Origin of the sequence: Streptomyces sp. NPDC086835 (assembly GCF_044745705.1) — a bacterium.
Taxonomy (GTDB): Bacteria; Actinomycetota; Actinomycetes; order Streptomycetales; family Streptomycetaceae; genus Streptomyces.
In genome coordinates this window covers 344,369-402,039 of the sequence record NZ_JBIVAU010000003.1, presented here as the reverse complement: position 1 = coordinate 402,039, position 57,671 = coordinate 344,369, and the positions used below count along the sequence as shown (strand labels likewise).

Here is a 57,671-nt window from a genome sequence, read left to right as displayed (position 1 = left end):
GCCCGTCGGGCAGCGGCAAGTCCACGCTGCTCAATCTGATCGCGGGCCTGGACCGGCCCGATGCGGGGACCGTCACCGTGGACGGGGTGCGGGTGGATCAGCTGGGCGAAGCCGGATCGGCGCTGTTCCGGCGGTCGAGGATCGGCATGGTCTTCCAGTTCTTCAACCTGCTCGACGATCTGACCGTCACCGACAATGTCGTCCTGCCCGCCCGCCTCGCGGGTACGGCACGCGGCGAGGCAGATCGTCGGGCGGCGGAACTCCTGGAACTGCTGGGCATCGACCGGCACGCCCGCGCCTACCCGGGGCGGCTGTCCGGCGGCGAACGGCAGCGCGTCGCGGTGGCCCGGGCGTTGATGAACCGGCCGGCGCTGCTCCTGGCCGACGAGCCGACCGGGGCCCTCGACACGGCCGCCGGACAGGACGTCAGCAGGCTGCTCACCGGCCTCAATGCCGAGGGCCAGACCATCGTCGTGGTCACCCACGACCTGGCCCTGGCCCGGTCCTGCACGAGCCGTACGGTCCGGATCGCCGACGGCCGGATCGCCGACGACGTCCGGTCGCAGGCCGTCGCCTCCCAGGCCGTCCGGTGAGCGCGCTCGGCAAGGTGGTGCGCTCGGGGGTGGGACGGCGCCGGGTGCAGACGCTGGTGATCGGGCTCGCCACGATGATGGCGGTGGCCGCCTCCGTCCTCGGCGGATCGCTGCTCGTGGTGTCCGGCGCGCCTTTCGACGACGCCTTCGCCGAGCAGCACGGCGCGCATCTGTCCGTGCAGTTCGACGCGGGCAAGGTGAGTGCCGGGCCGCTGGCGAAGTCCAAGGACGCCGAAGGGGTGAGCGCTGCGGCCGGGCCGTTCCGTACCTCGACGGTCACCCCGCGCTCGGACGGGGCGGGCCCCGGGTGGCCGATGACCGTGGTCGGCCGGGGCGACCCCGGCCGGGACGTGGACCAGGTGGCACTGCTCGAAGGGCGGTGGCCCACGCGCTCTGGCGAGATCGTGCTGTCCGACGACTCCTCGCTCATCCCGGCCATGGGCATGAAGATCACCTTCCCCGATCTGCCCGGCGGTCCGACGCTGACGGTGGTCGGTGTGGCCCGCTCGGTCACGCGGACCGCGGACGCCTGGGTGGTTCCGTCCCAGATGCCGGCGCTCACCGCGCCCGGCAGCGGCGGCTACCAGATGCTCTACCGCCTCACCGACGCGGGCACCGCCGCGCAGATCACCGCGGGCGGCAGGGCCGTGACGGAATCGGTGCCGCCCGAAAGCGCCGTCGGTGAGCAGTCATGGCTCACCGTCAAGGAGACCGCCGAGCGCGACACCGCCGTCTACGTCCCGTTCCTCGTCGCGTTCGGCGCCTTGGGCCTGGTCATGTCGGTGCTCATCGTCGGGAACGTCGTCGCGTCGGCCGTCGGCACGGGAACGCGCCGCATCGGCATCCTCAAGGCCGTCGGCTTCACCCCGGCCCAGGTCGTGCGGGCCTACGTGGGCCAGGCGCTGATCCCGGCCGCCGCCGGCACGGCCCTCGGTGTCCTCGCCGGCCACCTGCTCGCCGTCCCCGTACTGGCCGAGACCGAGGAGGTCTACGGCACCTCGTCCCTGGCCGTCGCCCCCTGGGTCGACCTGGCGGTGATCGCCGGGGTGCTCGGCCTGGTGGCGGCGACCGCGTGGGCGAGTGCCTGGCGGGCCGGCCGGCTGCGTACGGTCGACGCGCTCGCCGTCGGGCGTACCGCTTCGGCGGGGCGCGGCCGGTGGGCGGCCCGTCTGACCGGACGGCTGCCGTTGCCGCGGCCGGTCGCCCTGGGCCTGGCCCGGCCCTTCGCCCGGCCTGCCCGCGCGCTGGCCATGGGCACGGCGATCCTGTTCGGCGCCGTCGCCGTCACGTTCACCGTGGGGATGGGCGCCTCCCTCGGCCAGGTGATGCAGGCCAAGGCCCACGACGCCGCCGACGTCGTCGTGCCCGCACCCTTGCCGGACTTCGGACCTGGGGGCCCCGGCCCCGAGAAGCAGCCCACGGCCGATCCCGTCGCAGTCGCCGCGGCCGTCGAGGCCGCTGCCGGAACCGGGAAGTACTACAGCGCCGCGACGGTACGGGCGACCGTGTCCGGCCTGACCGGCATCATCGAAGTGATCGCCTTCACCGGCGACGCTTCCTGGGGCGGCTACACGATGGTCTCGGGCCGCTGGATCGGCAGGCCCGGCGAGGCCGTGGTCCCGAGCCCCTTCCTGGCCGCCACCGGCACCCGCATCGGCGACACCGTCACCCTGAACGGCCTGGCCGAACCGGTCACGGTCCGGATCGTCGGTGAGGTCCTCGACCCCCGTAACGACGGCAGGCAGGTCTTCACCGACGCCTCGACCCTCACGGCCGCACATCCCGACCTGACGGAGACGAGCCATCACATCGCGGTCACGTCGGGCACCGGCGTGACCGGCTACGTCGACGCGCTGAACGGGGACCTGGCACCGCTGGGGGTCACCGCTCGGGCCGGCGGACTCGAATCCGGCAGCGACATGGTCGTCACGCTCAACGCGCTGTCAGCGATCCTCACGCTGATGCTCGTCGCCGTAGCCGCGCTCGGCGTGCTGAACGGCGTACTGCTCGACACCCGGGAGCGCGTCCGGGAGATCGGTGTCCACAAGGCGCTCGGCATGACCCCCCGGCAGACCGTCGCGATGGTCCTCACCTCGGTCGTCGTCACCGGACTGGTCGCGGGCGCTCTGGGCGTGCCGCTCGGCGTGGCCCTGCACGGCTGGGTCCTCCCCGCGATGGGCGACAGCGTGGGCCTCCGCCTTCCCGGTTCCGTCATCGCCGTCTACCACTGGGCCGAACTCCTCCCGCTCGCACTCGGCGGCCTGCTCATCGCCGCCTTGGGCGCGCTCCTGCCCGCCGGCTGGGCCGCCGGGGCCCGAACCGCCACGGCGCTGCGTACCGAATAGGAGGCCGGGTTCGGAGCTCGTGCAGCAGGCAAGACGAGCCGTGTGGACGCACACTGGGAGCATGGGCGTCTTCGAGGGCGACGTGACGGTGGTCGCGGGCGATGCCGAGTACGCGGCGAGAGCGGTGCTCCGTTCATGGACGGAGCAGCCTGAGGACGCCGTGCCGGACCCCGTGCCCGACATGAGCGAGGACGTCGCCGCGGCACTGTCGGCCGACTGGAACGGAACGCTCGCGGTCGCGGACGACGAGGTCGTGGAAGGCATCATGGGCGCGGACGCGCCGCGGCTGCGGCTGCCCGACGGCCGCGTCGGCGACTTCACCGTGGCCCACCGTTACATCGGTACCGCGCACTTGGTGATCGAAGGCAGTGGGCAGCCGCCTTTCTGAGGCCGGAAGCTCGCGTTGCTCCTCCTGCTCACAGCGGTGGTGGACGGCCCGGGGCTCAGGAACGTGGTGACGACGAAGCGAAGCGGTCCCGGAGTTCGCGCTTGAGGATCTTGCCGCTGGCGTTGCGGGGCAGCGCGTCCACGAAGAGGACCCGCTTGGGTGCCTTGAAGTGGGCGAGCTTGTCCCGTGCGTGGGCGATCAGTTCCGCCTCGGTCACCTCCTGGCGTGCGACGACGACGGCGGTGACCGCCTCGATCCACCGCTCGTCGGGCAGGCCGATCACGGCCGCCTCCGCGACGGCCGGGTGGGTGTAGAGGGCGTCCTCGACCTGGCGTGAAGCCACCAGCACACCACCGGAGTTGATGACGTCCTTGACCCGGTCGACGACCGTGAAGTAGCCCTCGCTGTCGCGTACGGCGAGGTCACCGGAGTGGAACCAGCCGCCGCGGAACGCCTCTTGTGTCTCCTCCGGCTTGTCCCAGTAGCCCTCGCACAGCTGCGGTGAGCGGTAGACCACCTCGCCCGCGGTGCCGTCGGCCACCTCCTTGCCGTCCTCGTCGACGACCTTCGCCTCCACGAAGAGGACGGGCCGGCCGCACGACTCCATCCGACCGTCGTGCTCGTCGGGGCCAAGGACGGTGGCGAGCGGCCCGATCTCCGACTGGCCGAAGCAGTTGTAGAAACCGAGGCCGGGGAGCCGTTCACGCAGCCGCTCCAGCACGGGCACTGGCATGATCGACGCCCCGTAGTACGCCTTGCGCAGCGCGCCGAGGTCACGGGTGGCGAACTCGGGGTGGTTGGCGAGACCGATCCATACGGTGGGCGGCGCGAACAGGCTGTCGGCGCGGCCCGCTTCGACGAGGTCGAAGATCCGCCCGGCGTCGGGCGCGTCGAGGATGGTGTTCTCCGCGCCGACCGCGAGGTACGGCAGCAGGAAGACATGCATCTGGGCGGAGTGGTAGAGCGGCAGCGAATGGACGGGCCGGTCACCGGGCGCGAGATCGAGGGCGGTGACGGCACTGACGTACTCGTGCACGAGGGCGCGGTGGGTCATCATCGCGCCCTTGGGCAGGGCGGTGGTGCCCGACGTGTAGAGCAGCTGGACCAGGTCCTCGTCGCGCGGTCGGTGCGCGGGGGTGAACGGCCGCGGCTTGGACAGGGCGGCGAGCAGCGAGTCGTCCGTGTCGCGCAGCGCCCGTACGGCCGCCCCGGCGGGCAGACGGGGCACGAGCGCCGGGTCGGCGAGGACGAGCGTGCTGCCCGACTGGCCGAGGATGTAGGCGAGATCGTCGCCCGTCAGGTTCTGGTTGACCGGGACGTGGACGAGGCCGGCGCGTGCGCAGGCGAGGAAGGCGATCAGGTAGGCGTCGGAGTTGTGGCCGTACGACGCGACCCGGTCGCCGTGGCGCAGCCCGTGACCGGTGAGGACGGCCGCCGCGGTACTGACGGCCTCGTCGAGCCGGGCGTAGGTCCAGGACCTGTCGGCGTACCGGACGGCCGTGCGATCCGGGGTGCGCCGGGCACTGCGGCGTACGAGGGAGTCGACGGTGCTGCTGTGTGCGCCTGTCATGGCGTGATCCTCGGCGGCGGCCGACGCGGGGTCAAGTGCCGCGGCACCACGTCGGATACCGAACGGGATGTTGACAGCGGGGGCGTTGACTGACTGCATGTACCAACCAGTAAGGTCCGCAGCCCTGTTGGGAGGCACGTTGCTCTTCCGTACGCGCTTTGCAAGGCTCGCTCTCACCGGTGTCGCGCTGGTGACGGCCGCGACCGCCGTGACACCACAGGCGGCCGCCCACGATCCCGGCCGGCATCCCTCGGGCGGCGGTCCGTCCGCCGTGATCCGATACACCGAGCACGGCGTTCCGCACATCGTGGCGCGTGACTACGCCGGCCTGGGCTTCGGCACCGGCTGGGCGCAGGCCGCCGACCAGGTGTGTGTGCTGGCCGACGGATTCGTCACCGTACGCGGTGAGCGCTCGCGCCATTTCGGCGCGGACGCCGCGCCCGACGGTTCCCTCTCGTCCGCGACGAAGAACCTCTCCAGCGACCTGTACTTCCGCGGGATACGCGAGGCCCGCACCGTCGAGAAGCTGCTCGCCGTCCCCGCGCCGGCCGGTCCGGGCCGGGAGGTGAAGGAGCTGATGCGCGGGTGGGCCGCCGGCTACAACGCCTGGCTGAAGCAGAACCGCGTCACCGACCCGGCCTGCCGCGGCGCCGACTGGGTGGGACCGGTGACCGCCCTCGACGTGGCCCGCCGCGGCTTCGCCGTCTCCGTCCTCGGCGGCCAGGGCCGCGGTATCGACGGCATCACCGCCGCGCAGCCGCCCGGCGCCGCCCACGTCCCGGCACCGGACGCGCAGGCGACGGCGCGGGCGGCCCGTGAGCTGTTCGCGGCCGAGAGCGCCGACATGGGGTCGAACGCCGTCGCGTTCAGCGGTGACGTGACGGCGAACGGGCGCGGACTGCTGCTGGGCAACCCCCACTACCCCTGGCACGGCGGCCGCCGGTTCTGGCAGTCGCAGCAGACGATCCCGGGCGAGCTGAACGTCTCCGGAGCCTCACTTCTCGGCACGACACTGGTCAGCATCGGCTTCAACGACAAGGTGGCCTGGAGCCACACCGTCGCGACAGGTGTCACGCTGAACCTGCACCAGTTGACGCTCGACCCGGCGGATCCGACCGTGTACCTGGTGGACGGCAGGCGCGAGCGGATGACCGAACGGGTCGTCACCGTCCCTCTGGAGGACGGCACTTCCGTCACCCGCACGCAGTACTGGACCCGCTACGGCCCGGTCGTCACCTCACTCGGCGCGTCGCTGCCGCTGCCCTGGTCCGCTTCGACGGCGTACGCGCTGAACGACCCCAACGCCGCCAACATGCGTGCGTCCGACACGGCGCTGGCGTTCGGCAAGGCACGGTCGACGGACGACATGCTGGCGGGCCTGCGGCGCACTCAAGGGCTGCCGTGGGTGAACACGATCGCCGCGGACTCGGCCGGCCGCACGCTCTTCACCCAGTCGCAGGTCCTGCCGCGGATCACCGACGAACTGGCGCAGCGCTGCTCGACGCCGCTGGGCCGGGTGACGTACCCGGCCTCCGGCGTCGCCGTTCTGGACGGTTCACGGGGCGACTGCGGGCTCGGCCGGGACCAGGACGCGGTCCAGCCGGGCGTCTTCGGTCCGTCCCGGATGCCCACACTGAAGGACGCGGCGTACGCGGAGAACTCCAACGACAGCGCGTGGCTCAGCAACGCCGACCGGCCCCTGACGGGGTACGAGCGGGTCTTCGGCACGGTCGGGACGCCGCGGTCGCTGCGTACCCGGGGTGCGATCGAGGACGTCGCCGCGATGGCGGACAAGGGCGGGCTGACCGTCGCCGACCTGCAGCGGCAGCAGTTCGCCAACCGGGTACCGGCCGCGGACCTCGCCGTCGCCGACACCGTGCGCGCCTGCAAGGAGCTGTCGGCGGACCTGGCGGAGGCGTGCGGTGTGCTGGAGCGGTGGGACCGGTCCATGGAGACCGGCAGCCGGGGTGCGTTGCTCTTCGACCGGTTCTGGCGGGCCCTGACCTCGTCGGTGCCGTCCGGGCAGCTGTGGAAGGTCCCGTTCTCCGCGGCCGACCCCGTCGCCACCCCGCGTTCCCTCGACACCGGATCACCCGGCTTCGCCAAGGCGCTCACCGCCGCGGTGAACGAACTGCGGGCCGCCGGCATCGCGTTGGACGCGCCGCTCGGGCAGCACCAGTTCGTCCTGCGGGACGGCAAGCGGCATCCGGTCCACGGCGGGACGGAGTCGCTCGGCGTGTGGAACAAGATCGAGGCGGTGTGGAACGCCGCAGGCGGCGGCTACACCGAGGTCGCCCACGGCTCGAGTCACATCCAGGCCGTCGGCTGGGACGGCGGCCGCTGCCCGGTGGCCCGCACGCTCTTGACGTACTCGCAGTCGTCCGACCCGGCCTCGCCGCACTACCGGGACCAGACGGCGCTGTTCTCCGGCGAGCGGTGGGTGACGTCGCGGTTCTGCGAACGGGACATCATGCGCTCGCCGGAGCTGAAGGTGGTGCGGGTGCACGAACGGCGGTGACCCGGCCGGGGGCGGTTCCGGGCCGGGCACGGCCCGCCCCGGCGCCTGCCCGCCGCCGGTGTGCGCGCCTCGCGGTGGTGCTGCGACGGCCGCCTCGGGGGTGCGGCCCGGGTGGGCGCCGGGCAGCGCAGGCGACACCGGGGCGCGCGTCCAGGGTCGGGTCGGCCGCGTCCCGGCGGTGCGGGCCGGGTGGGCGCCGGCCCGTGCAGACCACTCCCGGGCGCGCGTCGGGTGCCGGTGCGGCCGCGGGCCGGGACGCAGATACCGGTGGTGCGGCCGTACCCCCTCGGCGCCGCGGGCCCGGTAGCGCCCGGAAAGGCAGCCAACTCCCAGGCGCGCTGGGGGGCCGGTCCCAGCGCGGCGCTGGGACCCAGGTCCCGCTGGTACGGCCGTACCCGCCTCGGCGGCGCGGGCCCGTGGCCCCGGCCGGGCAGGCCCACGTGTGTCGGGGACAGGGTCCACCAGCAGCGGCGCGTCGGTGTCAGCCGGCGGTGCGGCGCCGGTCGCTGCTCCGGCGCAGCTTCGTGGCCTGGCGATCGAGGTCGTCGACGCGGGCGGCCAGTTCCGGGTGGTCGCCCAGATGCGCGCGGGACTCCATCAGCGGGCCGACGAGGCCGGAGGCGTCGTCGTCGCCCAGGGCCCGGACGAGGTCGTCCACCGTGCCACGGGCCTGACTGGGAAGGTCGCCGAGGGAGGCGATCTGCCCTGCGAGCCGGCGCAGGTCAGCGGCATTGTCCCGGGCCCAGGCGGTGACGGTGCGGTTGGCGGCACGCCGGTCCCGGGTGGCCTGGATGCGCTGTTCGCCCGTGGTGCCGGCGGCGCCGGGGCGCAGCCGCAGATAGCGGCGCTCGGCGGCCTGGCGGCTGGCGACGCCGAGGGGCTGGGCCAGGTCGGCCCAGCTGGCGCCCGCGTCGCGCGCGGCCTCGATCAGTCCCGTCTCCCAGCCGGCGAGCTGCCGGCGCATCTCCCGCAGCAGGAGCAGGGCGGCCAGGGCCTCTTCCGGTCCCGTGGGGCCGGAATCCCTGTCGTCATGGTGGTCACGGCCGGTGCCGGCACGGGCAGTGCGCACCGCTTCGTCGATGGTCCGCAGTGCCGCCGTCGCGGCGAGCAACGAAGCGGGGCTGCCCGGCGGTCCGGGCTGGTCGGCTGGGGTCACGCTGCCTCCTGAGGTGTCACCCTTTCAATGACATTCCGTCTTGTCATCGGATGGATGACATGTTACAACGGTGTCAGGTGAAGCGCATTGGCCTTGGCACTACTGCCTGAACCAATGGAGGTGTTTCTGCGATGTTGATGCGCACCGACCCGTTCCGTGAGCTCGACCGGCTCGCCCAGCAGCTCCTGGGTTCCAGCGGCACATGGTCGAGCCCGTCGGCGATGCCGATGGACGCCTACCGCGAGGGCGACGTCTACGTGATCGCCTTCGACCTGCCCGGCGTGTCCTCCGACGCGATCGAGATCGACGTCGAGCGCAACATGCTGACAGTGAAGGCGGAACGGCGACCGGCCACCAAGGCCGACGACGTCCAGATGGAACTGTCCGAGCGGCCGCTGGGAGTCTTCTCCCGGCAGGTGATGCTGGCCGACACTCTCGACACCGAACACATCGAGGCGGCCTACGACGCAGGGGTCCTGACCCTGCGTATCCCGATCGCCGAGCGCGCGAAGCCCCGCAAGATCAGCATCCGCGCCGGCGGCGAGAAGAAGCAGATCGGCGGCTGAGCGGTAGCCGTCGCTCATCGACGGAGGACGGGGCGCCACGCACTCCCCCTCCCGGCCCCGTCCTCCGTACCGTCGCGAGCACAGTCCGCGAGCAGAGTCAGGGGGCAGTAGATGGCTATGCGTTGGCAGGCATTTCTCGACGCCGTGCAGGACCGCGGCGAATACTCATCGGCCCAGGAGGCCGAACGGGCCGCCCGCACTGTGCTAGCCCTGCTCGGGGCGCACCTCGTGGGCAAGGAGCGCGCGGAGCTGGCCGCACGGCTGCCGGAGACGTTCGCCATGATCCTGCTCAATCCGCTTCAGGCGGCAGAGCCCCTGGATCCCGAGCGCTTCGTACGGGCGACGGCGGCCTGGATCGACGGGGCGACGGAAAAGACCGCGAAGTGGGACGTCAGCGCGGTGCTGAGCGTGGCGGCCGACGCCGCCGGCGACGACCTGTTGCACCGCGTCCTGCTCCAGCTGCCCCCGGGCTACGACGTCCTTTTCGGGCGCCCCCAGCACATCTGACACACCACCACCGACCCCGCCGCGCGGTGCAGCACCGACGTGGCAGGACCACAACGAAAGAGAGGACCACCGACCGTGCAGTGGCAGCAGCTCATCGAGCAGGTGCGCTATTCGGGCCGCTATGCGACCGGCGAGGAGGCCGAAGACGTTCTGCGCGCCGTGTTGACCGTCCTGGGCAGTCATGTGAGCGGTGACGAACGCTGCGAGCTCGCCCGCCTGCTGCCCGTCGAGGCTGCCGCGATCCTCACGGCCCAGATCCCGCTCACGGAGCCGTTGCCGGCGCCCGTGTTCGTCGACGCCGTCGCCGGACACCTGCCCACCTGCACCGGACCGGAGGCGCGCTGGGCCACCAGCACCGTCCTCTCCCTGATCGCGCAACTCGCCGGCGAGGACCTCTCGCTGCGGTTGCTGTCCGAACTGCCGCGCGGCTACGCGCTCCTCTTCGGCCGGGCCGAACTCACCGCGGCCGCCTGACCGGTCGCCCGGCCCCGCCAGGCCCCGGGCAGCGGACTCACGGGGCCTCGGGCTCACGGGCTCACGGGTTCACGGGTTCACGGCGAGAAAGACGTACGCGGCGAGGATCGCCAGATGCACCCCGCCCTGGAGCAGCGTGGCCCGCCCCGGCGCGATGGTGAGAGCGCCGACGACGACGGTGAGCGCGAGCAGCACCATATGGGTGGCTCCGAGACCGAGCAGCAGCGGCCCTTCCAGCCAGATGGTGGCCAGGGCGATCACCGGGATCGTCAGACCGATGCTGGCCATGGCGGACCCGAGCGCCAGGTTGAGGCTCCGCTGCACCTGGTCCCGGCGGGCGGCGCGCACGGCGGAGAGCGTCTCCGGCATGAGGACGAGCAGGGCGATGACGACGCCGACGACGGAGTGGGGCAGCCCCGCGGAGTCGACGCCGGACTCGATGGTGGGCGACACCGCTTTGGCGTCGCCCACCACGGCGACCAGTGCGACGAGGAGCATGATGAGGCTGAGCAGAGCGACCGAGCGGCCGGGTACCCCCGAGTGCTCCTCGTCCGTGTCGTCCTTGACGGTCCCGTCGTGCGTGACGGGCAGGAAGTGCTCACGGTGACGTACGGTCTGCATCGCGACGAACAGTCCGTACAGCCCCAGTGACGCGACCGCGGCGAACGTCAGCTGGGCGGTGGAGAACTCCGGGCCCGGCTTGCTCGTGGTGAAGGTCGGCAGCACCAGACTGAGGGTGGCGAGTGTCGCGACGGTGGCGAGCGCGGCGCCGGACCCCTCGGCGTTGAACACGGCGACCCTGCGGTGCAGGGCCCCCACCAGCAGGGAGAGCCCGACGATCCCGTTGCATGTGATCATCACGGCGGCGAACACGGTGTCCCTGGCAAGGGACGCCGACTTGTCACCGCCGTCGACCATGAGGGTGACGATGAGCGCCACTTCGATGACGGTCACGGCGACGGCGAGCACCAGCGAGCCGAACGGCTCTCCCACCCGGTGGGCGACCACCTCGGCATGGTGCACCGCCGCGAGCACCGCACCCGCCAGACAGACGGCCACGACGATCACCGCGAGCAGCGGCAGGTCCCGGCCCCAGCTGAGCACCAGGGCGACCAGCGCCACCAGCGGCACCCAGACGGTCCATTGACCCAAGACGGACTTGATCTTCACCGCGCTCATAGGTGCCAGGCTGCCAGCGCCCGGCGGTCCCCGCGCGACGACTCGCGGCTGCTACGCCGGGCGGCCGGGGGCCGGTCGCGCCTGGGCCGCCGACTGGAACCACCGGCCCGCGGAAATGCGCATCGCGCCGCGTACGGGGCCCTCCCGGCCGGTGTCGGCGCATGGAGGCCGGACATGCTCGATCACCCGTTCCACGGTGTTGCGCTCCCGGTACAGGTCGGCGTCGTGGGAGACCGGGCCGTATCTCCCGCCCCTGGCTGCCCGTACGAAACCGCCAGATCACCCCCTCGAACTGCTCCCGCAGATGCTCCGGACAGGGGCCGTACTGCCCGATCGGCAGGAACGGCTCAATCAACTCCCGTTCATCATCGCCGAGTTCACGTCTCGCCCCACGCGCGTTCTACCAGCTCGCAGCACCCTCAAGAGTCAGAACCCGACAACCGCTGATCACGGCTGCGAAAAGGTCCTAGCTCGGAGAGTCGAGCAACCACCTCGTTGTCAGTTCGTGGGCGTCGGCACGGCTGCGATCGCCTCGGTCGGCGAACATGAACTGGTCGGCGATGTACAGCGAGAAGGTGATCAGGCAGCGCGCCTCGACTTCGTCCTCGTCGGCGCAGAAGGCGCGGAACAGCGAACGCAGGTAGTCCATGTGGCGGTTGTCGACGCGCCGAAGGCGTTCGGCGACCGCCGGATCGCGCCGACCCCAGTCGCGAATCGCCAGGTCGGTCGTGATGTCTGTGTCAAGTCCGCCGCCGGCGTCGACGATCGCGAACAGGTGGCGCAGACGGGCTTTCGCATCGCCGCCTTCCTTCTCGACGCGTGCTTCCACGTTATCGGTGACGTCGCGTTCCCAGCGGTCGAGCATTTCCTCGAGCAGGGCGCGCCGGTCGGCGAAGTATCCGTAGAAGCCGCCCCTGGACACGCCGAGAGCCTTCGCCAGCGCCTCGATCTGGACGGCGTCCGGGCCGCCTGTCGCGAGTGCACGCAGTCCTTCGTCGATCCACTTGTGACGCGGGGTGCGAGCCACCGCCATGATCTGCTCCGTTCCGCTTCGATCACCCATCTAGACGCCATCGTATAGATGGGTGCTAGGGTTTCATTTATACAATGCTGTATAGATGAGGGGGGCAGTCATGACACTCCCAGACGCCACGCGCACATCCCGTCTGAACAAGCCGAAGCTCACGCACGCGGCCGGCTGGATCGCCGTGGCCTTCGGCGTGATTCACATCGTCGTGTCGCCGCTGGACAATCGGGACGCCTGGTCGGACATCTTTGACCAGGGGCCGTGGCAGACCATCTCGCTGGACGTCACCCCCAAGAACCTGGCCTACTCCGAGGCCTTCTGGGTCGCGCCAGGCAGCTTCGGGGTGCCGGTGCTGCTGCTCGGCGCTTTCGTGCTGTGGACGGCGAAGCGGGGCGAGCGGGTGCCCGCCCCGTTCGGCTGGGCCATGACCGCCTGGGGTGTGGTGCTGGTCGCCCTACTTCCCGCCTCGCCGGCATGGGCCTTGCTGCTGGTCGGGGTGCTGCTCGTACTGGCCGCGCGTGGCCCCGGCGCGAGGGACGCCGAAGACCATTGAAACAAGCCACTGAGTTGGAGGCACTGGATATGGTCCGCACTGTGGTCCCTGCGGTGTTGACGATTGTCCTCATGGCAATCGGCTTGTTGCACTTCATCTGGGCGTTCTCCCCCTGGCCGATGAAGGATGCAATCACGTTCACCAAGACGATCGGTGGCAGCGACGACGGCGAGATGCCGCCGGGACCGAGCACCGTTCTGGTGGGTCTGGCACTGGTCGGTGGCGCTGTGCTCACTCTCATGGTCAATGAGTCCATCCCGGCGATCGGCCCGGACTGGCTGCGGTTGGTGGGCATGTACGGCCTGACGGTGGTTCTGCTCGCCCGTGGCCTGGGTGGGTACTTCATGAACTCCGGAGCCGCCAGCGAATTCCAGCGCTTGAACACTTTCCTGTACTCGCCGTTGTGTGTGGCACTCGCCGCCCTGAGCGGAACTGTCGCGGTAGCCGCGAGCAGGCGTTGATCTCGATCTTGTATGAGAGCCCCGTCAGTTGGCCGGCGCCCTTTTCATTCGTTTGTGGCTCGGATTTCTGTGGGTGGGCAGGCTGTCGGCCAACCCAACGCGACAGCCGGTCCCACAACACGTCCGCACCCTCACCCAACAGGCCGAAACGGACCGCCAGGTGAACCGACAGGCCGTCACGAATGATCGAGGCGAGGGCTTCGCTTCAAGGTGACGGCGGCCTGCCAGGCCCCGTACACCTCGGCAATGTCCCGCCACGGACTGCCCGTGCGAGTGCACCACGCCACCCCGTTGAACTGGTCCCGCAGTCGCTGCGGGTGGGGACCGCGCTCCCCGATCAGGAGGAACGGCTCGACCAACTCTCACTCACCACCGCTCAGCTCGCCACACGTCATACCGGTCCTCTACCCGGCCGCACCCCTCTCACGGGAGCAGACCGCGACCCTGACCATCAGAACTCAGAACAGGCCCTAACCTGCTCCGCGTGCCCGACGACACCACGCGAGCGAAACGCGACGACACACCCGAGGAGTCCCGGCGGACACGCCTGAGCCGGATTTTCGACGAGGACGCGGAGTTGTACGACCGGGCCAGGCCCGGATATCCGACGGAGCTGTACGACGACCTCGCCGAACTCGCGGGTGTCCGCACCGGCAGCCGCGTACTGGAGGTCGGCTGCGGGACCGGTCAGGCGACGGTGCCGCCGGCCGCGCGGGGCTGCCGGATCACGGCCGTCGAGGCGGGATCGCGCATGGCCACGATCGCCCGTCGCAACCTGGCCGGGGCCTCGGCGGTGGAGGTGGTGACCGCGGACTTCGAGAGCTGGCCGCTGCCTGAGGAACCGTTCGACGCGGTCGTCTCGGCGACGGCGTTCCACTGGATCGACCCGGCGGTGCGGATGGCCAAGGCCGCCGACGCGCTGCGCCCGGGCGGGGCGCTCGCCGTGGTGCGCAGCCAGCATGTGACGGGCGGCACCGAGGAGTTCTTCGTCAAGGTCCAGCGCTGCTACGAGCGCTTCGACCCGGCCACGCCGCCCGGGCTGCGGCCTCCTGCGGCTGCCGACATCGACGGCTCCGACCATGCCGAGGAGGTCGCGCGGAGCGGCCGGTTCGGCCCCACGGTCTTCCGCCGCTACGAGCAGGACCTCACGTACGCCACGTCGGAATACCTGGAACTGCTGCGGACCTACTCCGGCCACCGCGCTCTTCCGGAAGCCGCCAGGAAAGGGCTCCTGGAGTGCGTCGCCGGGCTGATCGACGGGGAGTACGGCGGCCGGGTGACCAAGCGACATCTCATCGAGCTGGGGGTGTCCCCCGGTCGGTGACGCCGCTCGGCGCGCCGCGGTGAGCGACCCGGAACTCGGTCGACGAAGTGGCGCAGGCGCCCGGGTAAGCGTGCAGGTGTCGGACCGCAGGCTACGAACGCGACCGGCGGACGCCGGCTCCAAGCCCTGGTACGACGGCTGCGGGCACCACCCGTGGCCCGCGGCCCCGCGCCGGCGGTCATATGGCGCGCTCGTGGCCCTCCCAGTACGGCTCCCGCAGACGCCGCTTGTAGAGCTTGCCGTTGGGATCGCGTGGCATGGAGGCGACGAAGTCCACCGATCTGGGGCGCTTGTAGGGGGCCAGGTGCCGTGCGCAGTGGGTGAGGATCTCGGCGGCGAGGGCGTCGCCCGGCGGGTGGCCGTCCGCCGGTTCCACCACGGCCTTGACCTCCTCGCCGCGGTCGGCGTGCGGGACGCCGAAGGCCGCCGCGTCGGCGACGGCGGGGTGGGTGAGCAGCGCCGCCTCGATCTCGGCCGGATAGATGTTCACCCCGCCCGAGATGATCATGTCGATCTTGCGGTCGCGCAGGAAGAGGTAACCGTCCTCGTCGAGGTGGCCGAGATCGCCGACCGTGAAGAAGTCGCCGATGCGGTTGCTCCGCGTCTTGGCCTCGTCCCGGTGGTAGCTGAAGCCGCCGGTCGTCATCTTCATGTACACCGTGCCGAGTTCCCCCGGCGGCAGCCGGTTGCCTTCGTCGTCGAAGACGGCCAGCTCACTGATCGGCCAGGCCCTGCCGACCGTGCCGGGCCTCTTGAGCCATTCGTCGGCCGTCGCGAACGCGCCGCCGCCCTCGCTGGCCGCGTAGTACTCCTCCACACAGCCGCCCCACCAGTCGATCATGGCCCGTTTGACGTGCTCGGGGCAGGGCGCCGCCCCGTGGACGGCGTGCCGCATCGACGAGACGTCGTAGCGCCGCTTCACGTCCTGCGGCAGGGCGAGCAGGCGGTGGAACTGGGTCGGCACCATGTGGGTGTGCGTGCACCGGTGCGTGTCGATGAGACGCAGCATCTCCTCGGGCGTCCACTTGTCCATCAGTACGAGAGGGTGCCCGATGTGCAGGGCCGCGCCCGCGAACTGCAGCACCGCCGTGTGGTACAGCGGCGAGCAGACGAGATGCACGTTCCCGTCGTGGGGCCGGATGCCGAAGATGCCGAGGAAGCCGCCGAGGTGGCTCTCCTCCGGGAGCCTGCCGGGCAGTGGCCGCCGGACGCCGCGCGGACGGCCGGTGGTGCCGGAGGTGTAGTTCATGACCCAGCCGAGCGTGCGGTCCTGCGGCGGCGTGTCCGGCTGTCCCCCGAGGAGCTCCTCGTAGGGGCGGAAACCGGCCACGTCGCCGACGGAGTAGCGGTGAGTGAGGGGCAGGTCCGCCTCGTCGGCGGCGTCGGCCGCCGCGTCGGCGAAGCGTTCGTGGGTGAGGAGCACCTTGGCGCCGGAGTCGGAGACGATCCACGCGATCTCGGAGCCGACGAGGTGGTGGTTGACGGGGACGAGGTAGAAACCCGCCTGGGCGGCGGCGAGATAGGCGGCGACGAGTTCCGCGCAGTTCGGCAGGACGACGGCGAACGCGTCCCCGCGTTCGAGGCCCGCCGCGCGCAGCCCGTGCACCAGACGGTTCGCGGCGGCATGCAGCTCGCCCGCCGTCCAGCTCCTGCCGGCCGGATCGGTCAGTACGGTCCGGCCGGGGTCGGCGGCGGCCTGCGCCCAGAAGCCGTTCCCCGCCGGCACGGAAGCGTCTACGGGTGCATCGGTCATGACGCGCTCCTTCCGGCGATACGGTTGATGCGGTCGACGGCCTGCTCGAAGCCGCGGGTCAGGTCGTCGAAGACCTCCCGCACACTGCGCTCGCAGTTCATGCGGCCGACGATCTGGCCCACGGGGGTGCCCAGCAGCGGCCCGACCTCGTACCGCTGGATGCGGGAGACCGCCTCCGCCACGAGCAGTCCCTGGAGCGGCATGGGCAGGGTGCCGGGGCCGGCCGGGTCGTCCCAGGCGTCCGTCCAAGCGGTGCGCAGCTGGCGGGCGGGCTTGCCGGTGAGGGCGCGGGAGCGGACGGTGTCGCCGGAGCCCGCGGCCAGCAGTTTCGCGGTGAGGGCGCGGGATCCGAGAGTGGCCTCCGTGGTGGTGAGCCACAGGGAGCCGAGCCAGACGCCCTGGGCGCCGAGCGCGAGGCCCGCGGCGATCTGTTCGCCGCTTCCGATGCCTCCGGCCGCGAGGACCGGCAAGGGGCCGACCGCGTCGACGACTTCGGGGGTGAGCACCATGGAGGCGATCTCACCGGTGTGGCCGCCGGCCTCGTACCCCTGAGCGACGACCACGTCGATGCCCGCCTCGGCGTGGCGGCGGGCATGAGCGGCGCTGCCGGCGAGGGCGGCGACGAGGACTCCGTGGTCGTGAGCGCGTGCGACGACGTCGGCGGGTGGCGGGCCGAGGGCGTTGGCGAGCAGTTTGACGGGATGGTCGAAGGCGACATCGAGCTGGCTGCGGGCCACCTGCTCCATCCAGCCGGTGATGCGCCATCCGGAGGCCTCGCCTTCGGCCAGTTCGGGTACGCCGTGCCGGGCAAGGGTGTCGGTCACGAACCTGCGGTGCGTCTCGGGGATCATCGCCTCGACGTCCGCCTCGCTCACGCCCTCGACCTTCTTGGCGGGCATGACGACGTCGAGCCCGTAGGGCAGGCCGCCGGTGTGCTCCTGCATCCAGTCGAGGTCACGTCTCAGGTCTTCCGGCGCGGTGTAGCGGACCGCGCCGAGTACGCCGAAGCCCCCGGCACGGCTGATGGCGGCGGCCACCGCGGGGAACGGGGTGAAGCCGAAGATGGCGTGCTCGATGCCCAGTTGTCTGCTCAGCTCCGTCTCCATGGGCGCAGGATGCCGCAGAGCGGCGGACGAGGGAAGACATTTTCTGATGCAGCGTCAGATTCTTGGGAGTGGTTGACAGACACCGAGGACCGCAAGAAAGTTTCACGTGTCGCGGAAGATCCGAAAGATACTTTCAAAGACGCGCAGAGAGGGGTCCGTATGACCGACGACTCGGCGGGCAGAGGGATCAGTAGACGGAGGCTGGGCGGCGGAGTGCTGACGCTGGGCGGTGCACTCGCCCTTGGGCCGGTCCCCTTCGCGGCCGCTGCCGGGCAGGGCGGAGGCTCGGGCGCCGGCGGGACGGGCCCGGGCAGCGGCTCGGGACACCGGCCGACGCTGCGGCGCGGCACTCCGCAGCGGGCCGGGCTGCTGGCCCGTCATCTCGACCAACTGGTCTCGGACGCCGAGAAGTTCCTCGCCCCCTCCCCCAAGCACCCGTGGTACGCGGGTGCGGTGCTGCTCGCCGGGCGGGGCGGGACGGTGGCGCTGCACCGGGCGATCGGCAAGGCACTGCGCTACTCGGCGTACGACGAGAAGACCGACACGGCCGTCGAGCTCCCGGCCGACCAGCAGATCCCCATGGCCGAGGACACGGTCTTCGACCTGGCGTCCGTCTCCAAGCTCTTCACGTCCGTCCTGGCGGTGCAGCAGATCGAGCGGGGCACGCTGGAGCTGGAGGCCCCGGTCGCCTCCTACCTGCCGCGCTTCGCCGGTGCGGGCAAGCAGGACATCACGGTGCGTCAGCTGCTCACGCACACCTCCGGCTTTCGTTCCTGGATCCCGCTGTTCAGGGAGCCGACGCAGGAGGCCCGGCTCGAGCGGCTGTGGAACGAGGCCCCGGCGAACCCGCCCGGCACCGCGTACCTCTACTCCGACCTCAACCTGATCTCGCTCCAACTCGTGCTGGAGAAGATCACCGGTCGCCCGCTGGATGCGCTGCTCCACGACGAGATCACTGCTCCGCTCGGGATGCACCGCACCCGTTTCAATCCGCCGGCCTCCTGGAAGCCGAAGATCGCGGCCACCGAGGACGCCAGGCTCCCCTGGTCCGGGCTCGACCGCGGCCTGGTGTGGGGCGAGGTCCACGACGAGAACGCGTACAGCTTCGGCGGCGTCGCCGGTCACGCCGGCGTCTTCTCCTGCGCCTGGGACCTGGCGGTCCTCGCCCGCACGCTGCTGAACGGCGGTGTCTACGGCAGCTCCCGGATCCTGCGCCCGGCCTCCGTCGAGCTGGTGTTCTCCGACTTCAACACCGCCTTCCCCGGCGACGAGCACGGCCTGGGCTTCGAGCTCTACCAGCACTGGTACATGGGCGCGATGGCGACACCGCGGACCGCCGGGCACACCGGCTTCACCGGCACCAGCCTTGTCCTCGACCCGACCACCGACTCGTTCCTGATCGTGCTCGGCAACTCCGTCCACCCCGTCCGCAGCTGGCGATCCGGCAGCGCGCCCCGGGTCGCCGCGGCCAACAACATGGCCAGGGCCGTCGCCGTCCGTCCCGACCACGGCCGCACCGCCTGGTTCGCCGGCATGACCGGCTCCACCGCGGCGACCCTCACTCTGCCCACACTCGCGCTCGCCTCGGCCAGGCCCCTGCTGCGGTGCTCGCTGTGGTGGGACACCGAACCGCGCTCCGACGCGCTGTACCTCGAGGCGTCACAGGACGAGGGGGTGACCTGGCGGCCGGTCCCGTTCACGGCGGCCCGCAAGGGCGGCGAGGAGGTACCCCACCCGGCCGGCTCGGCGACCGGCTGGTCCGGCCGGGCATGGCACCGGATCACCGCGGACCTGACGGCGTGGCGGGGCTCACCGGTACGGTTGCGCTGGCGGTACGCGACCGACCAGCTCTACGTCGGCCGGGGCGCCTACGTCGACGCGATCCGCATCGAGGACGGCCCGGGCCCGGCCGCCTTCGACGAGGCACGCCCCGAGGACGCCGCCCTGATCGAGCCCAAGGGCTGGACGGCGTCCAGGGACTGACGACCACTCACGGAACCGGAACCGGCGCCCGCCCGGCACGGGGCGCCGGCACCCGGTCCGGAGCGCGCGGCCGAGCCCGGCCGGGGACCTCGACGGAACCGGCACCGGCACACGAGCCGCGCCGACACCCGGGACCGGCGCGCGGCCGAGCCCGGTAAGCAGCCGGCCGTACCGGACCGCCACAACCCGGCGCGGCCCGCCACGCGTGTCGCGCCGGCACCCGGGACCGGGACCAGCGCGCGGCCGCGCTCGGGCGCGGCTGCCCGTACGCGACCGGCCCCGGCGTATGCCCGCGCCGAACCCGAACCCGAGCCCAGCACCGGACCGGCGGGCGCGGGCACCGGACCGGCGGGCGCGGGCACCGGACCGGCGTACTCCCGCGGCCCAAGCGCCCGGCGCGGGCGCCGTCCGAGTGGCCGGCGTCAGCGCCCCAGCGCGGCCATCGCGGCGTTGTGTCCCGGCACGCCGCTGACTCCGCCGCCGCGGACGGCGCCCGCGCCGCACAACAGGACGTTGGCGTGCGCGGTCTCCACACCCCACCGTCCCGTGGCGCCGGTGCCGGTGGTGTACGGCCAGGACAGGTCACGGTGGAAGATGTGGCCGCCGGGCAGCCGCAGTTCCCGCTCCAGGTCCAGCGGTGTCTTGGCCTCGATGCACGGTTCGCCGTTCGCGTCGAACGCGAGGCACTCGGCGATCGGCTCCGCCAGGTACTCGTCCAGTTCGGCGAGCGTCGCGGTCAGCAACTCCGCACGCGTCCGTTCGTTGTCCTGGGCGAACAGCCTCGCGGGGGTGTGCAGTCCGAAGAGCGTCAGTGTGTGGCAGCCCTGGGCCGCGAGTTCCGGCGAGAGGATCGACGGATCGGTCAGCGAATGGCAGTAGATCTCGGACGGCGGAGCGCTCGGCAGCCGCCCCGCGGCGGCCTCCTGGTAGGCGGTGGCCAGTTGAGCGTAGCCCTCGGAGACGTGGAACGTGCCGGAGAAGGCGTCCTCGGGGGCCACGGAGCTGTCCCGCAGCCGCGGCAGCCGCCGCAGCAGCATGTTGATCTTCAGCTGCGCGCCCTCCGCCGGTTCCGGGCTCTCCTCTCCGAGGAGCGCGGCGAGCGCCTGCGGCGAGGCGTTCACCAGGACCCGGCGGGCGGCGACCGCGCCCTCGCCCGCGCGGTTCCGGTAGGCGACCTCGGCGCGCTCGCCGTCGGTGTCGATCCGGGTGACCTCGTGTTCGAGCGCGAACTCGGCACCCGCGTCGCGTGCCGCGGCGGCCAGCGCGTCGGTGAGCGCGCCCATTCCGCCGACGGGCACGTCCCAGTCGCCGGTGCCGCCGCCGATGACGTGATAGAGGAAGCAGCGGTTCTGCACCAGCGACGGGTCGTGGGCATCGGCGAACGTGCCGATGAGGGCGTCGGTGAGGACGACCCCGCGGACCAGGTCGTCGGTGAACCGCTTCTCGATCGCGGCGCCGATCGGCTCCTCGAAGAGCATCCGCCAGGCCTGCTCGTCGTCGACCCGCTTCCGTAGTTCGTCCCTTGTGGGCAGCGGCTCCGTCAGCGTCGGGAAGACGCGCTGGGCGACCTGGCCGGTGATGCCGTAGAACTCGCGCCACGCCGTGTACTCGCGGTCCCCGCCGGTGAGGGCCCCGAAGGACTCCCTGGTCCGGGCGCCGCCCACCAGCAGGCCGCCGTCGCCCTTGGGCGTGTAGGAGGAGACGGTGCGCTTACGCACGGTGAAGTCCAGCCGCAGGTCGCGCACGATCTTGTCGGGCAGCAGCGAGACGAGATAGGAGAACTGGGACAGGCGGGCGTCGACACCGGGGAACGGACGGGTGGAGACGGCCGCTCCCCCGGTGTGCGGCCGGCGCTCCAGCAGCAGGACGGAGCGCCCGGCGCGGGCCAGATAGGCGGCGGCGACCAGGCCGTTGTGGCCGCCGCCCACGATGACGGCGTCGTACGAGGCGAGTGCGGGCATGGGCGGACACTAACCGCCGGGCGCCCGCTCCGTCACCGTCCCGCGCAGCGCGGCGACGCGCCGGTACAGCTCCACGGCCTCGGTGTGGCGGCCCAGCTGCTCCAGGCAGTGCGCCTCGTCGTTCCTGCTGGAGAGGGCGTCGGGGTGCTCGGGGCCGAGGACCCGCTCGCGTTCCTGCGCGACCTGCACGTAGACGCCGAGCGCTTCGGCCCAGCGGGCCAGCCAGCCGAGCGCCACGGCCACCTCGCGCCGGCTCACCAGCGTGTCGGGGTGGCCGGGACCGAGGACCCGCTCGCGCAGGTCGCTCACTTCGCGCGCCTCGGCGAGGGCCTCCTCCCAGCGGCCGAGCCGGCCGAGATTGACGCCGAGTCCGTGGCGCGCGCGGAGGGTCTCCGGGTCGTCGGGCCCGCATACGCGGGTGCGGTCCTCGACGAGGGAGCGGTAGAGGTCCAGGGCCTCCGCGCCGCGGCCGAGCCGGCCGAGGCAGATTCCGGTCTCGTAGCGGGCCGCGAGGGTGTCCGGATGATCGGGGCCGAGGGTCGCGGCGCGGGCCGCGGCGACGTCCTGGTAGGTGGCGAGCGCCTCCGCCCAGCGGCCCATCAGTCCGAGTGCGTAGGCCATCTCGTAGCGGGTGACCAGGGTGTCGCGGTGGGTGTCGCCGAGCACGCGGGCGCGGGCCGCCGCCACATCGCCGGCGATCCGGAAGGAGTCCTCGATCCGGCCCATCCGGCTCAGGTTGAAGGCGAGGTTGTGCCGGCAGCGCAGGGTGTCCGGGTGATCGGCCCCCATGGTGCGCTCGCGGGACTCGAGGACGGCCGCGTAGATCCTGTCGGCCTCGGCGTACCGGCCGAGGCCGCCGAGCACGTACGCCGTCTCCTGACGGGCGGCGAGCGTGTCGGGATGGTCGGGGCCGAGGGCGCGCTCGCGGCCGGCGGCGACCCGTCCGAACTCCTCGAGCGCGTCCGTGGCGTGGCCGGTGCGGCTGAGGCTGAAGCCGATCTCGTAGCGGCTGGACAGGGTGTCGGGATGGTCGGCGCCCAGCAGCGCCTCGCGTTCCGTGGCCACCGCGCGGTGCACCTCCCCCGCCTCCTCCCACCGGCCGAGGCGGCCCAGGCTCAGTCCCGCGTTGTGCCGGGTGGCGAGGACGGCGAGCAGCTCGGGCGGCGGAGTGGGCCGCGTGGGGCCCTGGGCGGGCACGCGGACACCGGTGTGCGCAGCGGCGGGCACGGACGGGCTGGTCCACCGGCCGGTGAGCGTCGCCGTGTGGTCCTGCTCCGGCGCGATGGACGGCGCGGCGAAGGTGCCGGTCGCCTTGTGACCGACCGTCATGCCGCGGGTCCAGTAGGGCAGGGCGGCCTCCCGGGAGGCGTCGGGCAGGGCCTGGCGCTGGAGCGGGACGACGGCGGGGGCGTGCCGTGTGTGTCCGGACGCGCCGATCCTGCGCCGCAGGTCGCCCGCGGCGGCGGGCCGCTCCTCGGGCGTCTTGGCGAGCAGGTCGAGGACCATCAGGTCGAGGAACTCGGGGATCTCGTCGCGGTGTTCCCGCAGCGGCCGTGGCACGGTGTCGCGGTGCCCGACGAGGATCGACCAGGTGTCGCCGACGTCGAAGGGCGGGGATCCGGTGGCGAGCTCGTAGAGCACGCAGCCCAGCGAGTACAGGTCGCTGCGGTGGTCGACCTGGCCGCCGGCGATCTGCTCCGGTGACATGTAGTGCGGGGTGCCCATGGCGATGCCGGTGCCGGTGAGCTTGGACGTGAAGCCGATGTCCTCCCCGAGGCGCGCTATGCCGAAGTCGCAGATCTTCACCGCGCCGCCGGTGAGCCGCATGATGTTGGCGGGCTTGAGGTCCCGGTGCACGATGCCCTGTTCGTGGGTGTAGTCGAGGGCGTCGGCGATCTGGTCGGCGATGTCGACGACGTCGGTGACGGGCAGCGGCTGCTGCTTGTTGTCCTCGAGCAACTGGCTGAGGTTGCGTCCCTCGAGCAGCTCCATCACCAGGTACAGCACGCCCTCGTGCTCGCCGAAGTCGTGGACGACGGTCACGCCCCGGTGCTGGAGGGCGGCGGCGACGCGGGCCTCACGGCGGAAGCGTTCCCGAAGGATCCGCGTGAAGGACCGGTCGTGCTGGGACCCGATCGGCTTCAGGCACTTGACGGCCACATGACGGCCGAGGGATTCGTCGCGGGCCCGCCACACCTCGCCCATGCCGCCCCGCCCGATGAGATCGAGCAGTCGGTAGCGGCCCTGGATCAGCCTGGTTTCCGCCATCTCGTGCTGTCGCCCCCGTCACTTCGCTGCGCCCTCCCCGGCCGGTCCAGTATGACGGCCCGTCTGCGTAGTTTGTACGGGGCCGGGCGTGCGCCGGGCCCGAGTCGCGCCCTCGCCTTGAGAATGTGACCGGGCGGGAGTTGCCAGCGTATACGGGAGGGGACGCAGCGCAGCAGGTTGCCCGTGACGGTGAGGTGCCGTGTCACGCGGTCGGGGGGCGGGGCGGCTCTGCCGTACAGGGCGTGGGCGTACGGGGGCAGGGCGTTGTACGCGAGTGCCGACACCCGTTCCCAGGCCAGTCGTCGTGCCGGGACCAGGAGCGGATGGACGGGCGGGCGGCGGAGGAAGTCGTCGACGTCCAGGGCCTCCGGGCCGGCGGCGAGTTGCGGCCGGACCGTCTCGAAGTAGTCGGCCAGCTCTTCGGCGGTGGCGGGCACGGCAGCGGGGTCGAGTCCGACGAGGCGGGCGGCTTCCCGCTGTTCGCCGAGGTAGCGGTCGGCGTGCTCGTCGTCCAGCGGCAGCCCGGAGCGACGGGCGACCTCGAGGTAGGAGCCGACCTCCGCGCAGTGCACCCACAGCAGCAGTTCCGGTTCGTCCACGCCGTAGCGCTCCCCGGTGGCGGGGTCGGTGGCCTTCAGCCGGCTGTGGATCCGGCGGACGCGGGCGCCGGCCTTCTCGGCGGCGTCGGTGGTTCCGTAGGTGATGGTGCCGACGAAGTCCGCGGTGCGCAGCAGCCGGCCCCAGGCGTCCTCGCGGAAGTCCGAGTTCTGCATGACGCCACGGACCGCACGCGGATGCAGCGCCTGAAGGTAGAGCGCGCGCACACCGGCGATCCACATGATCGGGTCGCCGTGGATGTTCCAGGTCACGGAGCCGGGCCCGAACAGTCCGGGGTCGGCGGCCTGTCCTGGCGCCCTGCCCGCGGTCGTGTCAGGGATCTTCGGGGTCATGTCCCGGGTCATGGGTCACCCAGCTCCCTCGTCCGGCACTGCCGCTCGACGGTCACCTCGCAACCGCGGCCGAGTCGAACCATGGTAAGTGCGGCCGAGCCGAAAGGATCAATCCGGGTATTCAGGAACTTCTGACTCTAAGGTGGGGCAGCGTGAAGGGCCACCAGCGCGTACGGGACGACGAGGGGAGCGCAGTCCGGCTGATCGCACTGTCGGACGGCGTGTTCGCCATCGCCATGACATTGCTGGCGCTGGACATCGCACTGCCCGCCGGCCTGAACCCCGCCGATTTCGACGAGGCGCTGGCGGACGTGATGCCCAACGTGTGGGCGTACGCTCTCAGCTTTCTGGTCATCGCGGCATTCTGGCGGGGCCACCACCAGGTCTTCCGGTACGTGGAGAAGGTGGACGGGACGGTCATCTGGCTGGGACTGCTGGGCCTGGGGCTCATCGCCCTGATGCCCTTCCCCACCACCTTGCTGGCCGAGTACGGGGACCTGTCCCGGTCGGTGGCCGTCTACTCCGGCGCCGTGGCCGTCATGGGGGTCGCCCAACTCGCGCTGACGATCGCACTGTGGAAGCGCCCGTGGCTGTCCGGTACGGCGCTGCCCGACCGCGTCGCGCGCAACGACGTGGCCGATCTCGCGGCGACCGTGCTGGTCTTCGCCATCGCCGTGCCGCTGGCCTTCGTGTCCCCGACGGGCGCGAAGCTGTGGTGGGCGGTGCTGATCCCGGTCAAATGGGTGCTCGGCGAGCGGGGCAACCGCCTGCGCGCCGCCGCCCGCGACTCGGCTCCGGAGAGTACGTAACACGATCACGGTCACGAGCCTGGTCGACGCAGTGAGCCTGGGCGATCACCGATGTCGGTCGCTCCAGGCGCACGGTGACAACAGCAGGCGCACGAACCAGCGAGCGCTGAAGGAGCTGACATGGACACTGACCGAACCGCCGGGACCGGCGGACTGCACTGTCTGGTGACCGGTGCCTCCGGATACATCGGCGGGCGGTTGGTTCCGGAACTGCTGAAGGCCGGTCACCGGGTGCGATGTCTCGCCCGTACCCCGGGCAAGCTGCGTGACCACCCCTGGGCCGGAGCGGTGGAGGTGGTCAAGGGTGATGTCACCGACGCCGACTCGGTCGCCGCGGCGCTGCACGGCATCGACGTCGCGTACTACTTGGTGCACGCTCTGGGGACCGGCTCCGGGTTCGAGGAGACCGACCGTCGTGCGGCCGTCACCTTCGCCGAGCAGGCTCGTGCGGCCGGAGTACGGCGGGTCGTCTACCTCGGCGGACTCACGCCGCGCGGCGTTCCTGAGCGGGAGCTCTCCCCGCATCTGCGCTCGCGTGCCGAGGTCGGTCGGATCTTTCTCGACGCGCCCGTGCCCGCCACCGTGCTGCGGGCCGCCGTCGTCATCGGCTCCGGGTCGGCGTCCTTCGAGATGCTGCGCTACCTGACCGAACGGCTGCCGGTCATGGTCACGCCCAGCTGGGTGCGCACCCCGGTCCAGCCCATCGGGGTGCGCGACGTGCTGCGGTATCTCGTCGGCTCGGCCACCATGCCGGACGACGTGAACCGGGCCTTCGACATCGGCGGGCCGGACGTCCTGACCTATCGGGACATGATGCGCCGATACGCCGCCGTGGCCGGGCTGCGGCAACGGCTGATCGTGCCCGTGCCGGTCCTCAGTCCCGGTCTGTCCAGTCACTGGGTCGGCCTCGTCACACCGGTGCCCGCGTCCATCGCCCGGCCGCTGACGGAGTCGCTGCGCCACGAGGTCGTCTGCCGGGAGCACGACATCGCCCGCCACGTGCCCGACTCCCCCGGTCACCCACTGCCGTTCGACGAGGCCGTCGCCCTGGCGCTGCGGCGTGTCCGCGAAGCACAGGTCGCCACCCGCTGGTCGTCGGCCGACCTGCCCGGCGCTCCGAGCGATCCGCTGCCCACCGACCCGGACTGGGCCGGCGGCAGCCTGTACGTGGACGAACGGCAGCGGACGGTCGAGGCGTCCCGCCAGGCGCTGTGGAAGGTGATCGAAGGCATCGGCGGGGAGAACGGCTGGTACTCCTTCCCGCTCGCCTGGGCGGTGCGCGGCCGGCTGGACCGTTTCGTCGGCGGTGTGGGGCTGCGCCGCGGCCGTCGCGACGCCGAGCACCTGCGGGCCGGCGACTCGCTCGACTTCTGGCGGGTGGAGGAGATCGAGGCGGGGCGTCTGCTCCGCTTGCGTGCGGAGATGCGGCTGCCCGGCCTCGCCTGGCTCGAGATGTACGCCGAGGACGACGGCGAGGGCCGCACCCGCTACCGGCAGCGCGCCCTGTTCCACCCCCGCGGCCTCTTCGGTCACGCCTACTGGTGGAGCGTCTCGCCGTTCCACGCCGTGGTGTTCGGCGGCATGGCGCGCAACATCACCCGGGTCGCCGCCGAAGAGATGAGCGCCCGCGTGGAGAAGCCGCCCCCTTAAAAGGAGATCGCCGAATCCTCGGATAAAAGGAGATCGCCGAGTCCTCGGAACGCTTCGACAACCACTACGTCGACAGCCCGGTCCGGCGCGCCACCCTGGAGGCCTCGGCATGACCGACTCCATGGTCCACGTCCGCGTGGCCCGGCCTTCTCGCGACCTGGCTGCCGGCGCCACGTCCAGCTGCGCCCCGGCCGGCTCGCCGTGCCGCACCGGCAAGGGCAGGGTCGCGATCCAGTACCACGCCGCCCACTTCCGGCTGGTGCCCCAGCTCGGAAGACCCTCAACGTCCGACCCGCCGCGGGCGTCAGCCGGCTGGCAGTGCGCTGCACCTGGGGCCTGCGGGGCCGGCTACGGCAGGGGGACGCTGTGGGTGACTTCCGCGGTTCCACCAAGGCGGACGAGCGGGCCCGACGGGCTGTGCTGCGTGGTGGCGGTGATCGTGGCCGGCCTGCCCAGTGTGTCACCCATGTCGACGGTGATGTGGCTGATGTTCTGAGCAGCCAGGTGGGCTGCGAGACAGGCAGTGCTGTTGGCGTTGGCGATGTCTTCCATGACGCCGATCGACGGGGCGAACATGCGAGCCGCGAGGCGGCCGATGGGTGTCGGCACGGAGTAGACGTAACAGCCAAGGAAATCGAGACGGTCGCAGGCGGCACGGAGCCGTTCGTGGTCCGGGTCGAGGCTGGCGAGAGCGGACTGCGTAGACACGGGAACCAGCAACCGCGATCGCCCCACCGAGGCGACGCGGGCACCGGGAGCGAGAGTGCCGGAGGTGACGCCGAGTGCCGGCAGGAGGAGGTCGCGCTCGATCGCTGCAGGCTCGCGGAGGTCGACTGGACCAGGGTCGAAGGCAGCCCGGATGTACGTCTTCTCACGTATGGCCCAGCCGGTGAAGACACGCCCCGCCGCATGGAGGGTGGGCAGGTAGGGCCCGGTTCGTCGGGCCCAGTCGAGTGCCGGCGGGACGGCGACTTCGCGTAGTGCTTCTCGGACCTGTAGGCCTGGGCGAGCCGTCAGAAAGCGGGCGGCTCGTTCGCGAGGCGGGCCGCGAGGGCGTTCTTCGCGTCCGGCCACTCGGAGCGTGTAAGGCTGTAGAGCGCGGAGTCGCGGATCCAGCCGTCGCGCATCACCATGTGCTGGCGCAGGACCCCCTCCTGGGTGGCGCCGAGACGGGTGATTGCGGCCCTCGAAGTGCTGTTGCGGACGTCGGTGAGGAACTCGACGCGGTTCATGCCAAGCGTCTCGAAGGCGTGGGTGAGCATGAGCAGCTTCGCCTCGGTGTTGACGGCGGTGCGCTGCCAGGACCGGCCGAGGAACGTGAAGCCGATCTCCAGTCGGCGATGCGGCAGATTGATCTCCATGAACCGGGTCGACCCGGCGATACGCCCGCCGGCCAGGTCGACGGTCGCGTACGCGAGCTGGGTACCGGCGGCGTGAGCGGCGAGCGCGTCGTCGATGAAGGCACCCACGTCGCGGGGGTGGGGAACGAGTGTCACCTGAAGGTTCCACAACTCGCCGTCACGGATCGCCTCGCACAGGTCGTCGTGGTGACTGTGCGCGAGCGGTTCCAGCCGCACATGTGCGCCTGCCAGTGGTGCTGCTTCCCGGCCCATGCCCTACCCCCTTGGTGATCCGTGGCGGGTGTGACGCTACCCGCACGGGTGGGCCGGGCACCGGGTCGACCAGTATGCGGGGCCCGACTGGTCCGTCGGTGGTATCGGCGATCACCGCCGGGACGCCCCGTTGGACGCGTTCCACAGGGTTTGATCGCCCAAGTCGGGGTACTGGCTCACGTCAGCCTCTCACTGCTGGTCATAGGGGTCGCCAGGTCTCACACCGGCGTTTCCGGAAGTTGCTGAAGCGGTCGCGGCGCTCGGTGACCCATGTCTGCTTGCGTGCCGCTCGCCAGGGGCCGGCCGTCCAGCGTGAGCCGGCTCCCGGTATCCGCCGCCCTGACCCACCTGTCCTCGCTGCCCCGGTAACGACTATGGTCGCCCTCATCAACGACGGCGGGGAGGAGTACATGGACACCGTCTTCAACGACGAGTGGATAGAGGAACGCGATCTCCTCAATGGCGAGGTGGAGCGCGAGATCGAGGAACTCCTCGCCACACCCCGCAGAAACCGGTAACCCATGCTGACCACCCTCCTCCGCGACAGCAGCGCCCTGGTCAACCTCGCCGTGCTCGTCCTCACCCAGCTCGCGCAGGTGGCGCTGACGCCCACCGACACCGCGATGACGGGTTTCTCCAGGAGGGCTTCCGCATGACTGTCATCGGCTATTGGGCCGTCGGACTCAGCGCTTCCTGGCTCCTCCCCTACGCGCCCAACCCCGACATCCTCCGCATTTGGCTCGTCCTCCTGACCGGACTGGCCACCACCGCCGTCCTCCTCCTGCGCCGCGACTCCGGCTCCCTCTCCCTCCCGCTGAGGCACAGCGGCCGTGACCGCCTCCGCTTCGCACGAAGGCAGGCCCGGTGACCGATACACGCGACGAGGAGCCTCGCCACGACCAGGGGTGGGCGGACGACGTGATTGCCGCCTCGGTTGCCGCCGACCATGCGCAACGTGCCCTGTTCGCCGCCTGCTATCCGGTCGCGGACCTCAAGATGGAGAACGCACTGCGCCGGGCTGAGGCATTGCGTGGGGCGGCCATGGGGCTGCCCCACGCCGCCTGCGCGGAGTCTGCGGGGGTACCACAGAACACCCTGAGCCAATGGCTGGCAGATGACGTGGCCTTCGCCACCGCCATGCAAGCGGCCCGAGCCATGTTTGAGCATCACCACCTCAACGGTCCCGCGATCAATCCGCTGGGCCTCGCCGTGGTGCTGAAGGCCATCTGCGACGGCAGAACCACCTGGGATGCCTCCGCGCAGATTGGCATGTCGCGCTCGGCATTCCAGCGCTGGCGCCGGGACAACTTTCGCGTGGACCGGCTCGTCACGGCAGCGCAGGGCTTCAGGAACAGCGCAGCCCGGCGCAGGTCGGAAGGCACAGGCCGGAAGTTCGGCTACCGGCTGGTGCGCCGCGACAGCTGACCCCAGTGCGGCCTGGCGAGGCGGCCCGGCCGGGCCTGCTGGACATGAGGTGGTTGCTCGAACTGTCAGTCCCTGCTCGCGAAAGGGACCCTCATGGATTCGCCACCCATATCCACCTCCCGTGGACCCGCGGCACCCAAGTCCGCTGACCACCCTCGCACTGGCCGGCACACTGGCGACCGCCTGTTCGCCTGCCCGCACCGGCGTCGGCGGCCACGGTCACCATCGCCGCCGTGCAGGGCACCAAGCGACTCTCCCCGTACAACGGCCGGCGGGTCTGCCGGATCGTCACCGCCATCCGCTCCACTGGCTCCTCGCGCGGTTACTGGATACAGGACCCGGGCGGCGACAGCAACCCACCACAAGTGAGGCGGCCTTCGCCTACATCGGCTCCACTCCCCCGTCCACCAAGGTCACCAACGGTTGTCGAAGCCGCGACGGCGGTGTCGTCGAGTCGAACCTGGCGGGGGGACCGGTCCCAGGTGACGGCCTCCGCACCGAGGAAGGATGCGGTGGTGCCCTGGGAACACGTCCTCCGCAGCTGTACGAGAACACGGCGTGACGCTCCCTGGTGCCCGACCCCGCGCGGGCCGGGCACCGCTTGGTGGGTCAGCGGCGGGTGGCGGCACTACGGCGCCGCCACCAGATCCCGCCGCCGACCGCGGCGAGCGCGAGCACGCCGAGGGCCACGGGCAGGAGCGGGGAGGTGGCGTCGTCCCGCTGGGCTGCGGCGTCCTTCCGGTCAGTGTCCGGGCCGGCGGTGTTGCTGGGGGTTTGCGTCGTCGCGCTGCTGCTGGGTGAGGATGTGTCCTTGGCGGTGGCGCTGGGGCTGACTCTTGCGGCGGCGGGTTTCAGATCGAGCCGGGGGGCGGCGGCGTTGCCGTGCCCGTGGCCGGTTGATTCCTCCCGTTCGATCCAGCGGTCGATGCGGCCGTCGCTGTAGGTCTGCAGGGTCTTGAGCACCAGCGATTCGGTGTTGGGCAGTTGGCGGATGGTGACGGCGAATTCGGCGTCCTTGCCGGTGGCCACGGCTGGGCCGGAGACGGTGAAGGTCCTCTCCTCGCGGGTGAGCTTCCAGTCCTTCGGGCCGTCGGCGTAGGTGACGTCGGCCGGTTTGATGCCGTCGGGCAGGAACACCTGGAGTTTGGTGATGCCGGCCGAGGCGGACTCCGATTCGGCCATGAACTCCAGGCGGACGTCGGTGGCCAGTGCGCGAGCGTCCTTGGCGGTGACCTCCACGTGTGCGAACGCAGGGGCAGCGGCGGCCAGTACGGCCGCGACGGCGGTGGCGGTAAGGGCGGTCCATCGGCGCGCGGTACACACCTGAGCGGGACGTTTTGTCAAGAGTGACTCCTGAAGAGGTGGGTACGGTCGGCTACCTGGTCGATGCGTCGATGCTGCTGCGGCTATGGCGATAGTGGTGGATGAGGCCGAGGGCGATGTCCACGGCCAGGAAGCTGATGAGGGTGATGCCGAGGACCGGCAACGCCCAGCCGATGGCCACCACGACCGGGATACCGAGGAGAAGCACTGGCAGGGGCAGCTGACGCCAGGCTCCGCGCACGGGCGGCTTGCCGAGGGGGACGCTGCGGTCGGCCCGGGTGGGTCGACGCTGCCACCACATGCGGTAGCCCCAGGCGGTGGTGAACAGCAATCCGATGGCTGTGGCGGCGAGCAGGAGCTGGTTGGCCAGGCCGAAGAGCCTCCCCATGTGGGCCTGGATGCCGAGCTTGGTGAGCTTGGCCAGCAGCGGGTAGTCACCCCACCGACTGTGGGCGGTGACCTCGCGGGTCTTGGCGTCGACGGCGACCTGGTCCAGGTGGACCGGCCACACGGTGTCGTCCTGGGCGACGGACCAGGCGCTGTGCTCGTCCGCCGGGGGTGTCAGCTTCAGGGGGCCGGTGAGCCCGGCGTCCCTGGCGGTGGCCAGCACCGGGCCGATGTCGTCGATGGGATCGGCTGCCTGCTTGGACGAGGCTGACCCGCCGTGGTCCTCGTGCTTGCCGTGGGAGTCGCCAGAGCCGCCAGGGCCGGAGGACAGGGAGGTGTTGAGCTCGGGGGCGTGGGCGTGGGCCTTGTCCAGCAGGGTCTCGAAGCGGGCGCCTGCATAGTTCGACCAGGTCAGGCCGGTGGCGCTGAGGAAGAACAGACCCACGGCCAGCCACAGGCCGGTGGTGGCGTGCCAGCTGCGGGTGCGGCGCACGCCGCGGGCGCTGCGGTCGGGCAGGAGCGACCGTCGGACCGACTTGCCCTCCTTGGACCGGCTGCGCACCAGCCACAGCACCAGTCCGGCGGCGGCGATGACCCACAGCCAGCTGGCGGCCGTCTCCGAGTACAGCCGGCCCACCTCTCCCAAATGCAGGCTGCGGTGCAGTTCGCCGAGCCAGATGGCCAGCGGTGTGGCGTTGAACAAGGTGGTCAGCGCGCCCTTGACCTCGTTCGTGTAGGGGTCGACGAACACGGTGCGCTGCTTCTCACCCAGCTCGGGGACAGCCAGCACCACCCGGGTGGTCTCCTCCGCGGTTGCCGGAGTGAGGACCGAGGCCAGTGCCCCCTCCGGGTGAGCGGCGCGGGCAGCGGCGACCTGGTCCGCCAACGGGCGCGGCTTGCCCTCGACTTTCTCGACGGTCAGCTGGTCGCCGTAGACCAGCTGGTCGAGTTGCGGCGCGAAGACGTAGGCGAGGCCGGTCAGGGCGGCGACGATCAGGAACGGCGCGACGAACACGCCCGCGTAGAAGTGCAGGCGCATCAGCAGCGCTCGCACTCCCTGCCGGGAACGGTTCTTCGAGCGGGCAGTGTCGTCGGCGGATGAGCGGGGCGGTGCCGTTGCGCTCGTCGCAGAACTGCCCGTTTCGGATGGCTGGTCGGTGAGTCCAGCAGACGTTGCTATGGATGGATCTTGAGGCGAAGTGGGCATGCGGAACTCCAAGTACGCGCCCGTCGGACAGGCCGCAGGCGCTCAGCGCGAAGTCGAGTCGAGGACCGCCGCTGCATGAGCAGCGCGGCGCACATCGCGGCAGAAGCCGCGCAACCGGCCTGACGCCGCGCTCAAGGAAGAACAGCATGCCGCGCCCGCCCCTGGACAGCGGTGGCTGTGCCGGGATGGTGAAAGCGCGTGGAGCGACGTGTCGTCAGGCCGATATCGACAGCGGAGGGCCTCGGCGGGGCAGGCAACGCGCGAGCAACAACGAGTACCTGGCGCACAGCACCCGCGGGCCGCACGGCAGCAACCACGGCGCGGGCTCCGGTAGCGGCGACAGCCGCAAGCAGCCCAACCTGGGAACGACCATCGCGGCCAGCCGCCGCACAAGCCGGTCCCCGTAGGCCAGGCAGACCGCCGTCGCCAAGGCTGCCGCACCATGGGCCACCGTCATATCCACCGACATCGCGTGGTGACCACCACCACTGACCGGAGCCGCGCTGGACACCATGACGCCGTGAAGGTGCGCATGTCCCGGCGACATGGCCGCGACATCAGCAGCCGCCTTACCGGCCAGGTGGAAGACGATGTGCACCACCAACTGGGCAGCACCCAACACCAGCACCTGGACGTCGAAGCCGCGACGCCTGCGGCACAGCACCACGCCCACCAGAGCGAGCACCGTGAACAGGGCGGCGAGCCATCCCCACCCGGGAAGCCGCCCACCTGCTGAGACGTGGCTCACACAGCCGAGCAGCAGACACAGCAGCGCGGCTGTCAGGCCACGTATGACCCGCTTGGCGCTGCTTCCAGGTCCCTGCACGAGGGTCAACCTACACAAGTCCCCCAGCGGCAATACCGCGTTGCGCCGCGACTTACGCCTTCTATGCATCTTTGCGCCCGGCGCGGCACGTGGCAGGTCGCCGCCGACGGGGGTCGGCGGCCGAGCGGCCCGAGCAGAGATCTCCATCAGCCGCCCGATCCCGAGTCCGTCCCGTCGCTGCTCGCCCGGGCGAGGAATTCTCCAAGCGCGGGTGGTGGACAGCCTTTAGCCAGTCGTGGCGTCGGCCGCGGGTCACCGTGCAACAGGAGCCGCCGTGGAGACAGGCATGGCCCGACGGGAGGCCGGGTGATGGCGCCGGCAACCTCTTCGGTGCTGCTCGCCGCGCAATGCCCGCAGCTCATCCCGGTGACGGTGTCGCGCTTCCCGGTCATAGCAAATCCGCTCCCTTGGGCCGGCCCTACCGAGGGGGTTGCGGTGGTCCTCGCAATGTGGGGTACGGGGCCGGAGCCCAGTGCGTTCAAGCAGGATGCGCCTTCCACGGTGGTGCGTGTGGGCACGCAGCAGGGGGTATGCACCAGGCAGCCCAGGGCGGTCACTCCCCGCCTCGACTGCCGTGGATCCTGAGAGGTTGTAGACGATGAGCGACATCAGCGGTCTTGAGCCGGTGGCCGCCTTCTGCGGCAACTGCAACTGCGGCTGTCCGCAGCTGTTCGTCGACCCCGGCGCCCCCGCGGAGCGCCGTGTGGTTCTGACGGACGACTAGCGCCGACCAGTTCGCCTTCCTCATCGAGGAGGCGAAGGCCGGGAAGCTGGACGACATAGCCTGACGGCCGACCGTCCGGCGTCTCCCACCGACCGGCTCAGGTACATTCACCCCCGACAGGTGCACGTGGGAGCGGCTGGGCTGCGGCTCCCGGCCCGGAAGCGGCACTGCAAAACGGCGGGTGCTCGAGCCCCGGCTCCCGCTCTAGGCCTCCTTGAGGATCCAGCAGCTCGATGGTGCCCCAGCGCCGTTCCATCTCCGCCCTGATCGCGAGCAGGTTCTCCGGCTCCCACCTCCTGCCGCACCTCGGCCTCCCTCCGGTCCTCATGACCCGACCACCGTGACCAAGCAGCATGGGGAAACAGGCCCGCGCCCTCGCGGGGTCTTCGTGGCCATTTGGCAGTCTGGACTCGTCCGGACTCAATGCCGCTCGGCCGGAACGAGCCGTTCGCCCAGGGGCGCCGGACGTGCTGTCGGCACCTGGATGGAACGCGGGCGCCGCTCCAGCTCGATCAGAAGCATCGCCAGCGACGTTCCCTCGCGACCGAGCGCCTCGCGATAGCGGCGCAGTACCGCGTTCTCGCGGGAGAGTTCGATGGCGGGGGCTCCCGCCGCCCGTCGCAGCGCCGTCAGCTCCCGGCACAGGGCGGTACGCCTGCGGACGAGGTCGATGATCGACTCATCCAGCTCGGCGACGGTCCGGTGACCGTCCTCGGCGAGCGCATCCATGTCCCTGGACATGCCGACCGCCTTCCGTATGAAAGCACCTGGGGTGGAATGAGCCGATCCGCACAACAGCGGAACGGCATCACGAGGTGGGCTGGGCATCGCGGCCGCGTCGGGCCGACAACCAGCCCATCGTAGCGCGCCATTGCAATATTTAGGTAAGCCTTGCTTTACTGATTGCGCTTCCCCGCGGTGCCACCGGAGATGACCCGCGACGGGCACCTCTGACACCTGCCGCACCGGTCGAGCAGACCCGGGCCGGCCCGGCCAACCTTCGGCGCCGTGCCCGCCAGACGAGTGACCGACTCCGAACCGCCCACGACTCTCAGGGACTTACACCCATGCACACAGCACGTCCCCGGCACTATCTCATGTGCAGGCCCACCTATTTCGACGTGGTCTACTCCATCAACCCCTGGATGGACCCGCGGAAGCCCGTCGACACCCCCCTGGCGATCGCACAGTGGGAGCGGTTGCGTGAGGTCTACCTGGAGCTGGGTCACACCGTCGAGCTCATCGACCCCGTGCCGGGCCTCCCGGACATGGTCTTCGCCGCCAACGGCGCCACCGTCGTGGACGGGCGAGCTCTCGTCGCCCGTTTCCGTGACGCCGAGCGCGTCGACGAGGCAGCGGCATACCACAACTGGCTGCGCGCGCACGGCATCTCCGATCTGCGCACGGCCGAGCTGGTCAACGAGGGGGAGGGTGACTACCTCCTCGTGGGCGACCGGCTCCTCGCGGGGACGGGCTTCCGCAGCGACCCTCGCTCTCACGGCGAGGCGCAGGAGTTCTTCGGCCGTCCGGTGATCAGCCTGACGCTCGTCGATCCGAACTACTACCACCTGGACACCGCACTCACCGTCCTGGACGAGAACACGATCGCGTACTACCCGCCGGCCTTCTCTCCCGGCAGCCGCGCGGTTCTGGAGCGGCTGTTCCCCGACGCGGTCATCGCCACGGACGACGACGCGGCGGTCTTCGGCCTCAACGCCACCTCCGACGGCCGCAACGTCGTACTGCCGCACAACGCCACGGGTCTCGCCGAACAGCTGCGGGGCCGTGGCTACAACCCGATCGGCGTGGACCTCTCCGAGCTGCTGAAGGCGGGCGGCAGCGTGAAGTGCTGCACGCTGGAGCTGCGTTCAGGCAACGAGGAGACCCCGAGTTCCTGAACTCCCCGGATGGAAGGCCGTGCGGGTCGCCGACTCTCGCGGCCTTTTCCGTTGTCGTGCCCTTCACACGGCACAAGTCGTGGGGAACGAAGCGAGCGAGGCCGCACGGACCTCGACAGCGAATGCGTCCGGATGCCGCAGGGCGACCGCCGCCGCATGGCCCAGGGGCACTGGCACCGTGGCGAGCCCCCAGCCGTCGAGTTCCGGTGGCGACGTGTCGCCATGCCGCGGGCCCAGGCCGACATGGACCATGTCGGGATCGATCCCCAGGCCCGTGCCGATGCCCTTCAGATAAGCCTCCTTGCGAACCCAGCAGTGCAGGAAGGCGTCCGCGCGGCGACTCTCCGGCAGCCGTCCGATCGCGGCGCGTTCGACAGGGTGCAGTTGACGCACCAGACTCGCGTCCGGGACGGAGGCGGCCGCCTCCAGGTCGATGCCGACCGGCGTGCCGGCGAGGGCGCACAGTGCGAGCCCGTGGGCGTGCGAGAGGGAGAAGTGGAGGTCGGGAGCGGTCGCTGCCTCCGGCCGCCCGTGCGGGCCACCGCACAGCGGGCAGGCCGCGCGCCGCAGTTCGACGGACGCGGGCGCCAGCCCCAGCCGGAAGCCGAGGAGCACCCGCAGTCCCACGTGGGAGACGAGGTACAGATCGCGGTCGGCAGGACGCCGGAAGGCCGCCGCACGCCGCCGCTCCTCAGGACCGAGAATGTCCGCCCTTCGCTCGGCGGCATCCACCTCCTCAGGGGTGGCGTGGAACCGCCAGACCTCCACGACACCCGGGTGCGGTCGGCCAGGTCCTGGGGGAAACCCGGGCAGGTCAACTCTGTGCTCGTACTGCACGACTCTCCTGTTGCTGCGCGTCCCTGACGCATTGCGGTACGGACGTACGAGGCGGCCGGCCGCGCACGAACGCGCGCAGCCGACCGCCCCGGTCCTTCCCCCTCGGGCTCAGCGGGCCAACGCTGCGGACTGCTCGTCCAGGGCGGACGCCAGGGGCCTTCTCTCGGTCTCGGCCGCCGGGACCAGGAAGCGCGAGACACTGCGCAGCTTCTCGCGCGTCTCCTCCAGCTCGCGCTCCGGGGTCGAATGCGCCACGATGCCCGCGCCGGCCCGCATCCAGGTCCGCCCCTCATGGCGGTAGACGCTGCGCAGCACCAGGGCGGCGTCGACCGTGCCGTCCGCGTCGACCGTGAGCACGGCGCCACTGTAGAGCCCGCGGGGTCGGCGCTCGGCGCGGCGGATGAGTTCGCACCCCTCTGCCTTGGGTATGCCGGAGGCCGTCACCGCGGGGAACAGAGCGCCGACCGCCTCCCAGGCGGTCCTGCCGGGGGCGAGGGAACCGGACAGGCGCGAGGCCAGGTGCTGCACACTGCCCCTCTCCTTGATCGACATGAAGTCGTCGACGGCGACGGACTCCCGGGTGCAGACCTGTTCCAGTTCCTCCGCCACCAGGCGTACGGAGACCGCGTGCTCGAAGACTTCCTTCTCGTCGCGGTAGAGCTCGGCGCGGCGGCCGCGGTCCGCCTCCGTGTCACCCACCAGGGCGCGGGTGCCTGCCAGTGGCTGGGCGACGACATGGCCGTCCTCGCCCGTGACGCGGGCGACGATCTCGGGACTGAAACCGGCCGTCTCCCAGCCGCCGAGGCGCAACAGGAACGAGCGGGCGGGGTCGTTGCCGCGGCGGCCTTCGAGGTACGTGGCGGGCATGTCGATGGGCGAGGTGACGGGCACGACGCGGGAGAGGATCACCTTGGTGAGCTTGCCGGCGCGGATCTCCTCCACGGCCGCCGCCACAGAAGCCCGGTAGACGTCGGCGTCATGCTGCTCGACGTCGGCGGTCACACGCTCGGTGCTGCCGACCGCACCGCCGAGGGCGGCCGCCGAACGCACCCGCTGCTCCAGCGCGTCGAGGTCCTCGGGGTCCAGCACGCGCAGCAGGGCGCCGCCGTCCTCGATCCTGACCTCGCGCCGAGGCACGGCGAGGTGGGCGAGCGGAGTATCACCGGCCGCGGCGGGCAGGCCGTGCAGGGGGTAGCTCAGCTCGAACGCGGCCCAGCCGTAGGCCCGCCAGCCCTCGACCCGCACGGCGGCCAGGGCCTGGTCGAGCGCGTGGAGCACACCGCGGTCGGCGGGGAACTCGACCGGGTCGGCCTCGCCGAGGCGCAGGGTGGTCCCGCCGGCGCGGACGACGACCGTGCCGTACTCGCCTTCCGCCCAGCCGACGGCGCCCCGGTTCTCGTAGAGAACGTAGGCGTCGGCCGAGGTCTCCGACAGTGCCGCCGCGGTGCTCAGCGCGTCGCCGGTCAGCGTTATTCGGCGCTCGTGGTAGGCAGGGGCGAAGGTCACGGCTTCTCTCTCTTTCCCGGAGTCGGCTCGTCCGGCTTGGCGGGCGCTTCCCTCATGGGGGGCGGTGGAGCGGGGCAGTTCGGCAGGCGGTACGGCGGCGGGTGCGTCACCGGTCCCGTGGAGCGACCGCAGCACGTGGTCGATGACGGCCGTCCGCTCGGCGACCAGGTAGAAGTGGCCACCGGGCAGGACGTGGATCCCGCTCAGCCGGGTGGCGACCTCGCTCCAGCGCGACGCGTCCCAGTCCGGTACGGACTCGTCCCGGTCGCCGAGCAGGACGCGCAGCGGGGTGGTGACGCGGGGGTGGAGCTCGGGGGCGTACCGGCCGATGACCTGGAAGTCGGCCCGGCAGGGCGGGAGGATCAACTCCCGTGCCTCCGGGTCGTCGAGCAGTTCGTCCGGGGTGCCGCCGAGGCCGCGCAGGTACGCGACGATCTGCTCGTCGTCGTATTCCGCCACGGGCGAGGGGCGTTCCAGCAGCCGGCGCGGGCTCGGCCTGCCGGAGACGACGAGGGCGGCGGGGCGGGGGCCGCCGGTCGCCTCCAGACGGCGGGTCACCTCGAAGGCGACCGATGCCCCCATGCTGTGGCCGAACAGCACGGTCGGCCGGTCCAGCACCGGAAGCAGCGCGGCGGTCGCGGCGTCCGCGAGCGTCTCCATGTCCGTCAGCGCGGGCTCCGCGGCGCGGCGTTCGCGACCGGGGAGGACCACGGACAACACTTCGACGTCGTCGGATACGGCCCGGGCCCAGTCACGGTAGAAGGCGGGGGCGCCTCCGGCCGGGCCGAAGCACACGATGCGTGCCGAGGCGTCCGGCCTTGGCGCGTACCGCCGGAACCAGGCGTCGGCCTCGGCTGCCGCCGGGCCGGCGAGCGGCTCAGCCATCGGCGCGCTCCGGGTGCTCCGCCTGCTGCGGGACGTCGCCCAGTTGGGCGTCGATCTCCTCGTCCGACAAGGAGTCGATCTCCAGGGAGATCTCGGCAACGAGTTCGAGCCGGCCGTCGGCGTCACGAGCCGCGAGGGTCCGGGCGAGCTCCGCGACGGTGAGGGAGGACAGGACGTCGTGGACGGACACGTCGTCGGTGTCGAGGGCCCCGCGCAGCTGCGCGGTGATCCGGGTGGCGAGGATGGAGTCGCCGCCGAGCTGGAAGTAGTCGTCCTGGCGTCCGACGCGGTCCGTACCGAGGACACCGGCCCAGATCCGGGCGATGACCTCCTCCAGCGAGGACCGCGCGACCTCGTGCTCGCCTTCCTCGGCCTGAGCGGCGAGCAGTTCGCGCAGGGCGCGGCGGTCGGTCTTGCCGTTGGCGGTCAGCGGCATCTCGTCCAGGACGGCGATGGTGTCCGGCAGCATGTGGGCCGGCAGCCGCTCGGCGGCCTTGGCCCTCAGTTCGTTCTCGTCGAGCCCGGTCCCGGCGCCGGTGGCGACGACGGCGCACAGGCGCGGCGTGGGCCCGGTGCGGATGACCAGGGCGGTGGCCTGGCGGACGGCCGGGTGCTGCGCCAGCGCGGCCTCGACCTCGCCGAGCTCGATGCGGAAGCCCCGGATCTTCACCTGGTCGTCGGCGCGACCGAGGAACTCCAGGGTCCCGTCGGGCCAGTAGCGGGCGCGGTCGCCGGTGCGGTACCAGCGGTAGCCGTCGGTCTCGACGAAGCGGTCGGCGGTCCGTTCGGTGTCGCCCCGGTAGCCGTCGGCCACTCCGGCGCCGCCGATCCACAGTTCGCCCGCCACCCAGTCGGGGCAGTCGCGGCCCTGGGCGTCGACAACCCGGCAGCGGACGTTGCGCAGCGGGGTTCCGTACGGGACGCTCGTCCACCGCGCGGGCACCTGGCCGCCCACGACCTCCTGGATCGTGGAGTGGATGGCGGTCTCGGTGGTGCCGCCCAGGCCGAGGAAGCGGCAGCCGGGAACCTGGGTGTGCAGCCGTACGGGCAGGTCGACGCCGACCCAGTCGCCGCCGAGCAGCACCGCGCGCAGGCTGGTGCCCATCGGCTCGTGTTCGGCCGCGGTGAGCAGCATGTCGAGCAGGCCGGGCACGCAGTTGAGGATGCTGACGGCGTGCTGCCGGACCAGCCGGGTCCACGCGGTGGCGTCCTTGCGGGTCCGCTCGTCGACCGTGACGACGGCTCCGCCGGCCGACAGGGGGGCGAAGATGTCGAAGACGGACAGGTCGAAGTCGAGGGCGGAGAGCGCGAGGGTACGGTCGGCAGGGCCGAGGCCGAGGCGTTCGACGAGGTCGTCGATGGTGTTGGCGGCGGCCCGGTGCGAGACCTCGACACCCTTGGGTTCGCCGGTGGAGCCCGAGGTGAACAGGACGTAGGCCACGGACCGCGGGTCGGCGAGGACCGGTTCGGCCAGGGGTGTGGGCCAGGCGGTGGCTTCGGCCAGCGGGAGGGTGGCGGCATCGCCGTCGGCGGTGGCGAGGACGGCCTTGACTCCGGCGCGGGCGCGGATGGACTCGGCGCGAGCGGCGGGCTGTTCGACGCCGATCGGCACGTAGTGCGCGCCCGCCGCGTGGACGCCGAGGACGGCCACGAGCTGGTCCGGCCCCTTGGGCAGGCGGATCGCCACCGCGTCACCGGGCTCGATGCCGCGGGCGCGCAGGGCCCCGCCCACGCGGAGCGCCAGCTCGGCGAGCTCACCGTAGGTCAGGGCGGTGGAGTCGGCGGCGATGACCGCAGGGGCGTCCGGTGCGGTGGCAGCACGGGCGAAGAAGGCGTGGTGGAGCGGCTGCTCGGGCAGCGGGCCGTCGGTGCTGTTGGCCTCGGCGCGCACGGCGAGCTGGGCTTCGGTGGCGAGCGGCCCCACGGGAACGTCCCAGGCGGTGCCGTCGGCCACCTTGCCCATCAGGTCGGTGAAGGCGGCGAACATGGCCTCGGCGGAGCCGTCGGGGAAGGCGTCCGCGCGGACGTCCCAGTTGACCAGGAGGCCGTCGTGCAACTCGGTGACCTGGGCGTCGAGGAGCACCTGCGGCCCCTGGGAGACGATCCACACGGGTTCGCCGAGGCAGCGCTCCACGTCCTGCCCGAACAGCTCGCCGAGGTCGAGCGCGCTGGTGAAGACAACGGGGGCGAGGACCTGGGAGCCCTGTTCGCGGGAGAGGTCGCGCAGCACCTCGACGCCCGAGTACGAGGAGTGGGCGGCGGCGCGGTGCATCCGGTCCTGGGCGTCCTTGGCGCGCTCCGCGAACGTACGGTTCTCGCTCAGGTCGACGTCGAGCAGGACGGAGCTGGTGAAGTCGCCGACGAGGCGGTCCACGTCGGCGTGGAGGGGACGGCGGTCGAACATCGGGACGTTGAGCAGGAACCTGGGCTCGCCGCTCCACGCACCGAGGACCTCGGCGAAGGCGGTGGCGGCGGCGACCGCCGGGGTGACGGCGTGACGCCGTGCCTGGTCCGTGAGGCGGGCGCGCTGTTCGGGGCTGAGCCAGTGGTGCAGGCGGGTCACCCCGTGCGCGGCGCCGCGCTCGGCCTCGGGGCGGGCGGGCAGGGTGGGGGCGCCGGGCAGCTCACCGAGACGCTCGCGCCACCAGCGCACGTCCTGGTCGCGTGGCGGCTGCGCGCGGCGCTCGGCCAGATACCGGGCGTAGGTGTAGTCCAGGGGCGGCAGGGGCCGCTCCGGGTGCTCGTAGAGGTGTACGAGATCGGCGAGCAGGGTGCGGTAGCTGCGGGCGTCGGCGGCGAGCATGTCGACGTCGACGTGGACGCGGGTGCGGCCTTCGGGCAGCAGGGTGACGCGGATGTCGAAGACCTGCCCGTCCTCGACGTCGAGCAGCTGGTGCGACAGCTGTTCGCGGAGGCGGGCGGTCCGCTCCTCGACCTCGTGCGGGGAGGCGTCTCGCAGGTCGAGGACGTGGAGGGCGGTGCCACGGGTCCACGCTCCGATGACCTGGCGTCCGTCGTCGAGGATGCGGGCGCGGAGCATGGGGTGACGCTCCGCCAGCGCCGCGACGGCGGCACCCAGGCGGGCGGGGTCGACGCCGGAACCCTCGAACTCGGTGTAGAGGTGGGCGGCCACCGCCCCCAGGGCCTGGGAGCCACCGCGGCCGACCCAGTACGCGTGCTGCATGAGCGCCAGCGGGAAGGGTTCTCCGTGGCCGGGCTCCGAGGAGGCGGCGGGCGGCGCCGCGGGAACGGCCGGGGTGGCGGCAGCGGGGCTGTCGTCGGGCGCCGGTGCGGCGGCTCCGGCTGCGCCCCCCGCCTCGGCGAGCAGGCCGCCCCAGCCAGCCAGGGTGGGACGCCGTGCCAGGTCGGCGAAGCCGATGTCCAGTCCTGTCCGTCGGCAGCGATCCGCGATCCTCATCAGCTTGAGCGAGTCCAGGCCGAGTTCGATGAGGTTGTCCTCGTCACCGGGGGGTTCGGCACCGGGGCCGAGCAAGTCGGTGACCACACGCCGGAGGTCGTCGATCGACAGCATGAAGCGGCTTCTTCCTAAGGACGTCGTGTCGTGATCGGAGTCGTGTTCCGGACGGCTGTGGGTGTCCGTACCGTTCGGCGCGAGGAAGGGCGAACCGTCCTCAAATCGCCCCTAACCAGCCAGGTATGGACACCAGTAGCACCCTTCGCGACGGGAGGTGTGCAACGACGGGACTTAGGTTAACCTAACCACACCTGTTTGTGGATGCCGGGAACGACCCCCGGTCTCCGCGCCCCATGACGAGCGGAAACCAGCGAGGAGCGCCAGTCGCCCTCCGGCCACGAGAGTCGAGCCGAACGTGCCCCCTATCGCCACCGAGCCCCCCTCGCCCCTGCCCTCGGGGCTGACCCCGTGGCCCGCGGAGACCGCGGCCCGCTATGTCATGTCCGGCCACTGGGACGGCCGGACCCTCGGAGCCCTGCTGCGCGACTGGGCGGCCCAGTACGGCGACCGGCTCGCGATCGTAGCCGGACCCGACCGGCTCACCTACCGTCAGCTGGACGAGCGCGCCGACCGAATGGCGGCCGGCCTGGCGGACCTCGGCATACGCGCCGGCGACCGGGTCCTCGTGCAGCTGCCCAACACCGGCGCGTTCCCCGTCCTCTTCTTCGCGCTGGCCCGCCTCGGCGCGATCCCGGCCCTCACCCTGCCCGCGCACCGCCTCACCGAAATCGGCCACCTGGCCCGAGTGTCCGGGGCAGTCGCGTACGTCATCGCCGATGAGTACGCCGCTTTCGACTACCGGGAGCTGGCCGCCGCCGTGCAGGCCGAGGCGCCCGAGCTGCGTCACGTGCTGGTCGCGGGCGACCCGGGCCCGTACACCGCGCTCGCCAAGGTCGACGCGGAGCCTCGGCAGTTCCCCCACCCCGACCCGGCCGACATCGCCCTCCTGCTGGTGTCCGGCGGGACCACCGGCGTCCCCAAGCTGATCCCCCGAACCCACAACGACTACGGGTACAACGCCCGTGCAAGCGCCGAGGCGTGCGAGCTGTCGGACGAGACCGTCTACCTCGCCTGCCTGCCCATCGCGCACAACTTCCCGCTGGCCTGCCCCGGCATGCTGGGCACCCTGTCGGTGGGCGGCCGCGTCGTGCTCTCCGCCTCCCCCGCGCCCGGCGACGCGTTCCCGCTGATCGAGGCCGAACGTGTCACGCACACCGCGCTCGTGCCGCCGCTGATCCCGCTGTGGATCGACGCGGCGGAGTGGGACCCCGCGAACATCTCCAGCCTGCGCGTCCTGCAGGCCGGCGGATCGAAGCTCTCGGCCGACCTCGCCCGCACCATCCCCGACGCGCTCGGATGCTCGGTGCAGCAGGTGTTCGGCATGGCCGAGGGCCTGCTCAACTACACCCGCGCGGACGACGATCCCGAGACGGTGGCCCTGACCCAGGGCCGGCCGCTCAGCGCCGACGACGAGCTGCGCATCGTGGACGCCGACGGCCGCTCCGTCGCGCCCGGCGAGGCCGGAGAGCTGCTGGTACGCGGCCCGTACACGCTGCGCGGGTACTACCGCGCCCCCGAAGTCAACACCACCGCCTTCACCCCCGACGGCTTCTACTGCTCCGGCGACCTGGTCCGCCAGCTCGCGTCCGGCCACCTGATCGTGGAGGGGCGGGTCAAGGACACCATCGACCGCAACGGCGAAAGCGTCTCCGCCGAGGAGGTCGAAAGCCATGTCGCGGCCCATCCGCAGGTCCGGCGCTGCGCCGCGGTCGGCGTGCCCGACCCCGCCGGCGAGGGTGAGCGGATCTGCGCGGTGGTCGTCCCCGACGGCTCGGCGCCGACGGTTCAGGCGCTGCGGGCCTTCATGTTGGAGCGCGGTGTGGCCGCCTTCAAGCTGCCCGACCGGGTGGAGACGGTCGCGGACCTGCCGCTCACCGCGATCGGGAAGATCGACAAGAAGGCTCTGCGCCGCGTGCTCGCGGAGCGCGACTGCGGCGACGGGTCCTGACCCCCGGCAGCGCCGCACACCGGCCGTCCCCCTCCTGTTACCGCCCCACCCGAGAAAGGCGTCACCCCATGACGAACCCCTTCGACGACGAGAACGGCTCCTTCCTGGTCCTGGTCAACGACGAGGGACAGCACTCGCTGTGGCCCTCGTTCCAGACCGCGCCCGACGGCTGGCGGTCGGTCCTCGGCCCGGTGAGCCGCACCGAGGCGCTGGCCCACGTCGAGGCCAACTGGACCGATCTGCGCCCGAAGAGCCTGATCGACGCTCAGTAGACCGGAAAAAGTACATCGGCCCCTGCCACGCGCGCGTGGCAGGGGCCGATGTGTTCGACCGAAGCGAGCATCACACCACGTTGCTGCGGGCGTTGCTCACGGTGGTGGCGAGGTCGTTCAGCACCTTGGTGAAACGCTGGTACGTGAACGGCGTCTCCGTCTGCCAGTCCGACACCTGACCGGCCTCGACCGCCGGGCTGCCCTTCCACGTCGGGTAGGCGCCGAGCTGCTGGTGCGTCAGGCCGCCCTCGGGGCGGGCGTCCTCCAGGACCAGGTCCGCCTTGTAGCGGCCGGCCTCCTCCCAACTGAGCGCCTCGAAACCGGCTTCGGGCTTCGCCGGCTTGACGATGTCGAGACCGAGCTGCTGGAAGTACTTCACATCGCCGTGGAAGGCCGGGTCGGCGACGAAGAAATTCTCCTTCGTGCCCGAGACCACCGCGACCGACAGGCCCTTCTTCGCCTTGGCGGCCGCGGTGACGCCCGCCGCGGCCTTCTCGAAGTCGGCCTTGGCCTTCTCGACCTCGGCGCTCTTCGGGTCCGCGCCGAGCGCCGCGGCCAGCTCGCCGAAGCGCTTGACGGCGTCCGGCACGGCCACGCCCATCAGCTGGATGACGGCGATCGGGGCGACCTCCTCCACCTTCTTGTAGACGTCGTCCGGGATGTACCAGACCATCGGGCCGTAGGCGATGGTGACGATCAGGTCCGGCTTGAGGGAGATCAGCTTCTCCATCTGGAACTCGCCGAACGCCGTGCCGACCGAGGTGGTCTTCGACAGGTCGACGTTGCCGATCTGCGGGCTGGGCTTGCCGTCAGCGGTCTTCTGCGGGCCGAAGAGGCCGACCGGCTGGATACCGAAGTCCCACAGGGCGGCGGCCGGGTGGGACTGCGCGACGATCCGCTCGGGCCGCTTGGGCAGAGAGATCTTCTTACCGCGGTCGTCGGTGAAGGTCCACGGGCCGGAGGCGGACTTGTCGGAACCGTTGTTGCCCGAGCCCTTGCTCTTGTCGGAGTCACCGCAGGCGGCCAGCAGTCCCGTGGCGGCCAGCGCCCCGCCGAGGGCGAGGAAGCGGCGGCGGTCCATCCGGGCCGCCTGACCGGACTCGATCGCGGGAGTTCTGAAAAGGGGCATGACTGTCCTTCCGAGCGGGCGTGCCGCAGGTCGTGCAGGGTGAACGGTGCGGGGTGTTCGTGCGGGGGGTTGGGTGGTGCGGATCGTGGCGAGCGGTTGTCAGCGGGCGGTGACGGCGGGCTCGTGACCGGCCCTGCCGCCGTGGTGGCGGCCGAAAGGGATGATGTGCGGGCCGCCTCCTGCCGGGTCCTCGATGACCGTGCAGCTCAGGCCGAAGACCTCGGCGATGAGCTCCCGGTCGATCACCTCGGGCGGGGCACCCTCGGCGACGACCCGTCCGTCCTTCATGGCGATGACGTGGTCGGCGTACCGGCAGGCGTGGTTGAGGTCGTGGAGCACCAGGACGACGGTTCGTCCCTGCTCACGGTTGAGGTCGACGACCAGGTCGAGAATGTCGATCTGGTGCGCGAGGTCGAGGTGGTTCGTGGGTTCGTCCAGCAGCAGGACCGGTGTGCCCTGCGCCAGCGCCATGGCGATCCAGGCACGTTGGCGCTGGCCACCGGAGAGCTCGTCCACGCTGCGTTCGGCCTGCTCCAGCAGGCCGGTCGCCTCGAGGGCACCGTACACCGCCTGCTCGTCGTCGGGCGACCACTGGCGCCACCACGACTGGTGCGGGCTGCGCCCGCGCTTGACCAGGTCGAGTACGGTGATGCCGTCCGGCGCGACGGGCGACTGCGGCAGCATGCCGAGTTGGCGGGCGAGCTCTTTGCCGCGCATGGTGTGGATGAGCCGGCCGTCCAAGTAGACGGCGCCCTCCTTCGGCGTGAGCAGCCGCGACAGCCCGCGCAGCAGCGTCGACTTGCCGCAGGCGTTCGCGCCGACCACTGCGGTCACCCGCCCGGCAGGGATCGTCACGTCGAGGGCGTTCACCACGCTGCGGCCGTCGTACGCGAGGGTCAGGCCCTCGGCGGTGAGCCCCTGCGATCGCTTTTCCACGGTCACCCTCCTGAGCCGGTGCGGTTGGACCTGCCGAGCAGCCAGAGCAGGCAGGGGGCGCCGAGCACACCGGTGACGACGCCGACGGGAAGTTCGGTGCCCGGCAGAAGCTGACGTCCCACCACATCGCCCGCCAGGACCACGAAGGAGCCGACGAGAGCGGACGGCAGCAGCGCCGGGCCCGGCACGCCGACGAGGCGTACGGCGATCTGCGGCGCGATGAGAGCGACGAAGGCGATGGGGCCGGCGGCGGCCGTCGCGAACGACACCAGCCCGGCGCCGACGGCGAGCAGCGCGATGCGCGCGGTCTGCACCGGCAGTCCCAGCGCCTTCGCCATCTCGTCGCCGAACTGCAGCCCGCCCAGCCACGGCGCGAGCAGCACCACGCACGGGAGCAGCACGGCCAGGGCGATGGCGAGCGGGCCGACGTGTTCCCAGTCGCGCGCGTTGAGACTTCCGGTGAGCCACATCAGGGCCTGCTGGGCCTGGTAGACGCCGGCTTTGAGGAGCAGATAGCTGGTGGCGCTGGTGCACAGTGCGGCGATGCCGATGCCGACGAGGACGATGCGGTAGCCGGTCGTGCCGTTCTTCCAGGCGAGGACGTAGATGAGCGCCGACGCCCCGAGGCCCCCGACGAGCGCGAGTGTCTGCAGGCCGAGTCCGGAGCCGAGGCCCATCAGCAGTCCGGCGGTGGCGGCGGTACCGGCTCCGGCGGAGACGCCGATGACGTCCGGGCTGGCCAGTGGATTACGGGTCAGCGTCTGGAAGATGGCTCCCGCGACGCCGAAGGCCGCGCCGCACAGCAGTCCCACCAGCGCGCGGGGCAGGCGCAGGCTGTGGACGACCAGGGCGGTCGTCGGGTCGCCGCCGCCCGCGAGGCTGCGGACCACGCCGGGGAGCGGCAGGTCGAGTTCGCCGAAGGCGACCTCGACGACGAACGCCGCGGCCACCGCTGCGGCGAGGAGAAGGCTCACGAGGACGCTGCGCGGCCGGACGATCCAGGAGGCCCTGGCCCGGGGCAGCCGGATCACCACCCCGCCCGCGTTGCGGACGGCAGCGGCGCCGCGCGTGGTGTCGGTGACGGTCACAGCTCACAGCTCCCGGAGTCGACGGCGGCGCACCAGCGCGATGAAGAACGGCGCCCCGATCACCGTGACGACGATGCCGACGTGGAGCTCGTCGGGCCGGGCGATCAGGCGCCCGGCGATGTCGGCGGCGAGCAGCAGACTGGGGCCGAGCAGCGCGGAGTACAGCATGATCCAGCGGTGGTCGGGGCCCGTGAGGAGGCGGGCGAGCTGGGGAATCACCAGCCCCACGAAGGCGATCGGCCCGCACAGGGCCACCGCGCCTCCGGCGAGGAGCGTGGCGGCCGCTGCGCCGCGCAGCCGCACCAGACCGACGTTCCGCCCCAGGGCCGTGGCGACACCCTCGCCGAGGGCGAGGCTGTTGAGCGCGGGAGCGGTGGTGGCGGCGAGCACCGCTCCGACGGCGATGAAGGGCAGCACGTCGACGAGGACCTCGGCCGGCTGTCCGGTCAGCGAACCCACGACCCAGAAGCGGAAGTCGCCGAGCGCCGCGGCGTCGAACAGGAGGACGCCGTTGACGAGCGACTGGAGCAGCGCCGTGACGGCGGCGCCGGCGAGGGCGAGTTTGGCGGGGGTCGCTCCGCCCTTTCCGGCGCTGCCGAGGGCGTAGACGAGGGCGATCGCGGCCAGGGCCCCGGCGAAGGCGAACCACACATAGCCCTGGGGGGCGGTGATGCCCAGCAGGCCGGTGGTGAGGACGACACCGAGGGAGGCCCCGGCACTGACGCCGAGAAGTCCCGGGTCTGCGAGCGGGTTGCGGGTCAGACCCTGCATCAGGGCTCCGGCCACGCCCAGCGCGGCGCCGACGACGAGGCCGAACTCGGTACGCGGTACCCGCATCTGATGGACGATCCCGGACTCCTCCGAGCCGTCGGGGCTCCACAGGAGTTCGAGGACGCGTTCCGGCTCGATCCACTTGGTGCCGAGGGCGATGGAGCACAGGCAGAGCAGCCCGAGCACGACCAGGCACACGGGGACGGCGACGAGGTGTACGGAGGTCCGTCGCGGAACCGTCTCGGTGGGTCGAACGGGCGACGCCGCGGACCGGCTCTGCGAATACGGAAGCACGAAGCAAAGGATAGCCATACCTAAGTACCGGCCATCAAGGCTCAGGTGGCCGCCGTTGCGTCACTGTTACTCCCCGGGTTGCCGCCACCTGCCGGAACACCCTGCGAGCCATCGCTCTTCTGTTCGGTGGACTCGTCGGTTTCCCGCCACAGTTGACGGTAGAGCAGCGCAACGAGGCACAGCGTTCCGACGCACAGGGCTCCGCCCGCGGCGACCGCGGTGGACGGGCCGACCGCCGACGCGGCGAGGCCGGCCAGGACGCCTCCCAGCGCGGGCGCGGTCATGGCCTGGGCGAGCCAGAGGCTGCTCACCCGGCCTTGGAGGGGGTCCGGGGTGTGCCGCATCAGCAGCGTGCGGCGCATGATCTCGGAGAAGGTGTCGGCCAGGCCGCCGATGGCGAGGAAGAACAGACCGAAGCCGAGGAGCGGGCTGAGGCCGAAGCCGAGACACGCAAGGCCCCACACGGCCACCGTGGCGCACAGCACCCGCCACTGATGGCGTGTACGGCCTGTCCAGCCGGAGGCGAGCGAGGCCACCGCCGCGCCGATCATCGGAGCGGTGGTGAGCAGGCCGACCAACTCGGGCCCGCCGCCGAACCGTTCCTCCGCGAACTCCGGGTACAGAGCGGTCGGCGTGGCGAAGAGCGCGGCGCACAGGTCCACGACGAGCACGGCGGCGACGACGCGACTGCCCCGGATGAAGAGGAACCCTTCCCGTAGGGACTCCAGCACTCCGGGCTGCCCCGCCTCGGCGGCCGTCGGCGCCTCGTTCTCCTTCGCCCTGGTGGGTGGTACGCCGGACGGTTCCTCCTCGCCGGGCGAAGGTGTGCTCGCGCCTGTCGGCGGCATGGGGCCGAGGCGGGTCAGCAGCAGCGTGGTGATCGCCGTGCCGGCGGCCGCGAGGCCGAAGGTGGCGGCGAGGCCGGGTCCGGCGATGAGCACACCGCCGAGCATGGGACCGGCGATCGATCCGAGGGTGGTGGTGACGGTGACGAGCGCACCGGTGGCGGGTATGTGCTCTTCGCTCACGAAGGTGGGAACGACCGCGGTGAGCGCGGTCTCCGCGACTCCCTCGGTGAAACCGAACAGCGCTCCGGAGACGTAGACGACCCACAACGCGGGGCGGTCGGCCGCCGCGTTCGCCGACAGAGCGGCGAAGGTGACGACGGCCCAACCGCCGCCGACGAGGATGAGCCCTCTGCGGTCCCTGCGGTCGGCGAGGACCCCACCGGCCAGGAAGCCCAGCAACAGTCCCGCGCCCAGCACCAGACTGACGGCGCCCACCTGGACCGACGAACCGGTCTGCTCGTAGACCTGTACGACCACACCGACCGAGGTGAGTCCGATGCACAGGAGGGCGAGCACGCGCGTGGCGAGAACCAGGCCGAGGGGGCCGCCGGCCCGCAACGGGGACAGATCCAGGGCCAGTTCTCTGATGCGCAACGCCGGTCCTCCACCTCTGGGGGTTTCCCCCGCCGAGGCGGCAGCCCGGCGAGCGGGCTCACAATAGCAAGATAAGGCTATCCTAAGTTATGGTTCGGCCCATCAGTCAGGTTGAGGGGACGTGAACCTTCTTGTCGGGTGCGAACATCGGCCACAGCGCAGACGTGAACGAACGACGCCGCGAGCTGCTGCGCCGTCAACTGGCTGCCCGCGGAATAGCCAGGCAGCCCGGAGGGGACACATCCCCGCAGAATCCCCCGGTCCGGGCGGAGGGGCCGGCTCCGCTGTCCTCGGCGCAGCGCCGGATGTGGCTGCTGCACCAGCTGGAGCCGCACGGCACCGCCTACAACATATGCGTGGCGGTGCGCCTTTCCGGCGAGTTGTCCGTATCCGGGCTGCGGCAGGCACTGCGGGCCGTGATCGAGCGGCACCACATCCTGCGTGCCGTCTACCGGCCCGGTGAGGACGGCGAGCCGGTCCAGATCCTGATACCGGAGGCCGAGCCGGCCATCGGCGAGAGGGACCTGTCCGCGGTCGCAGCCGCGGACCGCGAGGCGGCGGTGGACGAAGCCGCGGCCCGGCTGGCGGCGCGCCCCTTCGACCTGTCGGCGGACACCCCCGTCCGCCTGGAGATCCTGCGGCTCGACGAGGACGAACACGTCCTCGTGCTGGTCGCCCACCACATCGCCTGGGACGACGGCAGCTGGCAGGTCCTGCTGCAGGAGGTCGCCGCCGTCTACACCGGGCAGCCGCTCCCCGGACTCCCCCTCCAGTACGCCGACCTCGCCGTACGCGAACAGCAGCGCGCGCCCTGGACGGCCGACGACCTCGCCCACTGGCGCGAGCTGCTCGCGGACCCGCCCGCGCCGCTGCCCCTGCCCACCGACTTCCCCCGCTCGCCGGACCGCGCCGAGGAGGGCGGGCGGCTGGTACGCACGCTGCCCGCCGCGCTGCGCGAGCGCTTGCACGCCATGTGCCGGACCGAAGGCGTCAGCCCTTTCATGGCGCTCCTCGCGTCGTTCAACGCACTGCTCCACCGAGCCGCCGGCGCGCCCGACCTCCTCGTCGGATCGCCCGCCGTGCTGCGCACGGACTCCGGCGCCGAGCGGCTGGTGGGCAACTTCGGCAACACACTGGTGCTGCGTACGCGGGCCACCCCGGACACCACGTTCCGCTCGTTCCTGCAGCAGGTGCGGGACGTCTGTCTGGGTGCCTACGCGCACCAGAGCGTCCCGTTCGACACCCTTGTTCAGGAGCTGCGCCCGGAGCGCACGGCCGGGCACCACGTCTTCTTCGACGTCATGTTCTCGCTGCGGAGTGACGTCTGGGAGGGCTTCGAGCTACCCGGCGTGCGGCCGGCCGAACGGCCGGTGCCGGGCAACGCGGCCGCGTTCGACCTGGCCGTCTCCGCGGTGCTGGACGCGGCAGGGACGCTCACCCTCGACACGACCTACCGCCGCGACCTGTACCGGGAGGAGACGGTCGGGCGGCTGCTCGGCCGCTTCGAGCGGCTGCTCGCGGCCGTGCTGGACGCCCCGGACACGACGCTCGGCGACCTGGACCTGCTCGCCGAGGAGGAGCGTGAGCGGGTCCTGACGACGTGGGGCACCGACCGGCGTCCGCTGGAGCGCGCCACCATCCCGGACCTCTTCCGGGACCGCGTGCGCGAGAACCCCGACGCCACCGCGCTCGTCTGGGAGACCGGGGGTGACGCCGGGCAGGAGCACCGGCTCAGCTATGCCGAACTGGACGAGCGGTCCGACGCGCTGGCCGGCGAACTGGCCGCGCTTGGCGCCGGACCGGAGCAGGTCGTCGCCGTGGCCCTCCCCCGCTCGGGGGACTTCCTGGTGGCGGCGCTCGCCGTCATGAAGGCCGGAGCCGCTTATCTGCCGGTCGATCCCGAGTACCCGGCCGACCGCATCGCCCTCATGCTCGACGACGCGCGGCCGGGCCTGCTGGTCACCGACTCCAGGTCCGCCGACCGGCTTCCTCAGGGCGAGTTCCCGGTCGTCCTGCTCGACGACACGTCACGCCCCTCCCGTAGCAGGCAAAGCCCGCTTCGCCCCTCTACGCCGGGTCACGCCGCGTACCTGATCTACACCTCGGGGTCCACCGGACGTCCCAAGGGCGTCGTGGTCACCCACGAGGGCATCCCGAGCCTGGTGTCCACCATGGCGGAGGAGCTGGGGGCGGGCCCGGGCAGCCGGGTGCTGCAGTTCGCCTCGTTCAGCTTCGACACCTCGGTGTGGGAATGGACGATGGCGCTGCTCACCGGCGCCACGCTGATCGTCGTCCCCACCGACAAGCGGCTGGGGCCGCCGCTCGCCGAGTTCTGCGCGCGGCACGCGGTCACCCACCTGACGCTGCCCCCGGGCGTGCTGGCGACGCTGCCGCACGAGCGGTCGCTGCCCGCGGGGGCCACGCTGATCGTGGCGGGCGAGGCATGCCCGGCGGAGCTGATGCGGCGCTGGTCGGCCACCACCCGGATGTTCAACTCGTACGGCCCCACCGAGACCACGGTCGACGCCACGCTGTGGACCTGCCGTCCGGACCACGCGGGTCCGGTGGTGCCGATCGGCACCCCGGTGCACAACACGGCCGTCCGCCTGCTGGACGACCGACTCCACCCGGTGCCGCCGGGCTCGCCCGGCGAGCTGTACGTGTCCGGTGACGGGCTCGCCCGCGGCTATCTCGGCCGTCCGGGGCTGACCTCGGAGCGGTTCGTCGCCGACCCGTTCGGCGCCCCCGGCACCCGGATGTACCGCACCGGCGACCTGGCGCGCTGGACCGGGAACGGTGTCCTGGAGTACCTGGGCCGGGTCGACCACCAGGTCAAGATCCGGGGCTTCCGCGTCGAGCCCGGCGAGATCGAGCAACTGCTGCGCCGGGACCCGGGGATCGCGCAGGCGGCCGTCATCGCCCGCGAGGACCAGCCGGGGGACCCGCGCCTCGTCGCCTATGTGGTGCCCGCCGAGGGCGCGACCGTGCCCGACACCGACCGGCTGCGCGCGGACCTGGCCGCGGTGCTGCCCGCGCACATGGTGCCGGCGGCGATCGTCACGCTGGAAAAGCTGCCTCTGACGAGCAACGGCAAGCTGGACCGCCGGGCGCTGCCCGCGCCGGTGTACGGGCGTGCCGCCGGCAGAGAGCCGGCCACGGCACGCGAGGCGTCGCTGTGCGCGCTGTTCGCCGCCGTGCTGGAGCTTCCGGCGGTCGGGCCGGACGACGACTTCTTCCTGCTCGGCGGCCACTCCATGCTCGCCGCCCGGCTCATCACACGCGTCGAAGCGGAGTTCGGCGTCCGGCCCGCCCTGCGGGCGCTGTTCGACGCTCCGACCCCGGCCGCGCTGGCCCGCGTACTGGACGAGGCCCAGGGCCGGGACGAGGACACCGCCCGGCCCGCGCTCACGGCCGACATCGCCGGCGCCACCGGTGATCCCGCGCCCCTGTCGTTCGCGCAGCAGCGGCTGTGGCTGCTCCACCGACTGGAGGAGCCGGGTCCGGCCTACAACATCCCCACCGCGCTGCGCCTCAGCGGGCCGCTGGACACGTCCGCCCTCGCCGACGCCGTCGCCGACGTCGCCGTACGCCACCAGAGTCTGCGTACGGTCTTTCCGGAGCGCGACGGATCGCCGTGCCAGGTCGTGCTGGAGCCGGAGCGGGGCCCCCGGCTGGAGGTACGCCGCTCGGCGCCCAAGACCGTGGAGGCCGAACTGGCCGCCGCGGCGGCCCATGTGTTCGCACTCGCGGAGGAACCGCCGCTGCGCGCGGTCCTGTTCGAGACCGGCCCCGAGGAGCATGTGCTGCTCCTCCTGCTGCACCACATCGCCGGGGACGGTCAGTCCCTCCCCGTCCTCGTCCGCGACCTCGCCGACGCCTACCGGGCACGGCTGTCCGGGCGGGCCCCGGAGTGGCCCTCGCTGCCCGTGCGGTACGCCGACTTCGCCATCTGGCAGCGACAGCTCCTCGGCGACGCCGACGATCCGCGCAGCCTGACGGCCCGGCAGGCCGCGTACTGGAAGGAGGCCCTGCTCGGCGCGCCCGACGAGCTGCGGCTGCCCACCGACCGGCCCCGCCCGGCCGAGTCGTCCAACCGGGGCGGCATGGTCCGGTTCACGGTCGAGGCCGAACTGGCCCGCGGGGTACGGACGCTCGCGGCCTCGCTCGGCATCACCCCGTTCATGGTGTACCAGGCTGCGGTGGCCGCGCTGCTGACCCGGCTCGGCGCCGGGGAGGACATTCCGGTCGGCACGCCCGTTGCCGGGCGCGGCGAGGAAGCGCTCGACGACCTCGTCGGTTTCTTCGTCAACACGCTCGTGCTGCGCACGGACGTGTCCGGGGCGCCGTCGTTCGAGACGCTGCTGCGGCGCGTGCGGGACACGGCCGTCGCGGCGTTCGAGCACCAGGACCTGCCGTTCGAGCGGCTGGTGGAGATCCTCAACCCGCCGCGGTCCACGGCCCGTCACCCGCTGTTCCAGGTGATGGTGGTGCACCAGGCCGGTACCGCCTCCGAGTTGCCGGTGGAGGGTCTGCGGACCCGGCCGCACGTGGTGGCCACCGGCACGGCGACGTTCGACCTGAGCCTGACGTTCATCGAGCGGTTCGACCCGGACGGTGACGCGGACGAGGTCAGCGGCTTCGCCGAGTACAGTGCCGACCTGTTCGACCCGGACACGGTCGAGGTCCTCGCCGACCGCCTGGTGCGGCTGCTGTCCGCCGCCGTCGCCCGGCCGGAGCTGCCGATCGGCGACCACGACATCCTGACGGAGGCGGAGAGGGGCACGCTGCTGGCGCCGCCCGTGGCCGCGCCCCAGGAGCCCTCCCTCCACGAGGCGTTCGCACGGCGGGTCCGGCGGACCCCGGACGCGGTCGCGCTGGTCCTCGGCTCCCGATCCGGTGCCGTCGAGCGGCTCACGTACGCCGATCTCGACGCCCGCGTGGAGCGGATCGCCCGGCTGGTGGCCGCGCACGGCGCGGCGCCGGAGAAGTTCGTGGCCCTGGCGCTGCCCCGCCACGAGACGGTCGCCGCGCTGCTCGGCGTACTGCGGTCGGGTGCCGCGTTCCTGCCTCTGGACCCCACCTACCCGGAGGAGCGGCTGGCGCAGACCCTGGACGACGCACGGCCCGTGTGCCTGCTCACCACCCGTGATCTGGCCCAGACCCTTCCGCACCGGCCGGACGTCCCCGTGGTTTTCGTGGAGGCCGAGGAGCCGGCGGCGCCGGTCACCCTCGCGCAGGCCGGGCCCGGCGACGCCGCATACGTCATCTACACCTCCGGCTCCACCGGCCGCCCCAAGGGGGTCGTGGTGACCCACGCGAACCTCGCCAACCTGTACGCGGCGCACACCTCGACGCTGTTCCCGCCCGAGGTGCCCGAGGTCGGCGGGCGCCGGCTGCGGGTGGGGCACATCGCCTCGTTCGCCTTCGACGCCTCGCTCGACCCGGTGCTGCTGATGGTGGGCGGGCACGAGCTGCACGTCCTGGACGAGTCGACGTACCCGGACGCCGAGGCCGTGGCCGCGTACGTCGCCGAGGAGCGGGTCGACTACCTCGATCTGACCCCGGCCCACCTCCAGCAGCTCATCAAGCACGGGCTGCTGGACGAGGGCAGGCACCGGCCCGCCCTCCTGGGCCCCGGGGCGGACGCCATGCCGGACTCGCTGTGGCGGGACCTCGGGGCGCACCCGGCGACGATGGCGTACAACTTCTACGGTCCCACCGAGTGCACCGTGGACTCGGTGGTCGCCCGGGTCACCGGTGAGGGCGCGCCCCGCATCGGACGGCCCATCAGGGGAGCCGCGGCGTACGTGCTGGACGACCGGCTCCGGCCCGTCGCGCCCGGTGTGACCGGTGAGCTGTACCTCGCGGGCGCCGGTCTGGCCCGCGGCTACCTGGGCCGTCCGGGGCTGACCGCGGAGCGGTTCGTCGCCGACCCGTACGGTCCGCGGGGGTCCCGGATGTACCGCACGGGCGACCTGGCGCGCTGGACCGCCGACGGCGAACTGGAGTGCCTGGGCCGAGCCGACCACCAGGTGAAGATCCGCGGCTTCCGCATCGAGCCGGGCGAGATCGAGGCCGTCCTCGGACGGCACGAGAGCGTCGCGGAGGTCGCGGTGATCGCCCGCGACGACCTGCCGGGCTCGCGCCGCCTCGTCGCCTACGTGGTGCCCGCCCTGGGACACACTGCCGACACGGATGTATGGCGCGCCCATGCGGCGGCCCTGCTGCCGGAGCACATGGTGCCCACACTGTGGGTGCCCATGGAGCGGCTTCCCCAGTCGGCCAATCGCAAGGTGGACCGTGCCGCGCTGCCGGTACCCGAACTGCCCGAGCAGGGCGGTGGACGCGCACCCGTCACCGAGGCGGAGAAGCTGTTCTGCGAGTTGTTCGCCGCCCTGCTCGGCCAGGAGACGGTGGACGCCGACGGCAACTTCTTCGAGCTGGGCGGCGACAGCATCATCTCCCTCCAGCTGGTGAGCCGCGC

General features: G+C 71.8%; 45 protein-coding genes and 1 pseudogene (2 of these 46 running past the window's edge). 22 read left to right on the top strand and 24 right to left on the bottom strand.

The genetic code is table 11. From position 1 onward, the window contains the following. From ACIPJI_RS13325 to ACIPJI_RS13315, 3 genes are all read left to right on the top strand, one after another. A protein-coding gene (locus tag ACIPJI_RS13325) for an ABC transporter ATP-binding protein (RefSeq protein ID WP_307704618.1) crosses the window boundary here: on the top strand, positions 1-593 show its 3' portion. The gene continues 115 nt to the left of window position 1, outside the view; 593 of the gene's 708 nt are visible here — the last part of the coding sequence; the start codon falls outside the window, past its left edge; it ends in the stop codon at positions 591-593. Beyond that, the gene (locus ACIPJI_RS13320) at positions 590-2,938 is read left to right on the top strand and encodes an ABC transporter permease (RefSeq protein WP_402246199.1); all 2,349 of its coding nucleotides are present in this window, start codon (positions 590-592) and stop codon (positions 2,936-2,938) included. The genes ACIPJI_RS13325 and ACIPJI_RS13320 overlap by 4 nt, the downstream gene beginning before the upstream one ends. 61 nt (positions 2,939-2,999) lie before the next feature. After that, positions 3,000-3,326, top strand: a complete 327-nt coding sequence (locus ACIPJI_RS13315; RefSeq protein ID WP_307704620.1) for a hypothetical protein — start codon at positions 3,000-3,002, stop codon at positions 3,324-3,326. 55 nt (positions 3,327-3,381) lie between these two features. Here ACIPJI_RS13315 and ACIPJI_RS13310 read toward each other — a convergent pair whose 3' ends face one another. After that, entirely contained in the window at positions 3,382-4,896 is a 1,515-nt protein-coding gene (locus tag ACIPJI_RS13310) for an acyl-CoA synthetase (protein ID WP_402246198.1), read from the bottom strand. A gap of 97 nt (positions 4,897-4,993) precedes the next feature. Between ACIPJI_RS13310 and ACIPJI_RS13305 the strand changes: the two genes are divergently transcribed. Then, positions 4,994-7,414, top strand: a complete 2,421-nt coding sequence (locus ACIPJI_RS13305; protein ID WP_402246196.1) for a penicillin acylase family protein — start codon at positions 4,994-4,996, stop codon at positions 7,412-7,414. 481 nt (positions 7,415-7,895) lie between these two features. Here ACIPJI_RS13305 and ACIPJI_RS13300 read toward each other — a convergent pair whose 3' ends face one another. Next, positions 7,896-8,570 carry a hypothetical protein gene (locus ACIPJI_RS13300; protein WP_356621674.1) on the bottom strand — a complete coding sequence of 225 codons (675 nt, stop codon included), beginning with the start codon at positions 8,568-8,570 and terminating at the stop codon, positions 7,896-7,898. Between the two features lie 131 nt (positions 8,571-8,701). On the opposite strand from ACIPJI_RS13300, the gene ACIPJI_RS13295 reads away from it, so the two are divergent. The 3 genes from ACIPJI_RS13295 to ACIPJI_RS13285 all read left to right on the top strand — a co-directional run bounded on the left by ACIPJI_RS13295 (position 8,702) and on the right by ACIPJI_RS13285 (position 10,117). Then, entirely contained in the window at positions 8,702-9,136 is a 435-nt protein-coding gene (locus ACIPJI_RS13295) for an Hsp20/alpha crystallin family protein (RefSeq protein WP_402246194.1), read from the top strand. Between the two features lie 111 nt (positions 9,137-9,247). Further along, complete coding sequence (locus ACIPJI_RS13290) at positions 9,248-9,643, top strand: DUF2267 domain-containing protein (RefSeq protein ID WP_356621676.1); 396 nt, start codon at positions 9,248-9,250, stop codon at positions 9,641-9,643. Between the two features lie 75 nt (positions 9,644-9,718). Further along, entirely contained in the window at positions 9,719-10,117 is a 399-nt protein-coding gene (locus ACIPJI_RS13285; RefSeq protein WP_307704626.1) for a DUF2267 domain-containing protein, read from the top strand. A gap of 69 nt (positions 10,118-10,186) precedes the next feature. Here the strand turns inward: ACIPJI_RS13285 and ACIPJI_RS13280 are convergent, their stop codons facing one another. Then, positions 10,187-11,296, bottom strand: a complete 1,110-nt coding sequence (locus tag ACIPJI_RS13280; RefSeq protein WP_402246192.1) for a calcium:proton antiporter — start codon at positions 11,294-11,296, stop codon at positions 10,187-10,189. Positions 11,297-11,762: 466 nt separating this feature from the next. Continuing rightward, entirely contained in the window at positions 11,763-12,329 is a 567-nt protein-coding gene (locus ACIPJI_RS13275; RefSeq protein ID WP_356621817.1) for a TetR/AcrR family transcriptional regulator, read from the bottom strand. Between the two features lie 100 nt (positions 12,330-12,429). Here ACIPJI_RS13275 and ACIPJI_RS13270 point away from each other — a divergent pair, with 100 nt between their 5' ends. Together ACIPJI_RS13270 and ACIPJI_RS13265 are read left to right on the top strand one after the other, a co-directional pair. Further along, positions 12,430-12,876 (top strand): DUF6463 family protein, encoded by a 447-nt coding sequence (locus ACIPJI_RS13270; protein ID WP_402246190.1) that lies wholly within the window; start codon positions 12,430-12,432, stop codon positions 12,874-12,876. A 71-nt stretch (positions 12,877-12,947) separates the two neighbouring features. Beyond that, positions 12,948-13,337: a DUF3995 domain-containing protein gene (locus ACIPJI_RS13265; protein WP_402246188.1), complete on the top strand. Its 390-nt coding sequence runs from the start codon at positions 12,948-12,950 to the stop codon at positions 13,335-13,337. Positions 13,338-13,513: 176 nt separating this feature from the next. Here ACIPJI_RS13265 and ACIPJI_RS13260 read toward each other — a convergent pair whose 3' ends face one another. Next, complete coding sequence (locus tag ACIPJI_RS13260) at positions 13,514-13,696, bottom strand: transposase (RefSeq protein ID WP_402246186.1); 183 nt, start codon at positions 13,694-13,696, stop codon at positions 13,514-13,516. 125 nt (positions 13,697-13,821) lie between these two features. On the opposite strand from ACIPJI_RS13260, the gene ACIPJI_RS13255 reads away from it, so the two are divergent. Then, positions 13,822-14,661, top strand: a complete 840-nt coding sequence (locus tag ACIPJI_RS13255; RefSeq protein ID WP_402246184.1) for a class I SAM-dependent methyltransferase — start codon at positions 13,822-13,824, stop codon at positions 14,659-14,661. A 178-nt stretch (positions 14,662-14,839) separates the two neighbouring features. Here the strand turns inward: ACIPJI_RS13255 and ACIPJI_RS13250 are convergent, their stop codons facing one another. Both ACIPJI_RS13250 and ACIPJI_RS13245 read right to left on the bottom strand, forming a co-directional pair. Next, positions 14,840-16,414, bottom strand: a complete 1,575-nt coding sequence (locus ACIPJI_RS13250; RefSeq protein ID WP_402246182.1) for an acyl-CoA synthetase — start codon at positions 16,412-16,414, stop codon at positions 14,840-14,842. Then, positions 16,411-17,520, bottom strand: a complete 1,110-nt coding sequence (locus tag ACIPJI_RS13245) for a nitronate monooxygenase family protein (RefSeq protein WP_356621686.1) — start codon at positions 17,518-17,520, stop codon at positions 16,411-16,413. Before ACIPJI_RS13245 ends, ACIPJI_RS13250 begins: the two co-directional genes overlap by 4 nt. Before the next feature lie 159 nt (positions 17,521-17,679). Here ACIPJI_RS13245 and ACIPJI_RS13240 point away from each other — a divergent pair, with 159 nt between their 5' ends. Beyond that, positions 17,680-19,503, top strand: a complete 1,824-nt coding sequence (locus tag ACIPJI_RS13240) for a serine hydrolase (protein ID WP_402246180.1) — start codon at positions 17,680-17,682, stop codon at positions 19,501-19,503. A gap of 422 nt (positions 19,504-19,925) precedes the next feature. On the opposite strand, the gene ACIPJI_RS13235 is transcribed toward ACIPJI_RS13240, so the two are convergent. From ACIPJI_RS13235 to ACIPJI_RS13225, 3 genes are read right to left on the bottom strand one after another with little or no spacing between them, the layout of a single operon-like run. After that, positions 19,926-21,464: a phytoene desaturase family protein gene (locus ACIPJI_RS13235; RefSeq protein WP_402246178.1), complete on the bottom strand. Its 1,539-nt coding sequence runs from the start codon at positions 21,462-21,464 to the stop codon at positions 19,926-19,928. A gap of 9 nt (positions 21,465-21,473) precedes the next feature. Further along, entirely contained in the window at positions 21,474-23,732 is a 2,259-nt protein-coding gene (locus ACIPJI_RS13230) for a tetratricopeptide repeat protein (protein ID WP_402246176.1), read from the bottom strand. Beyond that, positions 23,714-24,682, bottom strand: coding sequence for an oxygenase MpaB family protein (locus ACIPJI_RS13225; RefSeq protein WP_402246603.1), 969 nt, complete (start codon positions 24,680-24,682; stop codon positions 23,714-23,716). The genes ACIPJI_RS13230 and ACIPJI_RS13225 overlap by 19 nt, the downstream gene beginning before the upstream one ends. 152 nt (positions 24,683-24,834) lie before the next feature. Here ACIPJI_RS13225 and ACIPJI_RS13220 point away from each other — a divergent pair, with 152 nt between their 5' ends. Both ACIPJI_RS13220 and ACIPJI_RS13215 read left to right on the top strand, forming a co-directional pair. Further along, the gene (locus ACIPJI_RS13220; protein ID WP_356621690.1) at positions 24,835-25,491 is read left to right on the top strand and encodes a TMEM175 family protein; all 657 of its coding nucleotides are present in this window, start codon (positions 24,835-24,837) and stop codon (positions 25,489-25,491) included. Between the two features lie 120 nt (positions 25,492-25,611). After that, complete coding sequence (locus tag ACIPJI_RS13215) at positions 25,612-27,141, top strand: SDR family oxidoreductase (protein WP_402246174.1); 1,530 nt, start codon at positions 25,612-25,614, stop codon at positions 27,139-27,141. A 348-nt stretch (positions 27,142-27,489) separates the two neighbouring features. Here the strand turns inward: ACIPJI_RS13215 and ACIPJI_RS13210 are convergent, their stop codons facing one another. Both ACIPJI_RS13210 and ACIPJI_RS13205 read right to left on the bottom strand, forming a co-directional pair. Further along, positions 27,490-28,215 carry a PhzF family phenazine biosynthesis protein gene (locus tag ACIPJI_RS13210; protein WP_402246172.1) on the bottom strand — a complete coding sequence of 242 codons (726 nt, stop codon included), beginning with the start codon at positions 28,213-28,215 and terminating at the stop codon, positions 27,490-27,492. Further along, complete coding sequence (locus ACIPJI_RS13205) at positions 28,155-28,754, bottom strand: GNAT family N-acetyltransferase (RefSeq protein ID WP_402246170.1); 600 nt, start codon at positions 28,752-28,754, stop codon at positions 28,155-28,157. Before ACIPJI_RS13205 ends, ACIPJI_RS13210 begins: the two co-directional genes overlap by 61 nt. Before the next feature lie 374 nt (positions 28,755-29,128). Here ACIPJI_RS13205 and ACIPJI_RS13200 point away from each other — a divergent pair, with 374 nt between their 5' ends. Genes ACIPJI_RS13200 through ACIPJI_RS13185 form a run of 4 tightly spaced genes read left to right on the top strand, consistent with a single transcriptional unit; the run spans position 29,129 to position 30,179 of the window. Then, positions 29,129-29,272 (top strand): hypothetical protein, encoded by a 144-nt coding sequence (locus ACIPJI_RS13200; protein ID WP_356621695.1) that lies wholly within the window; start codon positions 29,129-29,131, stop codon positions 29,270-29,272. A 3-nt stretch (positions 29,273-29,275) separates the two neighbouring features. Next, a complete protein-coding gene (locus ACIPJI_RS13195) occupies positions 29,276-29,410 on the top strand; it encodes a hypothetical protein (protein ID WP_402246169.1) in 135 nt (44 codons plus the stop codon). Beyond that, a complete protein-coding gene (locus ACIPJI_RS13190; RefSeq protein WP_402246167.1) occupies positions 29,407-29,622 on the top strand; it encodes a hypothetical protein in 216 nt (71 codons plus the stop codon). Before ACIPJI_RS13195 ends, ACIPJI_RS13190 begins: the two co-directional genes overlap by 4 nt. Beyond that, positions 29,619-30,179, top strand: a complete 561-nt coding sequence (locus tag ACIPJI_RS13185; protein ID WP_356621699.1) for a hypothetical protein — start codon at positions 29,619-29,621, stop codon at positions 30,177-30,179. The genes ACIPJI_RS13190 and ACIPJI_RS13185 overlap by 4 nt, the downstream gene beginning before the upstream one ends. A gap of 609 nt (positions 30,180-30,788) precedes the next feature. Here ACIPJI_RS13185 and ACIPJI_RS13180 read toward each other — a convergent pair. The 3 genes from ACIPJI_RS13180 to ACIPJI_RS13170 all read right to left on the bottom strand — a co-directional run bounded on the left by ACIPJI_RS13180 (position 30,789) and on the right by ACIPJI_RS13170 (position 33,922). Further along, positions 30,789-31,523, bottom strand: coding sequence for a DUF1775 domain-containing protein (locus ACIPJI_RS13180; RefSeq protein ID WP_402246165.1), 735 nt, complete (start codon positions 31,521-31,523; stop codon positions 30,789-30,791). A 31-nt stretch (positions 31,524-31,554) separates the two neighbouring features. Then, a complete protein-coding gene (locus tag ACIPJI_RS13175; protein WP_402246163.1) occupies positions 31,555-32,928 on the bottom strand; it encodes a PepSY-associated TM helix domain-containing protein in 1,374 nt (457 codons plus the stop codon). A 382-nt stretch (positions 32,929-33,310) separates the two neighbouring features. Continuing rightward, on the bottom strand, positions 33,311-33,922 hold the full coding sequence (locus ACIPJI_RS13170) for a hypothetical protein (protein WP_356621704.1): 612 nt from the start codon (positions 33,920-33,922) through the stop codon (positions 33,311-33,313). A gap of 598 nt (positions 33,923-34,520) precedes the next feature. Between ACIPJI_RS13170 and ACIPJI_RS13165 the strand changes: the two are divergent. Next, positions 34,521-34,710 (top strand): annotated as a pseudogene (locus tag ACIPJI_RS13165) (hypothetical protein). A 356-nt stretch (positions 34,711-35,066) separates the two neighbouring features. Here ACIPJI_RS13165 and ACIPJI_RS13160 read toward each other — a convergent pair. Beyond that, a complete protein-coding gene (locus ACIPJI_RS13160; protein WP_402246161.1) occupies positions 35,067-35,387 on the bottom strand; it encodes a chorismate mutase in 321 nt (106 codons plus the stop codon). Positions 35,388-35,596: 209 nt separating this feature from the next. Between ACIPJI_RS13160 and ddaH the strand changes: the two genes are divergently transcribed. Next, positions 35,597-36,544, top strand: coding sequence for a dimethylargininase (gene ddaH / locus ACIPJI_RS13155; protein WP_402246601.1), 948 nt, complete (start codon positions 35,597-35,599; stop codon positions 36,542-36,544). Positions 36,545-36,607: 63 nt separating this feature from the next. Here the strand turns inward: ddaH and ACIPJI_RS13150 are convergent, their stop codons facing one another. The 3 genes from ACIPJI_RS13150 to ACIPJI_RS13140 all read right to left on the bottom strand — a co-directional run bounded on the left by ACIPJI_RS13150 (position 36,608) and on the right by ACIPJI_RS13140 (position 43,304). After that, entirely contained in the window at positions 36,608-37,312 is a 705-nt protein-coding gene (locus ACIPJI_RS13150) for a 4'-phosphopantetheinyl transferase superfamily protein (protein ID WP_356621708.1), read from the bottom strand. A 177-nt stretch (positions 37,313-37,489) separates the two neighbouring features. Beyond that, a complete protein-coding gene (locus tag ACIPJI_RS13145) occupies positions 37,490-39,772 on the bottom strand; it encodes a salicylate synthase (RefSeq protein WP_402246159.1) in 2,283 nt (760 codons plus the stop codon). Beyond that, complete coding sequence (locus ACIPJI_RS13140; RefSeq protein WP_402246157.1) at positions 39,765-43,304, bottom strand: amino acid adenylation domain-containing protein; 3,540 nt, start codon at positions 43,302-43,304, stop codon at positions 39,765-39,767. The genes ACIPJI_RS13145 and ACIPJI_RS13140 overlap by 8 nt, the downstream gene beginning before the upstream one ends. 382 nt (positions 43,305-43,686) lie before the next feature. Between ACIPJI_RS13140 and ACIPJI_RS13135 the strand changes: the two genes are divergently transcribed. Together ACIPJI_RS13135 and ACIPJI_RS13130 are read left to right on the top strand one after the other, a co-directional pair. After that, positions 43,687-45,255, top strand: coding sequence for a (2,3-dihydroxybenzoyl)adenylate synthase (locus tag ACIPJI_RS13135; protein ID WP_402246599.1), 1,569 nt, complete (start codon positions 43,687-43,689; stop codon positions 45,253-45,255). Between the two features lie 68 nt (positions 45,256-45,323). Next, entirely contained in the window at positions 45,324-45,527 is a 204-nt protein-coding gene (locus ACIPJI_RS13130; RefSeq protein ID WP_356621714.1) for an MbtH family protein, read from the top strand. Positions 45,528-45,597: 70 nt separating this feature from the next. Here the strand turns inward: ACIPJI_RS13130 and ACIPJI_RS13125 are convergent, their stop codons facing one another. The 5 genes from ACIPJI_RS13125 to ACIPJI_RS13105 all read right to left on the bottom strand — a co-directional run bounded on the left by ACIPJI_RS13125 (position 45,598) and on the right by ACIPJI_RS13105 (position 51,187). Beyond that, a complete protein-coding gene (locus tag ACIPJI_RS13125) occupies positions 45,598-46,656 on the bottom strand; it encodes an ABC transporter substrate-binding protein (RefSeq protein ID WP_356621716.1) in 1,059 nt (352 codons plus the stop codon). Positions 46,657-46,755: 99 nt separating this feature from the next. Then, entirely contained in the window at positions 46,756-47,592 is an 837-nt protein-coding gene (locus ACIPJI_RS13120; protein WP_356621718.1) for an ABC transporter ATP-binding protein, read from the bottom strand. A 2-nt stretch (positions 47,593-47,594) separates the two neighbouring features. Beyond that, positions 47,595-48,680, bottom strand: a complete 1,086-nt coding sequence (locus tag ACIPJI_RS13115) for an iron chelate uptake ABC transporter family permease subunit (RefSeq protein ID WP_356621719.1) — start codon at positions 48,678-48,680, stop codon at positions 47,595-47,597. Between the two features lie 3 nt (positions 48,681-48,683). Continuing rightward, complete coding sequence (locus ACIPJI_RS13110) at positions 48,684-49,745, bottom strand: iron ABC transporter permease (RefSeq protein WP_356621720.1); 1,062 nt, start codon at positions 49,743-49,745, stop codon at positions 48,684-48,686. A 41-nt stretch (positions 49,746-49,786) separates the two neighbouring features. Continuing rightward, complete coding sequence (locus ACIPJI_RS13105; RefSeq protein WP_356621722.1) at positions 49,787-51,187, bottom strand: MFS transporter; 1,401 nt, start codon at positions 51,185-51,187, stop codon at positions 49,787-49,789. Positions 51,188-51,351: 164 nt separating this feature from the next. On the opposite strand from ACIPJI_RS13105, the gene ACIPJI_RS13100 reads away from it, so the two are divergent. Beyond that, a protein-coding gene (locus ACIPJI_RS13100; RefSeq protein ID WP_402246154.1) for an amino acid adenylation domain-containing protein crosses the window boundary here: on the top strand, positions 51,352-57,671 show its 5' portion. Its footprint extends 1,558 nt past the window's final position; only the first 6,320 of its 7,878 coding nucleotides appear in the window; its start codon is at positions 51,352-51,354; its stop codon lies off the right edge, out of view.

What these genes read in the sequence shown, in the direction of transcription:
- ACIPJI_RS13195 (WP_402246169.1), top strand. Translation starts at nt 29,276, where the DNA reads ATGCTGACCACCCTCCTCCGCGACAGCAGCGCCCTGGTCAACCTCGCC.
- ACIPJI_RS13175 (WP_402246163.1), bottom strand. Translation starts at nt 32,928, where the DNA reads ATGCGCCTGCACTTCTACGCGGGCGTGTTCGTCGCGCCGTTCCTGATC.
- ACIPJI_RS13160 (WP_402246161.1), bottom strand. Translation starts at nt 35,387, where the DNA reads ATGTCCAGGGACATGGATGCGCTCGCCGAGGACGGTCACCGGACCGTC.
- ACIPJI_RS13190 (WP_402246167.1), top strand. Translation starts at nt 29,407, where the DNA reads ATGACTGTCATCGGCTATTGGGCCGTCGGACTCAGCGCTTCCTGGCTC.
- ACIPJI_RS13225 (WP_402246603.1), bottom strand. Translation starts at nt 24,682, where the DNA reads ATGACCCCGAAGATCCCTGACACGACCGCGGGCAGGGCGCCAGGACAG.
- ACIPJI_RS13275 (WP_356621817.1), bottom strand. Translation starts at nt 12,329, where the DNA reads ATGGCGGTGGCTCGCACCCCGCGTCACAAGTGGATCGACGAAGGACTG.
- ACIPJI_RS13240 (WP_402246180.1), top strand. Translation starts at nt 17,680, where the DNA reads ATGACCGACGACTCGGCGGGCAGAGGGATCAGTAGACGGAGGCTGGGC.
- ACIPJI_RS13295 (WP_402246194.1), top strand. Translation starts at nt 8,702, where the DNA reads ATGTTGATGCGCACCGACCCGTTCCGTGAGCTCGACCGGCTCGCCCAG.
- ACIPJI_RS13245 (WP_356621686.1), bottom strand. Translation starts at nt 17,520, where the DNA reads ATGGAGACGGAGCTGAGCAGACAACTGGGCATCGAGCACGCCATCTTC.
- ACIPJI_RS13280 (WP_402246192.1), bottom strand. Translation starts at nt 11,296, where the DNA reads ATGAGCGCGGTGAAGATCAAGTCCGTCTTGGGTCAATGGACCGTCTGG.
- ACIPJI_RS13200 (WP_356621695.1), top strand. Translation starts at nt 29,129, where the DNA reads ATGGTCGCCCTCATCAACGACGGCGGGGAGGAGTACATGGACACCGTC.
- ACIPJI_RS13130 (WP_356621714.1), top strand. Translation starts at nt 45,324, where the DNA reads ATGACGAACCCCTTCGACGACGAGAACGGCTCCTTCCTGGTCCTGGTC.
- ACIPJI_RS13125 (WP_356621716.1), bottom strand. Translation starts at nt 46,656, where the DNA reads ATGCCCCTTTTCAGAACTCCCGCGATCGAGTCCGGTCAGGCGGCCCGG.
- ACIPJI_RS13140 (WP_402246157.1), bottom strand. Translation starts at nt 43,304, where the DNA reads ATGCTGTCGATCGACGACCTCCGGCGTGTGGTCACCGACTTGCTCGGC.
- ACIPJI_RS13315 (WP_307704620.1), top strand. Translation starts at nt 3,000, where the DNA reads ATGGGCGTCTTCGAGGGCGACGTGACGGTGGTCGCGGGCGATGCCGAG.
- ACIPJI_RS13265 (WP_402246188.1), top strand. Translation starts at nt 12,948, where the DNA reads ATGGCAATCGGCTTGTTGCACTTCATCTGGGCGTTCTCCCCCTGGCCG.
- ACIPJI_RS13135 (WP_402246599.1), top strand. Translation starts at nt 43,687, where the DNA reads ATGTCCGGCCACTGGGACGGCCGGACCCTCGGAGCCCTGCTGCGCGAC.
- ACIPJI_RS13310 (WP_402246198.1), bottom strand. Translation starts at nt 4,896, where the DNA reads ATGACAGGCGCACACAGCAGCACCGTCGACTCCCTCGTACGCCGCAGT.
- ACIPJI_RS13270 (WP_402246190.1), top strand. Translation starts at nt 12,430, where the DNA reads ATGACACTCCCAGACGCCACGCGCACATCCCGTCTGAACAAGCCGAAG.
- ACIPJI_RS13230 (WP_402246176.1), bottom strand. Translation starts at nt 23,732, where the DNA reads ATGGCGGAAACCAGGCTGATCCAGGGCCGCTACCGACTGCTCGATCTC.
- ACIPJI_RS13215 (WP_402246174.1), top strand. Translation starts at nt 25,612, where the DNA reads ATGGACACTGACCGAACCGCCGGGACCGGCGGACTGCACTGTCTGGTG.
- ACIPJI_RS13235 (WP_402246178.1), bottom strand. Translation starts at nt 21,464, where the DNA reads ATGCCCGCACTCGCCTCGTACGACGCCGTCATCGTGGGCGGCGGCCAC.
- ACIPJI_RS13145 (WP_402246159.1), bottom strand. Translation starts at nt 39,772, where the DNA reads ATGGCTGAGCCGCTCGCCGGCCCGGCGGCAGCCGAGGCCGACGCCTGG.
- ACIPJI_RS13205 (WP_402246170.1), bottom strand. Translation starts at nt 28,754, where the DNA reads ATGGGCCGGGAAGCAGCACCACTGGCAGGCGCACATGTGCGGCTGGAA.
- ACIPJI_RS13305 (WP_402246196.1), top strand. Translation starts at nt 4,994, where the DNA reads ATGTACCAACCAGTAAGGTCCGCAGCCCTGTTGGGAGGCACGTTGCTC.
- ACIPJI_RS13290 (WP_356621676.1), top strand. Translation starts at nt 9,248, where the DNA reads ATGGCTATGCGTTGGCAGGCATTTCTCGACGCCGTGCAGGACCGCGGC.
- ACIPJI_RS13250 (WP_402246182.1), bottom strand. Translation starts at nt 16,414, where the DNA reads ATGACCGATGCACCCGTAGACGCTTCCGTGCCGGCGGGGAACGGCTTC.